This window comes from Modicisalibacter radicis (assembly GCF_900961225.1).
In the GTDB taxonomy this organism is placed as follows: Bacteria; Pseudomonadota; Gammaproteobacteria; order Pseudomonadales; family Halomonadaceae; genus Modicisalibacter.
The window spans coordinates 57,672-113,050 of the sequence record NZ_CAAHFN010000022.1; the positions used below are offsets into that span (position 1 = coordinate 57,672).

A 55,379-nucleotide genomic window follows, 5' to 3' on the forward strand; every position below is an offset into this window, starting at 1 on the left:
CAAACGCAAGGATTCGACGATGAGCTTCAATCAGATTCCCGCTGGAAAGGACCTTCCCAACGACGTCTATGTGGCGATCGAGATCCCGGCCAACCATGCCCCGATCAAGTACGAGATCGACAAGGAGATGGACGCTCTGGTGGTCGATCGCTTCATGGCCACGCCGATGTTCTATCCGGCCAACTATGGCTTCATCCCCAACACCCTGGCCGATGACGGCGACCCGCTCGACGCGCTGGTCGTCACCCCGCATCCGGTACAGCCGGGCAGCGTGATCCGCGCGCGTCCGGTGGGCGTGCTCAACATGACCGACGAAGCGGGCGAAGACGCCAAGCTGGTGTGCGTGCCGCATCACAAGCTGTCATCGCTGTACGACGACGTCCACGAAGTCACCGACCTGCCCGAGCTGCTGCGCCAGCAGATCGCGCACTTCTTCGAGAACTACAAGGATCTCGAGAAGGGCAAGTGGGTCAAGGTCGAGTCCTGGGACAACGCCGAGGCCGCACGCAAGGCGATCGAAAAGTCCGTCGCCGCCTACGCCAAACAGTAAGCCTCACCCGGCCAGCCGTTGAAACAGCCGGCAATCAGCAAGGCGCCGCTCCCGGGAGCGGCGCTTTTCGGTTGGGCCGAGGCGGCCAGCCCGGCGAGCCGCACCTATTGCTGCTGCGCCGCCGCGCCGTCGCCGGCATCGCCCTGGCCACCTTGACCCGGGTTACCGCCGGCCTCGGCATCCCCTGTCGAGGCCGTGCCCGCCTCGGCGCCCTCATCGGCGTTGTCGCCGGAACCGGCTTCAGACTCGTCCGTGTCACCCGCTTGTGGCGCATTGCTGGCAGCGCCGCCGGCAGCGGCATTCGATGAGGCCTCGGATGCCCCCGGCGCGCCGGAATTATCGCTACCGCCCTTGCTGGCTGCCGGCTGCGAGGCGCTTTGCGGGGCCGTGACCTCGACGCCCTGCACACTGCCGGCGAGCTGCCCCGTCAGTTCGGCGATGGCCTGGGTATGGTTGGCCAGCACCAGCGAATGGTTGGCGAAGATCCCGAAGCCGGAACCATTGAGGATCACCGGGCTCCAGATACGCCGCTGAGCCAGTTCCAGCTCGGCGATCAAACGCTCCAGGGTGGCGCCACCGTTGGCCTTGCCCAACACGTCGGCATAGTCGAGTCGCGCCGCCTTGAGCAACTGCAGCAGCCCCCAGGCGTCGCCCCGGGCCTCGAAGAACACGTTGTCGATGCGGAACCAGGGCGTGGCGTCGGGCAGTGCCGCGTCGTCGACACCCAGCTCGCGCAGCGCCTCGGGGTCGTCGACGCTCGCCAGCAACTGCTGGGTCAGACCCGAGAAGCGGCGGCTGACGGCATCCAGCCAACGGGCCAGACCCTCGCCATCGGCGGCGAACCCCTGGTCGTCGCGGGCGATACCGGCCAGGTAGCTTGCGAGCGCGCCCTGGGCCTGGCTGTAGCGTTTCTCCGCCGCCGGATAGAGCCAGTCCTCGCTATCCGACTGCAGCAGGGTGCTGGCGCTTTCCAGGGCATCCGTGCCGGCGGGACTCATCGCCGGCAACGCCTTGCCGAGGGTACGCACCTGAGTCAGCACGCCGTATTCCCAACTCGGCATGTTGTCCAGCCAGACCCCGGGCAGCAGCATGTCGTTGCGCAGCCAACCACCCGGCTTGTCCAGCAGTGTTTCCACCACCGTCAGCATGCTCGCGGTCAACCGCGCGCCACGCGGCAGGTCGGCATCCGCCGGTGCCCCCAGTTGCCGCGTGGTGGCCTGGCCGATATCGAAGGGTTCCGGGCGCTGGCTCCACCAGATTCCCAGTACCAGGCAGACCAGCAGGTAGACCACCAGCAGGGCCAGCAGGGGTTTCCAGATCCAGCCGTACTCGGGGCGCTCGAGTACCTCGGTGCGGCGCTTGCGGTTGCCAAACAGGGCCATGGGCACGACGTCCTTGGGCGTGACGGTTGAGAATGGGGTTTACTCGCAGGGTATCCTATCATGGCGCTGGCAGCTTACCCGCCCGACCAACGCAGCGCTGTCGCCGATCCGCGCCGGCCGGTGCAGGCTCGCCGCCGAGCGGGCGGAACTCGCCGATCCCGCCGTGGTCGCATGCTGGCCCCGAGCCCAAGGACATTACTTTACATGCCTCGCCTGCTGCTCCCGCTACTGACGCTTTTTGCCCTATGGACCATCACCCTCTCCGCACAGGCCGGCTATTTCGACGACGCCCTGGACCGGGAGGGCTTCCTGCCCGTCGAGCGCGCCTTCCAGGCCAGTGCCTGGCGCGACGGCGACACACTGTACGTGGGCTTCAGCAGCGCCCCGGGGCATTACCTGTACCGGCAGCGCTTCGCCGTGGCCAGCGACGCGCCTGAAATCACCCTCGGCGAGCTGCAACTGCCGCCCGGCAGGTCCAAGACCGACGAGTACCTGGGCGAGACGCGGGTCTTCTACGATCCGGTCGTCATGCGTGCATCGATTCATGGCGAGCCGGACGGGGCGCTGCCCGTGCGCGTGAGCTTTCAGGGCTGTGCCGATGCGGGCCTTTGCTACCCGCCGGAGCAATGGTCGTTGAGCGCCCTGCCCGGCTCGCCACCGGCGGCCCTTGCCGATGCCGTGCATCAAGCGGTCACCGATGCGACGGGCACCGCCGCAGCGCCCGGCGCCGGGCCGCGCCAGACGCCGCCCGCCTCCAGCGAGGATGGCCGCTTCCGTGAGCTACTCGCCAGCGCTTCGCTGCCCATGGTGCTGGGGCTGTTCTTCCTCGCCGGGCTGGGTCTGACCTTCACCCCCTGCGTGCTGCCGATGCTACCGATCCTCGCCGCGATCGTGGTCGGCCGGCGACCCGGCAAGGTTCGCGGGCTGGCCCTGTCGGCGAGCTATGTCGGCGGCATGGCGACGACCTATGCCGCCCTCGGCGTGCTGATGGGCCTGTTCGGCGCCGGACTCAACCTCCAGGCGCGGCTGCAGTCGCCCTGGGTGCTGATCCCCTTCGCGCTGCTCTTCGTGCTGTTCGCGCTGGTGCTGTTCGAGCGCCTCACGCTGCGCATGCCGGCAAGCCTGAGCGGCCCCGTCGACGCGTTCCAGCAGCGCCTGCAGCGCAGCGGGCCGGCGGGCCTGGCGCTGGCCGGAGCACTGTCGGTGGCGGTGGTCTCGCCATGCGTCTCGGCGCCGCTTGCCGGTGCGCTGGTATTCATCTCGGTCAGCGGCGATGCGCTGTTCGGCGGGTCGGCACTGCTGTTCCTGGCACTGGGCATGGGCGTGCCGCTGCTACTCGTCGGCACCTTCGGCAGCCAACTGCTGCCGCGCGGCGGACGCTGGCTACAGGCCGTCAAGAACGCCTTCGGCGTGCTGCTGCTGGGGGTGGCTGTCTGGTTGGTCGAACGCTTGCTGCCCGGCCCGCCGACGCTGCTGCTGTGGGCGGCGTTGACGCTGGGCAGCGCACTGGCACTGGGCGCCTTCGAGCGGGGCACACCGCCGGGCTGGCCGCGCCTGCGTCAGACCGCAGCGCTGATGCTGCTGGCCTGGGGCCTGGCCCTGGTTCTGGGCGCCGCCCAGGGCGGCAGCGACCCGCTGCGTCCGCTGACCTCGAGCGGCGCCGTGTCGCACCGCTCGCCAGCGCCATTCACTCGTGTCGCCAGCCTGGCGGAACTCGACGCGCAACTCGCGCGCGCCGCGCAACGCGGTCAGCCGACATTCGTCGATGTCAGCGCGGACTGGTGCGTGAGCTGCCAGATCCTGGAGCGCGAGGTCTTCCCCGACCCGGCGGTGGCCTCGCGGCTCGCCGGCTATCGTCGGATCCGCGCCGACGTCACCGCCGGCGATGCACAGAGCCGCCGGCTACTCGACCGCTTCGGGCTGTTCGGTCCGCCGGGCCTGCTGTTCTTCGACGCCAGTGGTCGCGAAATCGAGGCGGCCCGCATCCAGGGCGAGGTCGACGCCACGTCGCTTGCGGCCCATCTCGACGCGCTCCCGGCGGGACGCGAATCCCGCTTCGACGAAAGCGGCTAGCCGGCCCGACGAGGCAAGAAAACGCTGTTCACGGCTGGCTGGACAATACCGGGGATTTTCGGCAAACTTCGCCGACATAGGCATAAACACTGTTCTCAAGCGTGATCTTGCCATCAAATGACGTGATCTGAACGAATCACGAGCAAGTTAACAGCGCCGTTCGCTATCGCTTCGGCGAACGGCATCTGCCACTGTTCATGCCCGCGAGCCCTTCCGTCAGTACGCCTATTTATCGACGCGGCGGTGGCATGATCGGCGGACTCGGCGCCGGCCCAGGCGAGGCCGGCACCGCTAGCCTCACTCACCGAAAAGAGACACCGACATGGATATCCGCAAGGTCAAGAAACTGATCGAGCTACTGGAAGAATCCAATATCAGCGAGATCGAGATTCAGGAAGGCGAGGAATCGGTTCGCATCAGCCGTCATCCCAACGGCGCCCCCGCCCAGCCGGCGATGTACCAGCCCCACTGGGGGCCGGCACCCAGCCAGCCGGCCCATTCGGCCGCCGGCGGCGAAGCGGCGCCGAGTGCGCCCGCGGAAGCCCCGGCGCCGGCACAACCGGCCGGGCATGCGGTGACGTCGCCGATGGTCGGTACCTTCTATCGTTCGCCGGCGCCGGGCGCCAAGGCATTCGTCGAAGTCGGCCAGAGCGTCAAGCAGGGCGAGACGATCTGCATCGTCGAAGCGATGAAGATGATGAACCAGATCGAAGCCGACAAGGATGGCGTCATCGAGGCGATCCTGGTCGAGGACGGCGAACCGGTCGAATTCGACCAGCCGATGCTGCTCATCTCCTGATCCATTCGACAACTTGGCGGACCCCATCATGTTGGACAAGGTACTCATCGCCAATCGCGGCGAGATCGCTCTACGCATCCTGCGCGCCTGCAAGGAACTGGGCATCCGCACCGTGGCGGTTCACTCCAAGGCCGATCGCGAACTCATGCATGTGCGCCTGGCCGACGAAGCGGTGTGCATCGGCCCGGCTTCCTCGGCGCACTCCTATCTGAATATCCCGGCGCTGATCAGTGCCGCCGAGGTCACCGACGCCAGCGCCATCCACCCCGGCTACGGCTTTCTCTCGGAAAACGCCAACTTCGCCGAGCAGGTCGAGCGCTCGGGCTTTACCTTCATCGGCCCGCGCGCCGAGACCATTCGCCTGATGGGCGACAAGGTCAGCGCCATCGAGTCGATGAAGAAGGCCGGCGTGCCCACCGTCCCCGGTTCCGACGGCGCCCTGCCCGACGACGACGATGCCGTGCTGGCGACCGCGCGGCGGATCGGCTACCCGGTGATCATCAAGGCCGCCGCCGGCGGCGGCGGTCGCGGCATGCGCGTGGTGCATACCGAGAGCAACCTGCTGTCGGCGGTCAGCGTGACCCAGAGCGAAGCCAGCAGCGCCTTCGGCGACGGCACGGTGTACATGGAGAAGTTCCTCGAGGAACCGCGCCACGTCGAGGTTCAGGTGCTCGCCGACGGCCAGGGCAACGCCATTCACCTCTATGATCGCGACTGCTCGCTGCAGCGCCGTCATCAGAAGGTACTCGAGGAGGCCCCGGCGCCGCAGATCGACCCCGAGGCCCGCGCCCAGGTACTCAAGGCCTGCACCGATGCCTGTATCGAGATCGGCTATCGCGGCGCCGGCACCTTCGAGTTCCTCTACGAGAAAGGCCAGTTCTTCTTCATCGAGATGAACACCCGCGTGCAGGTCGAGCACCCGGTCACCGAGATGGTCACCGGGGTGGACATCGTCAAGCAGCAACTGCTGATCGCCTCCGGCCAGCCGCTGTCGATCCGTCAGGAAGACGTCGAGGTCAAGGGTCACGCCTTCGAGTGTCGCATCAACGCCGAGGATGCCCGCACCTTCATGCCCTCGCCCGGCAAGGTCACGCTCTACCATGCGCCAGGCGGGCTCGGCGTACGCATGGACTCGCACCTCTACACCGGCTACAGCGTGCCTCCGCACTACGATTCGCTGATCGGCAAGCTGATCACCTGGGGCGCCGACCGTACCAACGCCCTGACGCGCATGCGCAACGCCCTCGACGAGTTGCTGGTCGAGGGCATCAAGACCAATATCGACCTGCAGAAGGACCTGGTCCGCGACAGCGCCTTCCAGCAGGGCGGCGTCAACATCCATTACCTGGAAAAGAAACTCGGCGGCTGAGCGCTCGCCAGGCGTCTGCCGGGGCTGACCGGCACCGACAGACGCCTCGAGGACGCGGCGCGGCCCAGGGTCGCGCCGCGTGCGTCTGCAGACCACCGACCAGCCCCACGAACAGGAGCCGTCAGCATGCCCTGGCTGCAACTCAAGGCCCGCATCGCCCCCGACCAGGCCGAGCTTCTCGAGGAGCTGCTGCTGGACGAAGGCGCCTCGGCGATCACCCTGCAGGACGCCCACGACGACCCGGTCTTCGAACCCGAGCGGGGCAGCACGCCGCTGTGGCAGGAGACCGTGCTGACCGGGCTGTACGACGATCTCGAAGGCATCGACGCGATGCTCGAGCGCGTCCACCACGGCTGGTCGCTGGCGATGGGCGACGAGCCCTGCCCGACCATCGAATACGAACTGCTCGCCGACCGCGACTGGGAACGCGAGTGGATGGACGGCTTCGCGCCGCTGCCAATGGGCGAACGGCTATGGATCGTGCCCAGCTGGCACGACGCCCCCGACGCCGACGCGGTCAACCTGCGCCTCGATCCGGGCCTGGCCTTCGGCACCGGCACTCATCCGACCACCGCGCTGTGCCTGGGCTGGCTCGACGAGCAGAGCGTCGCCGGGGCCCTCGCGGGCTGCCGGGTGCTCGACTACGGTTGCGGTTCGGGAATCCTGGCGATCGCCGCGCTCAAGCTGGGCGCGCGCGAGGCGGCCGGTACCGACATCGACCCCCAGGCACTCACCGCCAGCCGCGACAATGCCGAACGCAACGCCATCGACGAGGCGGATTTCACGCTGCATCTGCCCGAGGAGCTGCCCGGCGGAGGTTACGGGATCGTGCTCGCCAACATCCTGGCCGGCCCCCTGGTCGAGCTGGCTCCGACGATCGCCGGTCACGTCGAAGCCGGCGGTCGGCTGGTGCTGTCGGGCATCCTCGCTCACCAGGCCGACGAGGTGCTCGATGCCTATCGCGACCGGGGGCTGACCATGCACGAGCCGCGCGAGCGCGACGGCTGGGTGTGCCTGGTCGGCGAGCGCCCGCTCCACGCTTGACGCACGCCGGTAGGCGTCACGTTGGCAACACAGCCTTCAATCTGGCCCGGCAGGTGGGTATCATAGGCGGCCCCCTTGAGCCGAGTCCCGATCACGATGCCCGCTACCGCTTGCGTCGAGCCACCCGCCATAGGCCCCTATCGATTGCCCAACCGGGTGATCCTGGCGCCCATGGCCGGCGTTACCGACCGGCCGTTCCGCCAGCTCTGCCGCCAATTGGGCGCCGGGCTGGTGGTATCGGAGATGGTCACGTCGGACCCGCGCCTGTGGCATACCCGCAAGTCGCGCATGCGCCTCGACCACCAGGGTGAACCCGACCCCCGTAGCGTGCAGATCGCCGGCGGCGATCCGGAGATGCTCGCCGAAGCGGCACGCCTGAATGCCGAGCACGGCGCCCAGATCATCGACATCAACATGGGCTGTCCGGCCAAGAAGGTCTGCAACAAGGCCGCCGGCTCGGCGTTGCTGCGCGATGAAAAGCTGGTCGCGGCCATCCTCGAGGCGGTGGTCGGCGCCGTCGAGGTTCCGGTGACGCTCAAGATTCGCACCGGCTGGTGCGAGGCCAGCCGCAATGGCGTACGCGTGGCGCGCCTCGCCGAAGCCGCGGGTATCCGCGCGCTGGCCGTCCACGGGCGAACCCGCGAGCAGCGCTATGGCGGGTTCGCCGAGTACGACACCATCGCCGAGATCAAGGCCTCGGTGGGCATCCCGGTATTCGCCAACGGCGATGTCGATGGCCCCGCCAAAGCCGCCGAGGTTCTCGACTATACTGGTGCGGATGCGGTCATGGTGGGTCGCGGAGCCCAGGGCAACCCCTGGATATTCCGCGAGATCGATCATTTCCTGCGCACCGGTGAAATCCTGCCGACCGCCTCTCCCGGCGAGCGGCGGACGGTCATGCGCAACCATCTCGACGCGCTGCATGGCTTCTATGGAGAGCACATGGGCGTGAGGATCGCGCGCAAGCATATCGGCTGGTATCTCGCCACCCGCGAGGACGCCAAACCGCTGCGACAACGTTTCAATGCCCTGGACGATGCACAGGGGCAACGTCGTTTCGTGGATGAACTGTTTCGCCAGGCCACGGCACTGGCAACCGAAGGGATCAGTGCAGCATGAACAGCAGGCAAGCCATCACTCCCGAACAGCTCGTGGGCGAGGAAGCAGTGCTTTCCGCTACCCCCACCCCCCGCGGCCAGACCCTGCGCGAAGCGGTCGACGATGCCATGCGACGCTACTTCAACCACCTCGAGGGTGAATCCGTGACCGATCTCTACGCCATGGTCATGGCCGAGGTCGAGGCGCCGCTGCTCAACGCCGTGCTCGATTACGCCGGCGGCAATCAGACCCGCGCAGCCGACATGCTGGGACTCAATCGCGGCACCTTGCGCAAGAAACTCAAGCAATACGATCTGATCTGAACATCAGCTGTTTTCACGGGGGAGCCAGACCGGCTCCCCCGTCGCGTTTTTAGCCCAGGCCCCTCGCCGCCGGCAAGGGCCGATACCGAAGAGTGACTTTCATGGCCGAACAGCCCCCCCAAACTCGCTCCCTGCCGGTCCGGCGCGCACTGATCAGCGTCTCGGACAAGACCGGCATCGTCGACTTCGCCCGCGAACTCGCCGATCGCGGCGTCGCGCTGCTTTCCACCGGCGGCACCTACCGCCTGCTACGCGACAGCGGCATCAACGTCGGTGAGGTCTCCGAACATACCGGCTTTCCGGAGATCATGGACGGCCGGGTCAAGACGCTGCATCCCAAGATCCACGGCGGCATTCTCGGCCGCCGGGGCCAGGACGATGCGGTGATGGCCGAGCACGACATAGCACCCATCGACATGGTGGTGGTCAACCTCTATCCGTTCGCCCGGACCGTTGCGCGTGCCGATTGCACGCTGGACGAGGCGATCGAGAACATCGATATCGGCGGCCCGACCATGGTCCGCGCCTGCGCCAAGAATCACGCCCATACCAGCATCGTCGTCGATGCCGAGGATTACCGTCGGGTCCTCGACGCCATGGCGGCCAATGATGGCGCGGTCGGCAGTGAGCTGCGCTTCGATCTCGCCGTGAAGGCCTTCGAGCACACCGCCGGCTACGACGCGGCGATCGCCGATTACCTCGGCGGCCGCGTCGCCGGGGGCGAGGAAGGCTTTCCGCGCACCTACAACCTGCAGTTCCACAAGAAGCAGTCGATGCGCTACGGCGAGAACCCGCACCAGGCGGCGGCGTTCTACGTCGAGGCCGACGCCAGCGAGGCCAGCGTCGCCACCGCCGTGCAGCGTCAGGGCAAGGCGCTGTCCTACAACAACGTCGCCGACACCGATGCCGCCTTCGAGTGCGTCAAGGCCTTCACCGAAGCCGCCTGCGTGATCGTCAAGCATGCCAATCCCTGCGGCGTGGCCACCGGCGGATCGCTCCTTGATGCCTACGACAAGGCCTTCGCCACCGACCCCACCAGTGCCTTCGGCGGTATCATCGCCTTCAACCGGGCGCTGGACGCCGTCACCGCGCGGGCGATCATCGATCGCCAGTTCGTCGAGGTGATCATTGCTCCCGGTGTCGCCGACGAGGCCGCGGCCATCGTCGCCGAAAAGAAGAACGTGCGCCTGCTCGACGTCGGCGCCGACTGGCCCGGCGAACGCGCCCATGCCCACGACTTCAAGCGTGTCACCGGCGGTCTGCTGGTCCAGGATCGCGACCTGGGCATGGTCGGCCGCGACGAGCTCGAGGTGGTCACCGAGCGTGCGCCCAGCGAGCAGGAACTTCGCGACCTGGCGTTCGCCTGGAAGGTCGCCAAGTACGTCAAGTCCAACGCCATCGTCTACGCCAAGGGAGGCCGCACCATCGGCGTCGGCGCCGGCCAGATGAGCCGCGTCTACTCGGCGAAGATCGCCGGCATCAAGGCCGCCGACGAAGGCCTCGAGGTGCCCGGTTCGGTGATGGCCTCGGATGCCTTCTTCCCGTTCCGCGATGGCATCGACGCCGCCGCCGCTGCCGGCATCACCGCGGTGATCCAGCCCGGCGGCTCGATGCGCGACCAGGAGGTGATCGACGCCGCCAACGAGGCCGGCATAGCCATGGTCTTCACCGGCATGCGCCACTTCCGCCACTGAGGCGCGTGGCCTGGCGATGAGGCACGACAAAACGCCGCCCCTTGCAGAGAAGGGGCAGCGCTTGCGTTCTTGCAGCTGGCGACGGCAGGTTTATCGCGCCGTCGCAGCCTGTAGCGCGACTCAGGCGTAGGTATTGAGCTGAGTACCGACACTGCCTACGCTGGCCAGTTTCGGCTCGTCGCCGACCGACTCCATCAACTGGGCGAGCTGCGCCGCCTGGGTGTCGAGCGATTGCCGCAGCAGCGACATCTGGGCGCTCTGGTCGGCGTTGTACTGCTGCAGCGCAACGGCGACGCCGACGGTATTGTTGATGCTCGAATCCATGGCACAGCCTCTCGGTCAAAAGACGGGGTATGGTTCAACTTACCACTCCCGTGCCGCATGGCAAGGAAGTATTGCCCGGAGCCGTCAACGCTGCTGACGACGTTCACCCCAGATCGAGACACAGGTACTTGGTTTCGAGGAACTCCTCGAGGCCCTGGTGACCGCCCTCGCGACCCAGTCCCGATTCCTTGACCCCGCCGAATGGCGCTGCGGCATTGGAGATCAGCCCGGTGTTGATGCCGACGATGCCGTACTCCAGCGCTTCCGAGACCCGCCAGACCTGGCCCAGGTCGCGGGAATAGAAGTACGCGGCGAGGCCGAACGGGGTGTCGTTGGCCATTTCCACGGCATCCTCCTCGTCGTCGAACGGAAAGACCGCGGCCAGCGGGCCGAAGGTTTCCTCCCGGGCGACCAGCATTTCACGGGTGGCCTGGTTGACCAGCGTGGGGGTGAAGAAATTGCCGCCCAGCGGGTGCGGGTTGCCGCCCAGCATCAACTCGGCCCCCTTGTCGACCGCGTCGCGGATGTGCCGACTGACCTTTTCGACGCCGTCGCTGTCGATCAGCGGGCCGATGTTGACACCCTCCTCGGTGCCGTCGCCGACGGTCAGCTCGCTGTTCATGGCGGCGGCGAGCTTCTCGCAGAAGGCGTTGACCACGCTCGACTGGACCAGGAAACGGTTGACGCAGACGCAGGTCTGGCCGGCATTGCGGAACTTCGAGGCCATGGCCCCCTCCACCGCGGCGTCCAGGTCGGCGTCCTCGAAGACCAGGAATGGCGCGTTGCCGCCCAGTTCCAGCGAAATCTTCTGGACGTGCTGCGCGGCCTGCGCCATCAGCCGCTGCCCGACCTCGGTCGAGCCGGTAAAGGTGATCTTGCGCACCAGCGGCGAGTCGGTCAGCGCCCCGGCGATCTCGCTGGCGCTCCCCGGCACCACGTTGAAGACCCCGCGCGGCACCCCGGCACGCTCGGCGAGCAGCGCCATCGCGGTGGCCGAGAACGGCGTCTGGCTGGCCGGCTTGACGACGATCGGGCAGCCCGCCGCCAGCGCCGCGCCGACCTTGCGGGTGATCATCGCCGCCGGAAAATTCCACGGCGTGATCGCACCGACGACCCCCACCGGCTGCTTGATGACCATGATCCGCTGGTTACTCTTGGCGCCGGGTACGGTCTCGCCGTTGATACGCCGCCCCTCTTCGGCGAACCAGCGCAGGAAGCTTGCCGCGTAGACGATCTCGCCGGCGGCCTCCTTGAGCGGCTTGCCCTGCTCGAGGGTCATGATCCGCGCCAGCTCGTCCTGGTTCTCGAGCATCAGCTCGTACCACTTCATCAGGATGTCGCCGCGCTCCTGGGCGGTATGGGAGCGCCACGCCGGCAGCGCGGCATGCGCGGCGTCGATCGCCCGCTCGGTTTCGGCGCGACCCAGGCGCGGCACGCTGCCGATGATCTCGCCGGTGGCCGGGTTGTCGACTTCGATCTGCTCACCGCTGTCGGCGGCGACCCAGCTGCCATCGATGTAGGCGAAGGGCCGATACAGCGAATAGTCCTGCAGCGATTCCATGATGTTCTCCTTCCATGAGGGCCCCGCTCCGGCGGATGCCCTGCGTGTTACCCGGCCTGCGTGACTCCGGGTGCGACAAGGACCTGCGACTGGCTTGGCATGTCCGGTAACAATGGCGACGTTATGGGCGGCTTCACCAACAAGCATAGCGTAGCAGCGAGTACCGCGATCCCAAGCGCCAGCCAGCCGAGCCAGCGTGCATGCAGGTCGCGCGCATCGCGCCGTAGCCGCCTCAGGGCAACGATTGCCAGGCCCGCCGCGCCGATCGCCAGCAACATCGCCAGCAGGCCGAGCCACAAGCCGGCGATGGCGGTGAGAATGGCGACACTCAGCGCGGCGAGCGGTACCGCGGGATAATCCGCCGCGCCGGGGACGTTCTGAACCCGGGCCCGGCGCTGCGCCTCGGGACGATTCATGACCTGCAACGCCCGCCCTTCGCGGATTTCGAAGCGCACCGCCACGCCCGGTGCGGGCAATCCGCGCCCACGCCAGTCAGCGAGGCCGAACGCATATCGGCTGCCATCCCGGGCATCGATGACGCCTTGCTGGGCGGCATCGTCGAAGCCACTGATCTCACCGTCCAAGGCCATCCTCCGTTACTGACGAGCCATTCATGCTAAGCGTTTCGAGGGGCTGACACCAACCGCCGCTCAGGCCAGCCAGCGGGGCTGTTCCAGCGCGACGCGCTGCTGTTCGAGGGTACGAATGTGCTGATCCCAGTAATCCTCGCTGGCGACCCAGGGAAAGGCGCGCGGAAAGGCCGGATCGCGCCAGCGCGCAACCAGCCAGGCGCTGTGACGCATCAGCCGCAGGGTGCGCAGCGGCTCGATCCAGGCCAGCTCGCGGCGATCGAAATCGCAATACTGCTCGTAGCCCTCGAGCAGTTCGGAGAGTTGCATCTGCCACTCCTGATCGTTCTGGGCGGTGAGCATCATCCACAGGTCCTGCACCGCCGGAGCCATGCAGCAGTCGTCGAAGTCGACCAGCGCGAACTGCTCGTCACGACCGAGGATATTGCCCAGATGGCAATCGCCGTGCACGCGAATCGCCGCCTGCGAGAGCCAGGCGCGTTCTTTCAAGATGCTTTCCAGGGCCTCGCTGATTCGCGCGTACGCGCGGCGCTGGCGCTGGCTGAGCCACTCGCCGACGAGCACCTGCTCGCGGCTGCTCGCCGCCCAGCCGATGGGATCGAGCGTGGGGCGCGTGGCGAATGGCGTCGCCCCCGACACAGCATGCATCCGGCCGATCAGCTCACCGAGTGCGAACAGGTGGGCGGGATTCTCGAGCTCCGGCGCCTGGCCGACGACATGCGGGAACAGTGCGAAGCGAAAGCCCCCATGGTCATGCAGGCTCTCGCCGTCGACATCGCGCCAGGGCGCCGCCACCGGCACGTCGGCGGCCGCCAGTTCGGCGAGAAAGGCATGCTCCTCGCGGATCTGGGCATCGCTCCAGCGGTCGGGGCGATAGAACTTGGCGACCCAGCGGCGACGCTCGTCGTCATGGATCAGAAAGACCCGGTTCTCGTAGCTGTTGAGCGCGAATGGCTCGCCAGGCAGCCAGAACCCCAGCGACTCGATGGCGGCGACGATGCGTTGTGGTGGCAGATTCTCGAACGGGTGCGGGTTGGCGGCCATGCGGGCCTCCTCGGTAGGCGATGCCCGCATGCTAGCAGATCGCGCCCGGCCAACGGCAGCACAGCCGCTCAATGGCCAAGTGGCGTGCGTGCCACCGCCCAGGCCTCGACGTAGCCGGCCCCGGCGGCACGGCAGGCCGTGGCCAGCGCATCGAGCGAGGCACCGGTGGTCATCACGTCGTCGACCAGTGCGACGCGTTCAGGCAGTGCGCCATCGACCACGAATGCCCCCTTGAGGTTGCGCCGCCGCGCCAAGCGATCCAGTCCACGTTGCGAGGGCGTCTCCCGTAGCCGTTGCGGCTGATGCCAGGGCAGTCGCAGCCGGGCGGCGAGGCGCTCGGCCAACCAGGGGCCAGGGTCGAAGCCCTGTTCGCGGGCGCGTTGGGGATGGCGCGGCAAGGCCACCAGCATGTCGGGCCATTGCTCGCTCTCGAGTCCCGCCAAGGTCTCACTCATCAGACTTGCCAGCAGATGGCCCGCGCGCGGGTCGTGGCCGAACTTGAATCGCTGCACAAGCGCCGCGATCTCGTCCTCGTAGCGCAGGCCGATGCGCGCCACGGTGAACGCCGGCGGGCGTCGCAGGCAGTGCCCGCAGTAGCGCGGGGCCGATTCCGGCAAGGGCTCGGCACACTGCACGCAAGCGTGCCGATTCCACGGCAAGGCGATCAGGCAGGCCCGACACCAGGGCGCGTCCGGCAGGCAGCGCCCCAGGCAGAAGGCACAGCGCCCGGGCAAGGCGCGACGCAGCCTTCTGTCAACGCAATCAATGGCCATGGTTGACTTCTTGCCCACACGGCCCACCATGCCCGCCAACTTCAACATATCAACCAGGTTCACTCGTATCATCCGCGAGTCTGCCTCAACCTTAACCGCCTCCGTCGCCATGCGCCACGACTGGTCGCTCGAGGTGAGCCGCTCCTCGGCGATTGACTTGGTCAACGCCGTCCGTACAATACGGGCGTTTCCTGCCTATCCTGCGGATGTGGTGGAATTGGTAGACACGCTAGATTTAGGTTCTAGTGCCCTTTGGGCGTGGAGGTTCAAGTCCTCTCATCCGCACCACTGAAAGCCTTGTAAATCAAGCAATTGCTTAAACAGCATCGCCACGAATGCGGTGCGGCGACGCCTTGCATGGATTGCCCGGCCCTGACCGACTTGACCGCCGATTGCTGAATCCTGCCCGGTTGGCAGGCCCTGGTAGCCGAATAGCGCTTGACTCAGCTCTGCAAAGCCACCATATGGTTAGGGATGGGCATCGCATAAAGACAAGGAGGTAGCCATGAAACGCATACTCGGTGCAGCCGCCGCCAATTGGCTCAGAAAGCCTGAAAATCGCGAGAAGGCCAAGCGCACGGCGAAACAGCTGTGGAGCAAGTATCAGAACCGCAAGGGGCCGCCGCCGGGTGGCAACCCGCCTTCACGGTAGTCTTCGCGGGCTGCGCCCGGGCCACGTGCCAGACGCCGCCATAAATGCCGAATAGACAGCTTTACGAAGCCCCTTGCACAGAGGGGCGAAGGGCGGGACGGCGCGGGAGTCTTTCGCCAGGGCCGGAGATAGAGATTCCGGCTTTCCGCCATCCTAGGCACCCATGGCGATCGTACAGCATAAGTAGCTCCAGAGAGGGTTCACGCCGCCCTCGCAGAAACCTGCCACCTGCCGCGGAAACCGGGTATTTGACCGCCTGCCGGCGTATGGGCTCAACATGGCCATGGCTGGATTGAGCCTGGCGAAGCCATGGCGAACTTAGCGATCGTTGCCGTTGGGGTGCGGCGGAATCGTCTCGTCTTGATACGTTACGTTGAGATCGCTATGCGACCCGTAGCCATGACGATTCTGACTTTCGTCGCTCTCTGCCAGCGCGGTCAACGGCAACAGCGCCGAAATGACGACGGCGGCGACCGGAGACAGCAGCTTGCTGAGTATATTCATGTCTTTTTGGCCCTCCATTTGTTAGCGTGCTATCAATATAGACGCTTGGCTCCCCTCATTGCAAGCCAATCCCTTCGCGGCCGGCCATCGGCCGATCAGGCGCAGAGCTGCCCGTGAACTACGATGAGAAACACGCGCCCTCTTCCAGGGGCTTGATGCCGACATCGAGGTAGGACGGTTCGAGGTCTCGCTCGAGCGGTGCGAACATCTCTTCCATGAAGTCCATCAACAGGTGGGTCGACCTTAGCGCTGTAGCGGTATCGTGCTCGATGATCGCGTCGAGCATGTCCACGTGCATCTGCACATTGTCATGCACGGTCCGCTCGTTGCCGAAATGGCTCTGGTAAAGATAGCCCAGGCGCCGGAAGGTCGTGTGGAGCGGTCGTAACGTCCGCTCCAGAAACGGCTCGTCGGCCGCCTCCAGCAGTAACTGATCCATGCGCTTGTCGAGCTCATTGAACGGGCGAATATCGGTACTCGCCTTCAGCTCCCGCAGCATGCGAGCCAAGTGGTGCAGCTGGTTTCGCACCAGGCCGCTGGCGTTGTCTATCGCCAGTTCGACAACGAAGCATTCGATATCGCGGCGGATTCTCAACAGGCGCCGTTCGCGATGCAGGTCGATCGGCGTAACCCGCACCCCACGTCCGGCACGGACTTCCAGCAACGTGTCATCCGATAGCTTGCGTATCGCCTCGAGAACCGGTGTGCGGCCCAATGCCACTCGCTCCTGAAGATCGGCCATGGTCATCGACTCACCGGGTTTGAGCTCCATATGGGCGATCAGTGACTCGATTCTCTCGTACGCCTGCTCACCCTGGGACATACCGTAAGCTGCTGTTTTATTGCTCATTGTTCAATAAATCCTAATTTCTAATAGAAGCTCATTAGCCATAAGTATCATGGTATATCAAGATATTCACCAATATATTTCTAACCATGGTGCATACGATTAGCACGTCAATAGCGCTTGAGTGGATCATCAGCGACCTTGCTAACAGGCGTTATTAACGGGCTGTTATTAAAGCGAGGCCACGAAAAGGAGCTCGTCATTACACGGTAAAGGCACTGTCTGCTCTCGTCAGACATACACTTTCATAGCCTGGATAACCGTCGCAACGACCCTATGAATCGTTAATCCACAAACTGTTAATGAATCGATGATGCGGGAGAAAAGACAGATGACTCTGTTCGACTTGACAGGCTGTACGGCACTGATCACTGGTTCATCCGGCGGGCTGGGGCTCGCAATGGCTCGCGGCCTGGCTCAGGCGGGGGCCCGGGTCATCATTCATGGCCGCAATCGCGAAAAGCTCGAGTCAGCACGCCAGAACCTCTCCGAGGAAGGCTGTGACGTTTTGACCACGTCGTTCGATATCACCGACGAAGCAGCCATCGAGCAGGCGCTCGACACACTGAAATCCGATGGCGTCAATATCGACATACTGGTCAATAACGCCGGCATGCAACTCCGCCGCCCCCTGGTCGAACTCGAACGCGCTCAATGGGATACGGTGATCAATACCAACCTGACCAGTGCGTTCCTGCTGGGTCGCAACGTGGCGCGCCAGATGATCGAACGCGGCCAGGGTGGAAAGATCATCAATATCGGGTCCTTGATGAGTTCAGTGGCACGCCCGACGGTGGCCGCCTACACGGCTGCCAAGGGTGGCGTGCGCCTGCTGACCCAATCGATGGCAGCGGAGTGGGCCGAACATGACATCCAGTCCAACGCCATCGGTCCGGGCTACATGATCACGGAAATGACCCAGCCGCTGGTGGACGACCCGCAATTCAATGCCTGGATTACCGGCCGCACTCCCTCCAAACGTTGGGGCACGCCCGAGGATCTGATCGGGACCGTGATTTACCTGGCATCGCCGGCGTCGAGCTATGTGAATGGGCAGATCATTTACGTCGACGGTGGCATGTTGGCCGTTCTTTGAACGGTCATTTAAAAACGCAATGAGTAACAACAATACCGGCATGGCCGGACGATCGAACGTCAAGACACAATAGCCAAGGATCAGGATCATGCAGACAAAGCGCGTTTTCTCTCACACCCCCTCCTTGCTCACCGCACTGGCGCTCGCCATCGGCAGCGCTTCGGCGATGGCGGCGGAATACAATGCCAAGCTCTCGCTCGATGTGCCCGAGAACAATACCAAGTACGTTGCGGCCCAGCAGTTTGCCGATCTTGTCCGCGAGCGCACCGATGACAATGTCGATATTCAGCTGTTCGCCAACAGCGTTCTGGGCGGAGAAACCGAATCTGCCGAAGGCATTCGCCTCGGCTCGGTACAGATGGGCATCATCACCAGTTCGGTTCTCACCTCGTGGGTTCCGGAAGTCCAGGTACTCGACCTGCCTTATCTGATCGATGACGAAGAGCAGGCGACGGCGCTCAGCGAACCGTTGACCAAGGAACTCTCGCCCAATTTCGAGAAGCAGGGCTTCCATCTGCTGGGCTTCTCCGTCAACGGCATTCGTCAGCTGATGAGCAGCTTCCCGATCCATTCGATCGACGACATCCAGGGCAAGAAGATGCGCGTCATCCAGAGCCCGCTGCACGTCGAGGCCTGGCGTGCTGCCGGCGCCAACCCCACGCCGATTCCTGCGCCGGAAATCTATAACGCGATGCAGACCGGAGTCATCGATTTCTTCGACAACACGGCCACCAATTACCTGACCAACCGCTTCTATGAAGTGGCGCCCTACTACGTGAAGACCGACCACATATTCGCCATGGGTACCTGGGTGGTTTCACAGAGCTGGTGGCAGCGTCTGCCTGAGGATTACCAGCAGGCAATCACCCAGGCCGCTCAGGAAGTGCAGGCGGAACTGCCGGCGATGCGCAGAAAGGATGACCAGGCCGCGCTCGACGAGACCGTCGCCGATGGCGCGACGATCATCGAAATCGAGGACAAGGGACCCTGGAAGGAAGCCATGAAGCCCGTCCGCGACGAGTTCACCAAGAAGATCCCGAATGGCGAAGCCCTGGTTTCGCTGATCGAAAACGCGGAATAACGAGTCTCCCGGCCCCGTCGCAACGGCGGGGTCGGTGCCGTTGCGTCCTACTGGCGCCGCCCTTCTGGAGCGTATCGGATGTCTGCCTACCGTCTTTCCCTCGCAACTCCCGCACTGGGCATAGGGCGCACCGCCGCCGGGCTGGAAAACCTCGTCCGCTTGCTGGTCTTCGTCATCCTGCTGGCGATGACCGCGGCCGTGCTTGCCGGCGTCATCTCGCGCTATGTCTTCAACGACTCCTTTTCGTGGACCGAAGAGTTCGCGATCTGGTGCTTTACCTGGCTGATCTTCCTGGGCGCGGCACTGGGCATTCGTCAGAAGCGCCACGTCGCGGCCGATTTCCTGCCCGATAGCCTGCCCGCCTGGCTCGACGCCATGCTGGGCTTCGCCCAGAGCCTGGTGCTCTCGCTGACGCTGATCATGATGCTGTTCGGTGGCTATCAACTCGCCGACATGGTCGGCGGCACCAGCGCCAGCCTGCAGTGGCCGAAGGCGATAAAGTACGCCGTCATCCCGATTTCCGGGGTCGTCGCACTGATCTTCCTGCTCGCCCGGGATATCGAGGATAATCGCGTCCTGGTGCGCAACCTGCTGGCGATGGTCGCCGCCGCGCTGATCTACCTGGGGCTCGATCACGGCCTGCTGGGGCCACTCCAGGGAAGTTCGCCGAGCCTGATCATGCTGGCCGCTTTCTTCATGGCACTCGGGGTCGGCGTCCCGGTGTCTTTTGCATTGATGTTCGGGGTGTTTCTGGCCAGTTCGGCGTCGTTCATCCTCCCCGCGCCGGCGGTCGTCCAGAACATGGTCACCGGCTCGACCAAGTTCATCCTGCTGGCGATCCCCTTCTTTCTCTCGACCGGCTATCTGCTCAACCTCGGCGGACTGTCGACTCGTCTGATCGACTTCGCAACCAGCCTGGTCGGCCACCTGCGCGGCGGTCTGGCTCACGTCAACATACTCAACAGCCTGATGGTCGGCGGTATCTCCGGCTCATCCAGCGCCGACGCCGCCAGCAGCACCAAGATCCTGGTGCCCGAGATGGTCAGCCGCGGCTACTCGCCGGCGTTTTCCTGCGCGGTGACCGCTTCGTCGGCGATCCTGCCCAACGTGGTGCCGCCGGCCATCGCCATGCTGGTCTATGCCTCGGTCGCCAACGTCTCCATCGCCCGCCTGTTCATGGCCGGTATCGTGCCGGCGATCATGGCGGCCGGAGCGCTGATGCTGGTGGCCTACTGGATCTCCGTGCGTCGCCACTACCAGACCGCCACGGAGCGCGCGCCGCTGTCCGCGATCGGGCATTCCTTCGTGCGGGCACTGCCGGTACTGGTCATCACCGTGGGGGTGCTCGGCGGCATCCGTTTCGGCGTGATTACCGCCACCGAGGCGGGTGTCGTGGCGCTGCTCTGGACCTTCATGCTCGGCAAGCTGGTGTTCAAGGCCTACGACTGGAAGCAGTTCTACCGCGCCTTCGTCGAATGCGCCACGGACGCTGCCCTGGTCGGCTTCCTGATCGCCGCCTCGGTGCCATTCGCCTGGATCCTGATCGCCGAACAGGTGCCCCAGGAGATCGTCAGCTGGGCAGGCACGGCGGCCGACAGCCAGTTCGGGTTGTTCGTCATCCTGCTGCTGGTACTCGCCGCCGCCGGCATGTTCCTGGACCTGACCCCGGCGATGCTGATCATCGCCCCGCTCTTTTTGCCGATGATGACCAGCGCCGGCGTCGACCCGGTTCAACTGGGGATCGTCATGATCATCACCCTGCAGTTGGGTGGCGTATCGCCTCCCGTGGGGCTTCTGGTGTTCATCTCGTCGCAGATCGCCAAGGTATCGCCCTCTGCGGTATTCCGCGCGGTGGTGCCGTTCATCGCCGCAACCATGGTGATCGTGCTGCTGCTGTGCGTGTTTCCCTCGCTGACCATCGGCCTGTGGGACCTGATCGAATGAGCCGTGCCGAGCCGCCTTCATCGGCGGCTCGGCCCAGGCCAGGCACAAAAAAAGACCGCCCTCGGTGGGCGGTCAAGTACGCAGGAACTATCGTAGATGCAAACGCGAGACACCCTAAGCGGGAGTGTCGCTGGCCCGAAGGCCCGGGGTGGACGCACCTCGTCAGTTGCCGCTCGATACGTCCACCCCGTCTGCATGCCATGTCGATGACGCAGCATGCGGGATAGGTGGCATCCTTGCCGGGGAATCCTTTCCCGAGACACCCTTCCTTGCCCGAAGGCGGTGCCGTCTCATCGCAACCTAAGTCACACATCGCATTTGAGTGAGCAGCGAGGCTCGAGGCTTGCTACGTTGTCGAACGCGTACCGCACCTCGTACAACGCTATCCACCCACCCATACCATTGCCAAAACCATGCCGATAAAAATATAAAACTTTAAAATTCAATTGCTTAAAAAAATAAAACACCTGAAAACGGGCCCTCACTGGCAAGCCGACAGCCAGCTATTCCATTAACCGTTGCTAATATCGGACGCTCACCATGAACATGTCATTAACTTTAGTCTAATCAGCGCCCTACACTGTCTGCCATTGGCGACAGACAAGCCTCTTTCCGCTAAATCGCTGTTTGTAGGCAGGTTGGGGGCCACGTACACTGCCAGGAAAGGCCAGTTATTCAGCGAGGTGATTCATGTTCAGAGACGATGTGCCAGGATGCGGCGTTTATCGGCATACCGATGGCCGACTGGTCAAGCAGAGCAATACGTTGTCCGAACTGCTCCATGGAGAACGTACCGCCGCCTCGGAAACGCTGGAGGGCTTTCTCGACGAAGCGGGCTATACGGCTTACGAAACCGTCGAGAATGTCTATACCGTCTATGCGCCGGAGGAAGACGCCGAGTTGAGCGACGCTTTTCGCCATGCGCTGGAAGGCGTGCGCTATCTGATCCAGGTCGACACCGATCCCAAGGCGCACTTCTTCGTGCTGGTCGACGACAGCTTGGTCGACTATCTCGACGTTCTCGCACTGTTGCAGCCCCTGGCCATTCACAAGCGCATGGCAGCGGAATCCGTCCAGCTCGCGAACGACGCATGAGTCCACACCCCATCGGCCGAGGGTTCAGGTCGTTCCTGACAGTGCTGGCCAGCCTGTTCAATGCGGCCCGCGACCTCAAGTCACGCTCACCCCTGATAAGGCGCCTCGTCCGCGTCATCGCGCGCTGCGGCTATGTCGCCAAGGGCGTGGTCTTCTTGATCGTCGGTGTGCTGGCTTCTCTCGCCGCCACCGGATTGGGCGGCAACAATGTCGGCACCAAGGAGGCGATCACCCATCTGGCCAGCCAGCCTTACGGCGGTCTCATGCTGACGTTGCTGGGGCTGGGACTGCTCGCCTACGCCGTGTGGCGTCTGCTGCAGGCGCTGATCGACACCGAGGACCTGGGTTACGGCGTGCGCGCCCTGGCCGCGCGGCTGGGCTTTCTGATCAGCGGTGGCATTTACGTCAGCCTGGCACTGTACAGCTACAATCTGTTGCGTAATGTCGCTGCCGGCGACTCCTCTCCGAGCGATCGCACGGCAGAATTGATGAGTCACCCCGGCGGGGTCTATCTGGTGTTTGCGGTCGGAGTCGTTTTTGCCGGTGTCGGTCTGCGGCAAATGTGGCGGGCCATCAAACGTAGCTACCTCGATAACTGGCACATGATCGAGATGAGCGCCACCCAGCGCCGGCTCGCCGAAGCAGCGACCCGCTGGGGTCTCAGTGCGCGCGGGGTAGTCTTCATGATCATCGGCGGCTTTCTGTGTGTCGCCGCGGTAAGTACCGACCCGAGCGAGGCTCAGGGATTGGGCGGCGCTCTCAACGTGCTGGCCCGTCAGCCATTCGGTCCCTGGCTGCTGGGCGCCGTCTCACTGGGCCTGATCGCGTATGCCATCTACTGCTTCGTCAACGCTCGCTTTCGCGACGTAAGCCCTTGAGCGACTCGGACCCGAGTCGCTCAAGGAGCAAGAGGGCGTTTCAAAACACGCCCGTGTACCGGAAGCCGTGGGCAGGGCTCGGTTCTGGAACACACTCCAGGTGTCGCTTCAGCCCAGCAGCAACGCCCCGCCCGCACCCGCGATAGCGACGCCCAGGCCGCGCAGCCAGCGGTTGTCGTGGCGCACCAGCCAAGTACCCACCAGGCGCCCCGCAACGCTGATCGTGACGCTGGCAACCAAGAAGCCCAGCGCGTAGAACAACGCCGAAGCGCCCGGGGCCAGTTCGCTACCATGGGCATGACCATGCAACAAAATGAAGGCGATCACCAGCGCCCCACCGACCGACGCCGGCAGCCGCACCAACATGGCGACCAGGAGGCCGGCAATAAGCACGCTGGAGGCAATTCCGAACTCGACGCCCGCCAATGGCACGCCGGCCCACGCCAATCCGGCGCCGGCGACCATCCCCAGCGCGATCAGCAACGGCATGAAGCGGCGCAACGTCAGTGACTGACGTACGCTCCACAGGCCGATGGCGAACATTGCCAGCAGGTGGTCGAGTCCGCTCAATGGATGCATCAGCCCCGCCATGAAGCTGGTTCCATGGGTTTCTCCCAGATGGCCTGGGTGAGCGAAGGCGCTCATGGTGGCAAGTGCAGCGACCGGTGCCACGGCCAGTGCCCATAGGAGGGGACAGCCGCGGGAAGCAGTACGGGTAGGCAGGTTACGAGACATGACGCGCTCCTTGTAAAGGTGTGAAAAACAGTGGATCAACCGGCGGCAAGCACACTTGGCCGCCGTTCCGGCAACATGCCGCGATCGAGGATGAAGGCGATGATGGTCTCCAGCCCGACCCCGTCGTGCAGGTTGGTGAACACGAACGGCCGCTCGCCGCGCATCTTGCGTGCGTCGTGGTCCATGACCTCCAGCGAGGCGTGGACGTACTCGGCGATGTCGATCTTGTTGATGATCAGCAGGTCGGACTTGGTGATGCCCGGCCCGCCCTTGCGCGGGATCTTGTCGCCGGCGGAGACATCGATGACGTACAGGGTCAGATCGGAGAGCTCGGGACTGAAGGTCGCCGACAGGTTGTCGCCGCCGGACTCCACCAATACCAGTTCCAGGTTGGGATGGCGGCCGTGCAGATCGTCGATGGCGGCCAGGTTCATCGAGGCATCCTCGCGGATCGCGGTATGCGGACAGCCCCCGGTCTCGACCCCCAGGATGCGATCAGCGGCCAACGCATCGTGCTTGAGCAGGAAGTCGGCATCCTCGCGGGTGTAGATGTCGTTGGTGACCACGGCGATATCGTAGTGATCGCGCAGGGCCAGGCAGAGCTGCCTGAGCAGTGCCGTCTTGCCGGAGCCTACCGGGCCGCCGACACCGATGCGCAAGCAATGATTCATGGCGTTACTCCTTCCTTTATTGCCGCTCAACTGCGAAATAGACGCGAATATTGGGTTTCATGATGCGCACTGGCCAGGGCCAGGCCCGGCAATGCCGGACCGAGCTCGTCGTCGCCCAGCGCCAGGGCCGTGTCGACCGCCGTCACCAGTTGCGACCGCAGGCGCTCGATCAAGCGCTGTGCCGCCGTCTGCCCCAGCGGCAGGGCCTTGCAGGCCACCGCCAGCTGGTTTTCCAGCCAGGCCCAGGCGAAGCCGAGCAGGCTGTCACGGACCGGGATAGCGTGCTGCCGGCTGGCGAGTGCGAACATCACGGCGTAAGTCGGCCGGGATGGCAGCACCGGCGAGGTCGGCAGTCGATCCAGCGAGCGCAACAGCCGCACCATGGCCTCGCCGAGCCGGAAATCCTCGGCGGCCAGTTCGGCGGTTTCGCGATTGGCCTGCAGCCAGTCGTTCCATGCGGCGAGAGTATCTGCGTCGTCGGCCTGCCAGGCGTCGTACAGGCGCGCCAGCACCGGCAGGTCGCAACGGGTCAGGCCATCCTCGAGCACGCCTTCCAGCCATTCACCGAGGGTGGCTTCGTCGCTCACCCAGCCCAGCTCGAAGGCACTTTCCAGCCCCTGCGACCAGGCGAACGCGCCGATCGGCAGCGCCGGGCTGACCAGTTGCAGCAGGCCCAGCAGGGCCAGGTCGTCCCTGCCGGCCTGGCCCTGCGGCGTAGGCTCAGTGGGCATGGCCGGGCTCGTGGTCATGCTGGTGGCTGTGTGAATGATCGTGACCATGTCCATGACCGTGGCTGTGGCCTTCGCCCTGGGAGTAGGCGCCCGGCTCGGGGTCGAATGGCGCCTGGTGATGATCGAGCGTCGCCCCCAGGCGTTCGGCCAGTTCCTCGAGAACATGATCCGGTGGAAAGCGCACCCAGCCCTGACCCGATGAAGGGTGTTCTTCACCACCGATGGCCAGCGAGACATGTCGGTTGCCGAGGTGATAGCACAGTCGTGCAAGGGCCAGCGTCCCTTCGATGCGTGCGGTCACCACCGGCTCGTCGGCCGCCTCGATGCGAATCACCTCGCCGCTCTCGGCACGCAGCCCTTCGCCAGCGCGCAGTACCGGGCCGCGGTCGAGAAACACTCCCAGCACACGTCCGGCATCGCTCAGCGCCTTGAGGCGCCCCCGGCAACGCTGCTCGAATGGCAGCGTCACGCTATCGCTGGCCTGTTCCGACGTGACCGGCCCCAGGCGTTCAATCAGTTTCAACATGCGTTCGACTCCATTTCCGGCCACGAGCTCGTAGCTCGTAGCTCGTAGCTCGTGGCTCGTAGCTCGTGGCTCGTGGCTCGTAGCTCGTAGCTCGTAGCTCGTAGCTCGTAGCTCGTAGCTCGTAGCTCGTAGCTCAAAAAAGATGATAACGCTGGGCAAGTGGCAACTCCGTCACCGGCTCGCAGGTCAGCAGTTCGCCGTCGCAGCGCACTTCGTAGGTCTGCGGATCGACTTCCAACTGCGGGCAGGCGTCGTTGAGTTTCATGTCGCGCTTGCGCACGCCGCGCACGTTCCTGCAGGCCGATAGCGGACTGGCCAGCCCCAGCCGTTCACCAATACCGGCATCGATGGCCGCCTGGCTGACGAAGGACAATCGCGTCGCACTGGCTGCCTTGCCGAAGGAACCGAACATCGGCCGGTAATGCACCGGCTGCGGCGTGGGGATCGAGGCATTGGGATCGCCCATCGGCGCGGCGGCGATCATGCCGCCCTTGAGAATCAGCGCCGGCTTGACGCCGAAGAACGCCGGACTCCACAGCGTCAGATCGGCCAGCTTGCCGACCTCCACCGAGCCGACCTCATGCGCGATGCCGTGGGTGATCGCCGGGTTGATGGTGTACTTGGCGATGTAGCGCCGGGCACGGACATTGTCGGCGCCGCGCTCGGTGTCTTCCGGCAACAGGCCGCGCTGCACCTTCATCTTGTGGGCGGTCTGCCAGGTCCGGCAGATCACCTCGCCGACCCGCCCCATGGCCTGGGAGTCGGAGGCGATCATCGAGATCACGCCCAGGTCGTGGAGGATATCCTCGGCGGCGATGGTTTCGCGGCGGATGCGCGAGTCGGCGAAGGCCACGTCCTCGGGAATGTTGGGATCGAGGTGGTGGCAGACCATCAGCATGTCGAGATGCTCGTCGATGGTGTTCACCGTGTAGGGCCGCGTGGGGTTGGTCGACGACGGCAGCACGTAGTCCCTGGAACAGGCGGTGATGATGTCCGGCGCATGGCCACCGCCCGCCCCTTCGGTATGGTAGGTGTGGATGCCGCGTTCCTTGAACGCCGCCAGGGTGTCCTCGACGAACCCCGACTCGTTGAGGGTGTCGGTGTGGATGGCGATCTGCACGTCGTACTTTTCGGCCACGCTCAGGCAGTTGTCGATGGAGGCCGGCGTGGTGCCCCAGTCCTCGTGCAGCTTGAGCCCCATGGCGCCGGCCTCGAGCTGGGCCGCCAATGCCTCGGGCAGGCTGGCATTGCCCTTGCCGAGCAGGCCGATGTTCATGGGCAGCGCGTCCACCGCCTGGAGCATCTTGCCGATGTGCCACGCACCCGGCGTGCAGGTGGTGGCGTTGGAGCCGGTGGCCGGGCCGGTGCCACCGCCAAGCATGGTGGTCACGCCGCTCATCAGCGCCTCCTCCACCTGCTGCGGGCAGATGAAGTGGATGTGAGCGTCGATGCCGCCGGCGGTGAGGATCTTGCCCTCGCCGGCAATGATCTCGGTGCCTGGGCCGATGACGATCTCCACATCCGGCTGGGTGTCTGGGTTGCCGGCCTTGCCGATGGCTTTGATCCGCCCGCCCTGGAGCCCCACGTCGGCCTTGACGATGCCCCACCAGTCGAGGATCAGCGCATTGGTGATCACCGTGTCCATCACCGCGTCGTCATGGCGTTGGCTCTGGCCCATGCCATCGCGGATGACCTTGCCACCGCCGAACTTCACCTCGTCGCCGTAATGGGTGTGGTCCTTCTCGACCTCGATCCACAGTTCGGTGTCGCCCAGCCGCACCTTATCGCCCACTGTCGGGCCGTACATGTCGGCATAGGCCTGACGCGTGATCTTCATGACTGATCTCCCTTGCCGTCGGGACCGGAAGTAGACGGGGTTCGCGCGGCAGCGGGCGCGGTAGAGAGTAGCGGGCCCATGACCTCGCCGCGGAACCCATAGATGTGCCGCTTGCCGACGAAGGGAATCAGGGTCACCTCGCGGCTCTGGCCGGGCTCGAAGCGAATCGCCGTGCCTGCCGCCACGTCGAGGCGATAGCCGCGCGCCTTGTCGCGGTCGAAGATCAGCGCCGGGTTGGCCTCGGCAAAGTGGTAGTGCGAGCCGATCTGGATCGGCCGGTCGCCGGTATTGGCAATCTCGACGGTGATGCGCTCGCGCCCCGCGCAGAGTTCGATCTCGCCGTCCTTCAATTGGTATTCCCCGGGAATCATCGAGAACTCCTTACACAATGGGCGAATGCACCGTGACCAGCTTGGTCCCATCCGGAAAGGTGGCTTCCACTTGGACCTCGTCGACCATTTGCGGCACGCCTTCCATCACGTCGTCACGGGTCAGGATTTCACGCCCGTAGCTCATCAGCTCGGCGACGCTCCTGCCGTCGCGGGCGCCTTCCATGATTTCGGCGCTGATCAACGCCACGGCCTCGGGATAGTTGAGCTTGAGGCCACGCGCCTTGCGGCGTTCGGCAAGCAGTGCGGCGGTGAACAGCAGCAGCTTGTCCTTGTCTCTGGGGGTCAATTCCATCGCAGTAGCTCCCAAGTCATGTCGTTGAAATTCGAGCTTCGGGCTTCGGGCGCCATGTTCGGGGCGCTGTGAAGAGCGGCTTCGGCTTCGGCTTCGGCTTCGGCTTCGGCTTCGGCTTCGGCTTCGGCTTCGGCTTCGGCTTCGGCTTCGGCTTCGGCTTCGGCTTCGGCTTCGGCAGCATTCTAGCTCGCAGCTCGTGGCCCGCAGCTCGCAGCTCGCAGCTCGTGGCCCGCAGCTCGTGGCTCGTGGCCCGCAGCTCGTTGCCCGCAACTCGTGGCCGGCACGAAGTGCCGCTACGTCATCCAAATCCTCGGCACGCATGCCTCACGCCCGCACAGCGAGGGTCGCAGTACGCTCCAGGCGCGTTGACAGAGATTCCAGGCTTCGTTGCGGGAGTCGCCGAGGTAGCGCAGCAATAGCACGTCGTGGCGCAGCGTCACCGCCCAGCGTGGCGACGCCGGCAAGGCGTCTCTCAGCGATTCGACACAGGCCGACGGCGAATCGAGGCCCACGGCCCAGAGCGTGGCCTGTACCGTCGCCCCGCCCTGCCCCCAGCACCCGCGAAAGCGCGGATGTTCAGGGTCCAGCGGCTGACGCTCCAGCCACAGCGGCCGGCCCTCGCGGGTCAGGCGGAAGCGCTGCTCGATCCGTCCGCTTTCGAACGGCAAGCGGCTGGCAGGCCGACCCAGCGCCAGGACTTCCCAGCCCAGGCAGCGGGCATCGCTATCCAGCGCGATCTCGGTGGTCTGCACGCCACGCGAGCCGTCGAAGCACAGGGTTTCCTGGGGTAGCCACTCGAGGCAGCCACCACTGGCGACGTTGAGATGCACGTGCTGCCCCCAGGCCACGCCCTGACTGTCGGCCCGGTAGAGCTTGGCCGCCGCCGGGGTGGTGAGCAGCGCATGCGCGCCTTCCTCTACCTCGGCATCGATGCGCAGTTCGTCACCGCTGACCAGCCCGCCCGGAGGATGCAGCAGGTAGACGTGACACACCTCGCCCTCGGGGTAGAACGGGCGCTGTACACGCAGCGGCCCACGGTGCCGGGCACGCACCAGCCGGGTGCGGTCGCCGTGCATGTCTCGGCGCGTGTCTCGACGAAAGCCCAGATCGATCGACGCGGCCCAGCGCCGCCCGGCGTCAAAGCGATGCCCCGAGTCGTCGGGCAGGGCTTTGCCACATGGCGAAGTCAGCGCCGTCATACCGTCAGGTGCTGCTTGATCAGGTCGTCGGAAAGCGCGTCGACACCGCCCTTGGCGACGGTACGCCCGCGGTCGAGTATCACGAAACGGTCGGCGAACTTGCGCACGAAAGGCAACTTTTGCTCGGCCAGCAGCACCGTCATGCCATCCTCGCGATTGAGCTTGCGGATCACTTCACCGATCTCGGCGACGATATTGGGCTGGATACCCTCGCCCGGCTCGTCGAGAATCAACAGGCGTGGCTCGAGCACTAGGGCGCGGCCGATCGCCAGTTGCTGCTGCTGACCGCCGGACAGGTCGCCGCCGCGTCGATGGCGCATCTCCTTGAGTACCGGAAACAGCTCATAGATGCGCTCGGGAATCGTGCGGCGGCCGTTGCCGCGGCGGCCGTTGCCGCGTTGCTTGTCGCGCCGCGCCGCCAGACCGGTGCCCAGGTTTTCTTCCACCGTGAGCAGCGAAAATATCTGGCGCCCCTGGGGCACATAACCGATGCCCAGCCGCGAGCGATCCTCGATGCGCTTGTGAGTCAGCTCGATGTCGCCGTCGTAGCGCAGCGAGCCGCTCTTGACCGGAACCTCCCCCATCACGCACTTGAGCAGCGTGGTCTTGCCTACGCCGTTACGCCCCATCACGCAGGTGCATTCACCCTGGGGCACGTCCAGCGAGAGGTCCCACAGCGTATGGCTTTCCCCGTAGAACTGGTTGAGCTTGTCGACTTGCAGCATCAGATTCCCTCCCCCAGGTAGACTTCGACCACGCGGGGATCGCTTGCGACCTGGTCCATGCTGCCCTCGGCAAGCACGCTGCCCTGGTGCAGTACCGTGACCTTGCGGGCAATGGAGCGCACGAAGCCCATGTCGTGCTCGACCACCACCACCGACTGCTTGCCGGCCAGGCTGGTCAACAGCTCGCCGGTGCGTTCCATTTCCTGCTCGGTCATGCCGGCCACCGGCTCGTCGACCAGCAGCAGGCGGGGGCGCTGCATCAGCAGCATGCCGATCTCCAGCCACTGCTTCTGACCATGGGAGAGGATGCCTGCGGCACGATCCCGCTCGGCCTGCAGGCCGATCATCGCCAGCACCTCGTCGATGCGATCGCGGGCCTCGCCGGACAATCGGGCGACCAGGGTGGGCATGACGCGCTTGTCGGCGCTCATCGCCAGCTCCAGGTTCTCGAACACGCTCAGTGCCTCGAACACCGTGGGTTTCTGGAACTTGCGACCGATACCCAGGGTAGCGATTTCCGGCTCGTTCATGGTCAACAGGTTGTGGCGGCTGCCGAACCACACCTGGCCGCGATCGGGTTTGGTCTTGCCGGTGATGATGTCCATCATGGTGGTCTTGCCGGCGCCGTTGGGGCCGATGATGCAGCGCAGCTCACCATCGTCGATGGTCAGGTTGAGATCGTCGATCGCCTTGAAGCCATCGAAACTGACGCTGACATCCTCGAGATAGAGGATCGGGCCGTGACGAACGTCGACGGGCGACTCGTGGGGAACCAGGAATTCGAACACCCGATCCCGGTTCGCCAGCGATTGCAGAATGCTCATGCGGTAGCCTCCTTGGCACCCTTGGCCGATGCAGCGGGCGTGCTGCGCTTGCGCTTGGCAAACAGGCCTGCCAGTCCTTGCGGTAGCATCACCGTGGCGACCACGAACAGCCCGCCGAGCGCGAACAGCCAGGCGTCGGGCATCACCCCGGTGAACACGGTCTTGGCGTAGTTGACCAGGATGGCGCCGATCACGGCGCCGTAGAGCATCGCCCGGCCGCCCAGCGCGACCCATACCACGATCTCGATGGAGAACAGCGGCGAAAACACACTGGGGTTGATGATGCCGACCTGGGGTACATACAGTGCGCCAGCGACTCCGGCGAGCATCGCCGAGACCACGAACACGAACAGCTGCACGCGCTCGACCCGGTAGCCCAGGAAGCGGGTCCGCGCCTCGGCGTCCCGCGAGGCCACGCAGACCCGGCCCAGCTTGCTGGAGACGATGGCACGGCACAGCCAATAGCCCAGCCCCAGGGCGATGCCGGAGGCCACGAACAGGCCCAGGCGAGTACTGTCGGCGCTGAGATCGAAGGTCAGCAACTCCTTGAAATCGGTCAGGCCGTTGTTGCCGCCGAAGCCCATCTCGTTGCGGAAGAAGGCCAGCATCAGGGCAAAGGTCAGCGCCTGGGTAATGATCGACAGGTACACGCCGGTGACCCGCGAGCGGAAGGCCAGAAAACCGAATACCAGCGCCAGCAGACCGGGCGCCAGCAACACCATCAGAAAGGCGAACCAGGCCATGTCGAAGCCATGCCAGTACCAGGGCAGCGACTCCCAATTGAGGAACACCATGAAGTCCGGCAGTAGCGGATCGCCATAGACGCCGCGGTCGCCGATCTGACGCATCAGGTACATGCCCATGGCATAGCCGCCCAGGGCGAAGAAGGCGCCATGGCCAAGGCTGAGGATGCCCAGGTAGCCCCAGACCAGATCCACCGCCACGGCAAGCAGGGCATAACACAGATACTTGCCGAGCAGGGTCACGGTGTAGGTGGAGACATGCAGCGGATGCCCGGCGGGCAACAGCAGGTTGAGCAGGCAGACGGCGACCAGTGCCGCGGTCAGCACGCCGATGAAGACTTGCGTATTACGTTCGGTAGCCGGTTTGGCGAGCCAGTGCATGGATCAGCCCTCCGCCGCACGGCCCTTCTGCGGAAAGAGTCCGCGAGGGCGTTTCTGAATGAACAGGATGATGAACACCAGCACGATGATCTTGGCGAGAATGGCGCCGGCCCAGGGCTCGAGGACCTGATTGATGACGCCCAGCGACATGCCGGCCACCAGCGTGCCCCACAGGTTGCCGACCCCGCCGAACACCACGACCATAAACGAGTCGATGATGTAGCTCTGGCCGAGATTGGGCCCGACATTGGTGAGCTGCGACAACGCCACGCCGGCCAACCCGGCCACGCCGGAGCCCAGCGCGAAGGTCATGATGTCGACGCGTGTGGCGCGGATACCCATGGCACGCGCCATGGCGCGGTTCTGCGTCACCGCGCGCACTTCCAGCCCCAGACGGGTCCTGCGCATCACCAGCATGAGGCCGGCGAATACCACCAGCGCAAAGCCCAGCACGTAGAGACGATTGAGGGTCAGCGACAGTGCCTCGTTGATGACCAGCGAACCGCTCATCCACTCCGGCGTCACCACCGTGCGGTTGAGGGGCGAAATCAGCGTACGCACCAGTTGCTGCAGGATCAGGCTGACGCCGAAGGTGGCCAGCAGCGTCTCCAGCGGGCGGCCCTTGAGGAAACGGATCACGCTGCGCTCGATGATGATGCCGGCGATCGCCGCGACCAGAAAGCCAGCGGGAATCGACAGGATCAGCGCCAGTCCGGGCTGGCCCGGCAGCAGTTGCTGCATCATCCAGGTGGTATAGGCGCCGAGCATGATCAGCTCGCCATGCGCCATGTTGATCACGCCCATGACGCCGAAGGTGATGGCCAGGCCGATGGCGGCCAGCACCAGCACCGAGCCCAGGCTAAGCCCGAAATAGAGCGTCTCTGCGGCACGATTGAGCTTGAGCTTTTGTTCGATGCTCGCCAGGGCCCGCCGAGCGGCTTCGGCGGCCTCGCCTTCGCCGGCAGCGACGCCATTGAGTGCGGCGCGCATGGCAGGGTTCAGACTCCCCGACAGCGTATCGATGGCAGCATTGACGGCTGCGCCATCGCCGCTTTGCAGCCGATGGATGGCCAGGGCCTGGGCGAGCTTCTCGCGCACGGCCGGGTTCTCCTCGGCGTCGAGGCGTGCAGCCAGGGGCCCGACCAGGTTGCCGTCGACCTTGCCGAGCAACCGATCGGCGCTGACCAGGCGCTCCTGCACCGTGGGGGCGTCGAGGTCGAGCACGGCCATGGCACTGCGCAACTGGTTGCGCAGCGCGTTGTTGATGGTGATTCGATCGATGTTGCGTCGCGAAACCTCGCCCAGGGGCGCGTCGTCTACGGCATCGATGACCGTCCAGTCACGGCCGCTGTTATCGGTGACGATGACGAAACGACCGCTATCCTCGAGACGCTGCAGCTTGCCGTCGAGCAGCGCGGTCAGCCAGGTGCGCGTGCGCGGGTGCCCGCTGGCGATCAGGGCCTGGATGGCCTCGCCCTTGTCGGCATAGGAGTCCGCGGCCAGGGCAACCAGTTCGGGGGGAGCGTCCTGTTCTGCGCTGTCGGTCTGCTGTGCGAGGACGGGAAAGGTCAACGCGACACAACACCAGAACAGGAGCGAGACTTCGAGCGTCCGCAGGAGGTTCATGCGGGTGTCCTTTGAGTGGCGTGTGGTTGTGGCTGTTGGGTGCGATCCGGCCGCTTGCGGCCGGACCGTGCATGCGTGTTACTGGCTGGCTGCCTGTGCTTCGCCGCCGCCACAGCTCTTCTCGACCACGTTGTAGTTGCCGCACTCCAGCGGCTTGCGCCAGTCGCTGATCAGATCGCGCGAGCCGGGCAGGTAGTCGGACCAGGCATCGCCGGCCACGGTGGAAGGGGTCTGCCAGACGATCGAGAACTGGCCGTTGTCCTGGATTTCGCCGATCAGCACCGGCTTGGTGATGTGATGGTTGGGCATCATCGCCGCGTAGCCGCCGGACAGGTTGGGCACGCTCACGCCGATGATCGCGTCCTTGACCGCATCGACATCGGCGGTGCCGGCTTTCCTGACTGCCTCTTTCCACATGTTGAAACCGATGTAGTGGGCTTCCATGGGATCATTGGTCACGGCGCTCTCGTCGCCGGTGTATTCGATCCAGTTGTCGATGAAGTCGTAGTTGGCATCGGTGTCGACGCTCATGAAGTAGTTCCAGGCGGCCAGGTGACCGACCAGCGGGGCGGTATCGATGCCCGAGAGCTCCTGTTCGCCCACCGAGAAGGCGATGACCGGGATGTCGGCGGCGTCGATGCCCTGGTTGCCCAGCTCGCGATAGAACGGCACGTTGGCGTCGCCGTTGATGGTCGAGACCACGGCAGTCTTCTTGCCGGCGCTGCCGAAACGCTTGATCTCGGAGACGATGTTCTGCCAGTCGGAGTGCCCGAACGGCGTGTAGTTGATCATGATGTCTTCCTGCGCCACGCCATGACCCTCGAGGTAGGCCTCGAGAATCTTGTTGGTGGTACGCGGGTAGACGTAATCGGTCCCGGCCAGCACCCAGCGCTCGACGCCGACGTTGTTCATCAGGTAATCGACGGCGGGGATCGCCTGCTGGTTGGGCGCGGCGCCGGTATAGAAGACATTCTCTGAAGATTCTTCGCCTTCATACTGCACCGGGTAGAAAAGTAGACCGTTGAGCTCCTCGACCACCGGCAGCACCGACTTGCGCGACACGGAGGTCCAGTTGCCGAAGATCACGTCGACCTTGTCCTGCTCGAGCAGTTGGCGCGCTTTTTCGGCGAACAGCGGCCAGTCGGAAGCCGGGTCGACGACCACCGGCTCGAGCTGGCGTCCCAGCAGGCCGCCCTGAGCATTCTGCTGTTCGATGAGCATCAACATTTCGTCCTTCAGCGTCGACTCGCTGATCGCCATGGTGCCGGACAGAGAATGCAGAATGCCCACCTTGATGGGATCTTCTTGCGCGAACGCAGGGACGGAGATTCCCAGACCGACCATGGAAGCCATAATCCATTGATGGAAGTTGCGGGTATGCACTTGAGTCTCCTTGCTTATGTTGTCTTTGTATCCAGCGAGAACGACTATCGGGCCATTACTGGTTACTATTTTTGGACAAACAACTATCGCAAGGGCTGTGCCACTTCCTCGATAACCTTTTTTAGTCCTTAAAATACAATGACTTGACAAAACTTGAGGCACTATCATAAAACTTCGCCCGCACAATTATGGTGCACGCATGAAGAAACAGCGCCCCATGAGCGGGCCTTGACCGTCCGAAGCGCACCGGTTTGGCGCAAGGCGCGGTATACAAAACAGGCGTGGTCGTTAACCGTGCAAAAGTATCAGGCTGGCGCTAGCGGGACAGGATGAGCAGGTCGTCACTGACGACCAAGCGCCGGCGTCCGGCACGCTTGGCGCTGTACAGAGCCCGGTCGGCCAACTCGAACCACAGGGTCACCGAACCTTTCTCGGGAGCCAGCGCGCCACCGCCACTGAAATGAATCTCGCCGTGAGCCAACGGCTGTAAACGACATCGCTCGCGAAGCTGCCTATCGAAGGCCTCGAGCAACGCCTGGGAGGCGCGCGGCATCAGAACGCAGAACTCCTCGCCACCACAACGTCCGACGATTGCATCGTATTGCCGGGCGATTTCGCCGAGCAGCGCGGCAAAGTGCAGCAATGCCTGGTCACCGTAGGGATGACCGTAGTTGTCGTTGACCTGCTTGAAGTGGTCGAGATCATAGATCAGCAGCGCCAAGTCCGGCTTATCGCCTGCCAACTCGGCCTCGGCCGTTTCGTGAAAGGCTGCATGATTGAGCAGACCGGTCAGGCTGTCCCGACGCGCCTGTTCACGCAAGCGCGCCGCATAGTCGCGGCTCAGGCGCCGCTCGCTCTCCACGCGGCGAATGTGGCCACTAACCATGACCATAAGGATCGCCACATTGAGGTAATAGCTGAAGATCAGGTCGGCGGCCTGCTGGGTGGCACTCGGATAGGCCGCAATCCAGCTGGGGTGATAGCTTTCGAGCAGGATCATCAACGCGGGCATGATCAGAAACCCTGCCAGGACCAACCACCGCCGCCAGCCATGGGCTGGAATCACTCCCAGCGAATAGGCCGCCGCCATCAGGAAGAACATCAGTGTCGGCCCCGACATGCCCTGGTTGAACAGCCAATTGACCGGCATCATCACGAAGATGATCAACAGGCAGAACCACCAGGCCATCCGCTCGGCATCCGCGCGCCAACGTGAGCGATACCACATCCACAGCACGGTCAAAGCAAAGCCTTCGAGAAGCAGACCGTATAACGGCGGACTCAACGACAGAATCACGTTGAACATCCCCGAAAAGGCGCCAACCCAGGCTGCAACGAACAGGAACGCCAGGTGCATGCGCTGCAGCGGCGAGTTGGCACCGCCTACCACCACCCGCCAAACACGCGTCACCCACCGCCATGACCTTGCCTTCATTTCGCGTTCACCCGCCTTCGCCACCGGTCGCTCATATGAGTCCGGCCACCGAGCCTGCGGCGGCCTTGGCTGGTTATATCACGCGCTGCTATTGAAATCTTAACCCGCGCAGGGACTCTCTCAGCGGCCATTCAACCCTGCGGGTAGAAGTCCTCCTCGTCCAGATTCATCAACGGCTCGGCGCCCGCCTCGATCTGCCGTTCCAGCGCCTCGATGCGCGGCAACAGGCGTGTCAGGTAATGGCGGCCGACCGCCAGCTTGGTACGGTAGAAGCGCTCGCCGGCAGCGCCGCCTTCGCTCAGCCCACGCTGCGCCGCCCGCATCATCTTCCACCACATCCAGGCGTAGGCGACATGGCCCAGCAGGTTGAGGTAGTCGGCCGCGGCGGCACCGAGCTCCTCCGGCCGCTTGTCGCTTTGTCCGAGCACGTCGGCGGTGACATTCTCGAGCAGCACCAGCGCCAGCGAGATGCGCGTATGCGCATCGTGCAATTCGGGCCCGGCCCGTTCACCGAGGTCCTCGCGCATGGCTGCAACGAACTGCACGAGATAGCTGCCGCGATTGCGGACGAGCTTGCGCCCCACCAGGTCCATGGCCTGCACGCCATTGGTGCCCTCGTAGATCATGGCGATACGCGCATCGCGCACGTATTGCTCGGCGCCCCACTCCACGCAGTAGCCACTGCCGCCGTAGATCTGCTGGGCTTCGACCGTCGCCTCGAACCCCCGATCGGTGAGGAATGCCTTGGCCACCGGGGTGAGCAGCGCGACCAGCGCCTCGGCCTCGTCACGCACCGCTTCCTCGGGGTGGAACTTGGCGCGATCGAGCTGCTGCGCCACGAAGGCGGCAAAGGCACGCCCGCCCTCGTTCCAGGCACGCACGTTGAGCGCCATGCGCCGCACGTCGGGGTGCACCAGGATCGGATCCGCCGGCTGCTCGGGCTGCTGCGCACCACCCGGCGCACGGCTCTGCCGACGCTCGCGGGCGAAGTCCATGGCGCTCTGATAGGCCACCTCGCCCAGCCCCAGCCCCTGGATGCCGATCGACAGCCGCTCGTAGTTCATCATCGTGAACATGGTCGCCAGCCCCTGGTGCGGCTCGCCGATCAGCACCCCCTGCGCTTCATCGAAGTGCATCACGCAGGTCGCGCTGCCCTTGATGCCCATCTTGTGCTCCAGCCCGCCGCAGCTGACGCCATTGGCCTCGCCCAGCGTGCCATCCTCGGCGACCGTGCGCTTGGGCACCAGAAACAGCGAGATGCCCCGCGTGCCCTCCGGCGCATCGGGCAACCTGGCGAGCACCAGATGAACGATGTTGTCGACCATGTCGTGTTCGCCGCCGGTGATCCAGATCTTGCTGCCAGTGATCGCATAGCCGCCGTCCGCGTCGGGCACGGCGCGGGTCTTGATCAGCCCCAGGTCGGTGCCGCAGTGCGGTTCGGTCAGGCACATGCTGCCCAGCCACTCGCCGGCGTACATCTTCGGCAGGAAGCGCTGCTTGATCGCCTGCGAAGCGTGATGATCGAGCAACAGCGCCGCCCCGGTATTCAACGCGGGATACAGCGCGAAGCTTGCGTTGCTGGCATAGAGCATCTCCTCGAAGGCCACGGTGAGCAGCTTGGGCATGCCCTGGCCCTCGTACTCGGGATTGCCGCCCAGCCCGAACCAGCCCCCCTCGGCCAGGGTCCGCCGGGCCTCCTTGAAGCCACTGGGCGTGGTGACCCGCCCCGCTTCGAAACCACACCCCTCGGCGTCGCCGCTCTGGTTGAGGGGAAACAGCTCGGCCTGGGTGACTCGCGCGCCCTCCTCGAGGATCGCCTCGGCAAGGTCGGGGGTCACTTCGGCGGTCCCGGGCATCGCGGCCCACTCCTCGCCGGCCTGAAAGACCTCGTTGAGCACGAAGCGCATGTCGCGCAGCGGCGCCTGATAGCTGGCCATGAAACACTCCTGGAAGCGGTTGGCTGAAAGTACGGTTTGCCTGAATGCACTCGGCAGCACAAGGATTCAAACGGTCGATTGAATACTAGCCCAGACTTCGAACGGGTTATAGCCCGACGTGCGCCCTCGTCGTTTGGCCGACGCGCTCGACGATGGCATGCTGAGCGCATGACCAGACGACTGCTGATCGTGGCGCACGCACCTTCGCCGAACACCCGACGGCTCTGCGACGCCGTCGCGCGCGGCGCCGACCATGACGAGATAGAAGACATCGCGGTGATCGTCAAACCACCGCTCGAGGCCGGACCCGACGACGTGCTTGACTGCGATGCGATCATCCTCGGCACGCCCGAGAATCTCGGCACCATGAGCGGTGCGCTCAAGGATTTCTTCGACCGCAGCTATTATCCGTTGCTGGACGCGCGCCAGGGACTGCCCTGCGCGCTGTACGTGCGTGCCGGACGCGACGGTACCGGCACCCGCCGGGCCGTGGAATCGATCGTTTCGGGGCTGCGCTGGCAATGGGCGCAGCCGCCGTTGATCCTGCAGGGTGAATGGCAGGAACGCTTCGTCGAGCAGGCCGGGGAGCTAGGCCTCTACATGGCCGCCGCGCTGGACAACGGTATCGCCTGAGCTTCTTCATTGCGCCGGCCACGGCCATGCAACCCGGTCGGATTGCATGCTCCGGTGGCAACTGTCGTCACTTTGCGTCAGGATAAAGGCGCTCTTTGAGACGATCTTGCGTGACATATCAAGGCGCAAGACAACATGGACATAGAGAGTACTCCCCACGCAATCTCGACCCGAGGGCGAGTCCTTCGGGACACGCTTTGTACATCGTAACGATACGGAGATGCCCATGGCTGACAATTCCAACAGGCCACCCGACTCGACGCCGCCCGAGGCCCCGGAAGGCATTCCTGCGCCAACCGGTCGCTCGAATCTCATCGACACCGATTACGTCATTGGCCAGGACAACGTCACCACGCGCCGATTCGGTGTGGATGTCGACCTGCACGGCAAGGTCTTCGCGATCTCTTCCTTGCTGATTCTGTTCTTCGTGTTCATCACCCTGGCACTGCCGGACCAGATGGGCCCGATCTTCAACGGCGCCAAGAGCTGGCTGACCGGCAACCTGACCTGGCTGTTCCTGTTCGCCGCCAACATTTTCGTCGTGCTCACGGTGGTGCTGATCTTCACCCCGCTGGGCAAGGTGCGCATCGGCGGCATGGAGGCCAAGCCGGACTTCAGCTACGCCGGCTGGTTCGCCATGCTGTTCGCGGCGGGCATGGGCATCGGTCTGATGTTCTACGGCGTCTCCGAACCGATAACCCACTTCGGAACCTCGATGTCGGGTACCGCCGCGGAGGGCGGCGCGCGCACCGACTGGGCACCGCTGGGCGCCGCCGCGGGCGATGAACAAGGCGCCATCTCGTTGGGCATGGCCGCGACCATCTTCCACTGGGGGCTGCATCCCTGGGCAATCTATGCCGTGGTCGCCCTGGCCCTGGCGTTGTTCTCGTACAACAAGGGCCTGCCGCTGACCATGCGTTCGGTCTTCTACCCGATTCTCGGCGAGCGGATCTGGGGCTGGCCGGGCCACGTGATCGACATTCTGGCCGTGTTCGCCACCCTGTTCGGCCTGGCGACGTCGCTCGGCCTGGGTGCCTCGCAGGCCTCCGCGGGTCTTAGCTACCTGTTCGACACACCCAACACCAACGTGACCATGGTGGTGTTGATCATGGGCATTACCGCCGTGGCCCTGCTATCGGTACTCGCCGGCGTCGACAAGGGTGTGCAGCGCCTGTCGCAGCTCAACATGGGGCTGGCCTTCCTGCTGCTGATGTTCGTCATCCTGGTCGGGCCGACATTGATGATCCTCACCGGCTTTTTCGAGAACCTGACGAGCTATCTGGTGCATCTGCCCGCGCTATCCAATCCGTTCGGACGCGAGGACGTCAACTTCAGCCAGGGCTGGACCGCCTTCTACTGGGCCTGGTGGATCAGCTGGTCACCGTTCGTCGGCATGTTCATCGCCCGGGTCAGCCGCGGCCGCAGCGTCCGCGAATTTCTGATCGCCGTGCTGCTCGTGCCTTCGCTGGTCTCGGTATTGTGGATGACCGCCTTCGGTGGCACAGCCATCCATCAACTGGTGGCCGACAACTTCGAAGGCGTCAAGAACGCCGCGCTCGAGCTGCAACTGTTCGTCATGCTCGGACAACTGCCGCTGGCCAGCATCACCTCCTTCGTGGGCATCGTGCTGGTCATGGTGTTCTTCATCACCTCGTCGGACTCCGGCTCGCTGGTGATCGACTCCATCACCGCCGGCGGCAAGGTCGACGCCCCCAAGCCCCAGCGCGTGTTCTGGGCGCTGATCGAGGGGGCCATCGCCATCGCGCTGCTGCTCGGCGGCGGCCTGATGGCGCTCCAGGCGGCGGTGATCACCACCGGGCTGCCCTTCACGATCGTCTTGCTGGCGGCGTGCTACGCCATCGTCAAGGGGCTGATGAGCGAGCCACGCGCCGCCTAGGCGCATGACGTCACTGCCCATGCAGAGAGCGGCCCGCGGGCCGCTCTTTTTTATGCCTCTCCGTCGCCGGGGCGATGACGCAAGCGTCTCAACGCCAGAATGTGCCGACCGGGGTCTGCCAGGAATAGTGACGGGCGATCTGCGCCTGCAATAGCTCGGCGGTGGCCAGGGCGTCACTCAGGGCATGATGGCCGGTGTAGGCCGGCAGATTGTAGCGCTGACGACTCTCGTGCAGGCGGATCGACGCCGGCGGTCGCCCCATCAGACGCCGTAGCCACAGCCAGTGCCGTCGGCGATGGCGCACCGCCTCCAGCGACATGGTGTCGATCATCGGAAACAGCAGGTGCTCGTCGAGCCGTTCGTGTATCGCCGCGTCGAGGAACTCGCGTTCGATGGGACGGTAATGAACCACCGCCAGCCGTCCGGCCATGCAAGCCAGCAGCTCGTCGAGTACGCTGTCCAGGTCAGGTGCACTGGCCACTTCCGAATGGGTAATGTGGTGAAACGTCACCGACTCGGCACTCAGCGGGCGACGTGGCGCCACCACCCAGTAGCGCGCCTCGCTGAGCCGGATGCGCTCCAGCGTGAACGGTACCACGCCGATGCTGACGATGCCGTGGCGGCTCGCATCCAGGCCGGTGGTTTCCAGATCCATCGCCACCAGCGGCACTTCGCCAATCGGTGTATCCGGATCGGGCGTGCCGCTGGCGTAATAGCGCTCGAGACGCGGGTCCTTGGCGTCCTTGGCCCGCGATGCCAGATAGGTCGGCCAATCGGGCACCTGCTTGCTTAGCCGGGAGAACAGGCGCGTCGCCATCAGCGGCCCTTCGAGGGCATCGGATAGCGAAAGCCGAGAAACTTCTGGGCATGGCTCAACACCTCGAAGGCATCCTTCAGATGCCGTCGCTCACGCCCCGACAGCCGCTCGGGTACGACGCTGTTGTCGGTGGTGTCCTCGTTGCGCTCGATATCGTAGGCCTGGTGGCGGATACGCACCATCGACAGCAACTCGAAGGCGTGGCGTAGCCGCTCGTTGACGCCCTCGGGCAACAAGCGGGTGCGCGCGATGTCGTCCAGCCGCGCAAAGGTGTTCTGCGCCTTCGAGCCACAGGCCAGGGCATGGATCCTCACCAGATCGACCAGCGGCGCCGTACCGCGCCGCTTGAGGTTGATCGACTGGCGATGCTTGCCGTCCCGCTCCATCACGAAGGTCCGGAAGAAGCCCAGCGGCGGCGTACGTCCCAGCGCATTGCGCGCCATCGCCGCGAGGAACACCGGACGCTGCGGCGCGCGTTCGGCGATCAGGTCCTGTAGCTGTTCGACGTACTCCTCCTCGCCATGCACGCTGGCCAGGTCGAAGAAGATCGAACTGTGCAGCAACCGCTCGGGGCTCGGTTCGTCCATCCACTCGCCGAAGTAGCGCTTCCAGACCTTGAGCGGCTGCCGCCAGCGCTCGTTGGTGGCCATGATGTCGCCCTTGCAGTACGGGTAGCCGCAGGCCGCCAGACCATCGCTGACAAACGCCGCCAAGTCCTTGAAATACGCGTCGTGGCGCTCGGGATCGAAGCGATCGTCGAGAATCAGCGCGTTGTCCTGGTCGGCGGTGATGGTCGGCTCGTCACGTGCCATCGAGCCCAGCACCATGAAGCAATAGGGCACCGGGGGCGGCCCCAGTTCGGCCTCGCCGAGCTCCAGCAGGCGGCGCGCGAAACTGCGTCCGATGGTCGCCAATGCCTGCCCGGTCATTTCCGAGTTGGCACCATCCCTGACCAGCCGCGCAAAGGAGGTACGCACCTCGCCACTCAACGCCGCCAGCTGGCTCACATCTGTCTGGTGGAAGATGTTGTTGACCAGATACAGGCTGCTGTGGGTTTCGTAGCGCACGATGTCCGGAAGGTTCAGCACCCCGATGGGGTGGCGCCGATGCAGTACCGGCAGGTGCTGCACGTTGTTGCGCAGCATGCACAGCATCGCCTCGTAGACCGACTCGTCGGACTGGATGGCGATCGGATCCCGCGACATCACCTCGCTGACCGGGGCCTGCGGCGAGATACCGTCGGCCAGCACCCGGGTACAGAAATCGCGATCGGTCAGGATGCCCGCCAGCCGCCAGGACTGATTGTCGCGCCCGGAGAAGGAATGCTCCCAGTCATCCTCGGGAGCGTCCAGCACCAGCACGCAGGTCGTGTTTTCCTCGCGCATCTGCCGGGCGGCCTGCTGCAGCGGCATACCGGCCTCGACCAGCAGCGGCTGGCGGTGGATCAGCTTGCGCACCCGGGTGGTCAGCATGTCGCTGCCGCGATGCTGCTCCTCCACCGTGGCCTTGAGCCGCTGCCCGCCGGTATCGACGAAATCCGAGAATTCGTCGTTCTCATCGCAGAGCTGCTGGAACAGCGCCTCGGGAATGAAATAGACCAACGAGTCCTCGAGCGCGCGCACCGGGAAACGTACCCGATTGTTTCTCAACAGGTCCGAGTAGCCGAAGATGTCGCCTTCGCTGAGACGATTGAACAGGCCACCGCTGCGCTTGAACATCTCCACCGCGCCGCTGCGCAGGTACCACAGCTCGTGGATCGGCTGGTCCTTTACCAGCAGATCAGTGCCGGCCTGAAAATAGCGGACGTCCACCTGCTCGGCGACGCGGTCCAGCAGTTCGTCGGGAAGTGTGTCAAACGGCGCGAACTGCGCCATGTGATCGCGGATGTCCAACTGCTCGATGGTCATGACGGCCTCGTCCATGGCATCGTGGGAGTTATCATTCTCGGAAGCGCCCCGACCAGCGTCAACCACAACCGCTCATGGAATTGCAGGCACGGCTCAGGCCGTATCAGCGCCCCCCAGCGGCGAGGGATGTTTACCCTGTTCCCAGCCCCGGCTCGCCGAATGCGCGCCGTCGAACCAGGCGAGCCGCGCGGCCAGCGACACCACGCTGCCGACGATGATCAGCGTCGGGGGGCGCACCCGGTCCGGCGAGAGCGCGGCGGGGAGTGCATCCAGCGTGCCGACATGCACGCGCTGGCGGGCGGTGGTGCCTTGTTCGATCAACGCCAGGGGCGTCTTGCCGGACAGGCCGTGGGCGCGCAACTCGTGGCGAATCACCTCGAGGCTACCCAGCCCCATGTAGAATACCAACGTCTGCTGGGGCCGCGCCAACGTCGGCCAGTCCAGCTCGCTGCTGCCGTTCTTGAGGTGGCCGGTGACGAAGCGTACCGACTGGGCGTGATCGCGATGGGTCAGCGGGATTCCCGCATAGGCGCCGCACCCCGAGGCGGCGGTGATCCCGGGTATCACTTCGAACGGGATACCGGCTTCGGCCAGCGTCTCGAGCTCTTCACCGCCCCGGCCGAAGATGAACGGATCGCCGCCCTTGAGGCGTACCACCCGCTTGCCCTGGCGTGCCCAGTCGACCAATGCCCGATTGATGTCTTCCTGCGGCAGGCTGTGCTGCGAGCGCGCCTTGCCCACATAGAGTTGCCGCGCCACCGGGTTGGCCAGCGCCAGGACCTCGCTGCTGACCAGCCGGTCGTGGAGAATCACTTCGGCAACCTCCAGGCGTTTCAAGGCCTTGAGCGTCAGCAGCTCGGGGTCGCCCGGCCCGGCACCGATCAGGCACACCTGACCACGCGGAAAGTCGCGCAACGCCGGCGAGACGGCAGGAGACGGCGTGGGAGGGAGATCGGGCATCGGCTGGCTCTTGTAACGAAATAAAAGGAGGGGCTCTCTAGATGGACGCAAAAATAATCATCCCGCGAGAACTATGCCAGTAACGTCTGGTTGCCAGCTTATAACCCCGGCCCGGCAACGCAAGCGCCCCGGCCAGGCCGGGGCGCGGATCTCGCGGTGCGGAGGGAGCTAGCCCGCCAACTGTTGCTTCAGCCGTGGGCTGAGCAGCTCGCCGAGCAGCGTGATCGCCACCAGCACGCCCAGCAACCAGGGCCACTGGCTGCCCATGTCGAGCGTCATCAGGCCCAGCGCATCGATGAAGATCATCACGATGCCCAGCGGACTGACGTAGCGGATCATGAACAGCCACAGCGCGTACGGAACGCGCCCCAGTCCCAACTCGGAGCGGAATATCTCGTTGCGCAGGAAGAACCCGGCCAGCAGCGCCATGCCCAGGCCACCCAGCGGCATCATCCAGCGGGAGGTCAGGTAATCCAGCCAATCGAAGAAGTTCCTGCCGGCCAGCGTCCACTCCGCGCCGACGTTGAAAGACAGCATTGCCAGGGTGCTGACCAGCCACAGCACGATACCGGTGCCCCAGGCCGCCCTGGCCCGCGAAATGCCCTTGCTTTCGTTGAGCCAGGCGACGGTGGCCTCGATCATCGAGATCGCCGAGGTCAGCGCGGCCATGGTCAGCATCACGAAGAAGATGATCTCGAGCAGCGTGCCCAGCGGCATCTGCTGGAAGGCCAGCGGCAGGCTCATGAAGAGCAGCCCCGGGCCGCTCGCCGGATCGAGGCCGTTGGCGAAGATCACCGGGAAGATCGCCAGCCCCGCCATCAGCGCCACCAGGGTGTCGCAGATCGCCACGGTGAAGGTGGTGCGGGCGATCGACTTGCCGTCGGGCAGGTAGGAGCCGTAGGTAAGGATCGCCCCGGAGGCCAGCGACAGCGTGAAGAAGGCATGGCCCATCGCCGCCAGCAGGCCGGCGCTGGACAGCTTGCCGAGCTCGAAGGCGAACAGGAAGTTCACCGCCTGGCCGAAGCCGCCGGAGAACATCGCATAGACGATCATGATCGCCAGCATGATCACCATGCCCGGCATCATCCAGCGCACGCTCTTCTCGATGCCCTCCTGCACGCCCTTGCCGACGATCAGCATGGTGACCACGGTCACCAGCGTGCTCCAGAACCCCAGGTTCAGCGGATTGGCGTTGTTGGCGCCGAAGATCGCCGCCATGCCCTCGACGCTGTCGGCGCTCAACCCGCCGCTGATCGCCTTCCACAGGTACGACACCGACCAGCCGGCGACCACCACGTAGAACGACAGGATCATGAAGCCGCACAGCATCGCCATCCAGCCGATCAATGCCCAGCCGCGGCCATGTCCGGATTCGCGAGCCACCCGGCGGATGGCGTCGATCGGGCTCCCCCGGCCGCGGCGGCCGAAGCCGATCTCGACCATCATGATCGGGATGCCGATCGCCAGGATGCACGCCAGGTAGACCAGCACGAAGGCGCCGCCCCCGTATTCGCCGGTCATGTAGGGGAATTTCCAGATATTGCCCAGCCCCACGGCCGAACCGGTCGCCGCAAGGACGAAGCCCCAACGGCTCATCCAGAGATTGTGGGGGTTCTGTCTTGTCGTCATGGAACACCTTGAAGTTTTGTTGTTGTGCCGATGGGCCGCCGCGCATCGCCGCACAAGCCGGCGATTGTAGCGTCATTGGTTCGGCTGTCGCCAACGATGCGGGCATTCGTGCTTCTGAATGAAGCGTTTACAACGGATTCACCGGTCCAGCGCCATTCGCTTCATGGCCAGTGAGTCGAGTCGGCGGCCCGCCCCCGAGGGACGCCACCGCGTGGTAAAGTTTCATTTGAAACCATAAGTTGAGGCTCGAGGCCCCACAAGCTTATCGACGCCACCCGATTGTCTCAGCGACAAAATTGCGTAACGTTTTCGCTACACCCTTTCGACGGCGGGCGCCGTTGCTGCCGCCCCTGATACGACAGCGCCGCCCCATTCGAGCCACCACTCGCTGCCTGGAGATCGCCTTGCCCAGCCATCCATCCCACACGCTCGACCTCGAGGCATTCCTGCCCTATCGACTGTCCAACCTGGCCGAACGCATCAGCCAGGCGCTATCGACGATCTACGCCCAGCAGTACGACCTGACCATCGCCCAATGGCGGGTGCTCGCCTGGCTACAGCAGACCCAGCCACTGACCGCCAAGCGAATCTGCCAACTGACCGCCATGGACAAGGCCCGGGTCTCGCGGGCCGTCGCGCAACTCGTGGCGCGCAGGCTGGTTCGCCGCCGCCGCGACACAACCGACCAGCGCACGCTGTGGCTGACTCTCAGCGTCGAGGGCGACGAGCTGCTGGCAACGGTGATTCCCCGGGCGCTGGCCTGGGAACGCGAACTGACCGCGAACCTGAGCGCAACGGAGTACCGGGAGTTCTTCAGGCTCCTGGCCAAGGTCGAGGCCGGCCTGGCACCCGAGACGCCGCCCGCCGACGGCTGACCCTGCCGCCCGGGTCGGCGATGAGCCGTCCATGAAGAACGTTGACTTGCCTGACCGGAACAGCCTCGGATACTGTATATAAAAACAGCCAAGAGGCACTCCGCTCATGACCGACCTGACGCCACGTCGCGCCGCCATGTCGCCCACGCCGCAGGCCCTGCCCTACCCGCAGGTACGCCCGCGTGCCGGTTTCTCGGGCTTTCCCTCGCCCGCCGAAGACTATGAAGAGCGTGCCCTCGACCTCAACGAACGCCTGGTCAAGAACCCCGCGGCCACGTTCTTCATGCAGGTCGAAGGCGACAGCATGATCGATTATCAGGTCGGCGACGGCGACACGCTGGTCGTCGACCGGGCACTCGAGCCGCTGCCCGGCCACATTGTCGTCGCGCTGGTCGACGGCGAAGTCGTCGTCAAACGCTACGAGCAACACCATGGCCGGCCGCAGCTGTGTTCGGGCAACCCCCGCTACGCGCCGATTCCGCTCAGCGATCGCGATTGCCAGATATGGGGCGTGGTGCGCGCGGTCATCCATGAGTACCCCGTATGATCGGACTGATCGATGCCAACAACTTCTATGTCAGTTGCGAGCGCGTCTTCCAGCCCCGCCTGGAAGGCATCCCGGTCGGCGTACTGTCCAACAACGACGGCTGCGTGATCGCCCGTTCGCCGGAACTCAAGTCGCTGGACGTCGGCCTCGGCACTCCGGCCTATCGGCTGCAGGCCCTGCAGCGCCAGCATGGCATCGAACTGGTGTCTTCCAATTACGAACTCTACGGCGACATGTCGGCACGCATGCGCGCGGTGGTCGACACGTTTTCGCCATGGGTGGAGCCCTACTCCATCGACGAGGTCTTCGCGCGCTTCGATGGCGTGCCGGACGATGAGCTGGAAACCCACTGCCGTCGGCTGCGCCAGCGGGTGCAACGCCTTGTCGGACTGCCGGTATGTGTCGGCGTGGCCCCCACCCGCACCCTGGCCAAGCTCGCCAACCATATCGCCAAGCAAATGCCCGCCCATCGGGGCGTGTGCGTGCTACGCGCCGATGGCGAAGCCACCCGGGCGCTCATGCAGCGCATCACCATCGATCAGCTGTGGGGCATCGGCCGACAGCTGGTCGAGCGTCTGCATCTACTGGGCATCCACAGCGCCTGGGAACTGCGCAACGCCGACCCCAAGCACATACGCCGGCATTTCTCGGTCAATCTCGAACGCACGCTGCTTGAATTGCGCGGCATCCCCTGCCTGGAAATGCACGATGGCAACGATACCAAGCAACGCATCATGACCTCGCGCAGTTTCGGCCGGCTGACCGACGATCTCGGCGACCTGCGCGAGGCGGTACGTCAGCATGCCCAGCGCGGCGCCGAGAAGCTGCGTCGACAACGCGGACTGGCACGGGCGGTGCTGGTCTTCTTGAGAACCAACCGCCACCGCGCCGAACATGTCCAGTACAACCCGAGCACCATCGTCGAGCTCGACTGTCCGACCGCCGACAGCCGATTGATCGCCGCTGCCGCCGGGCACGGCCTGGCACGGATCTATCGCCCCCGCCACTGGTTCATGAAGACGGGCGTCATGCTGCTCGACCTGATCGACGCGGAGCGCCAGCAACTGGCGCTGTTCGACGCCCCCGGGCAGGCCGTCGAGCGCGAACGCAGCGAGCGCCTTATGGCGACGCTGGATGCCCTGAACCACGCCATGGGGCGTGGCACCGTGCATCTGGGCATGCCGCGCGGTGACGCCGCCTGGCATCTGCGTTGCGCGCATCTCACTCCACGCTATACCACCCGCTGGGGTGAGCTTCTCCGGGTCCAGGCACGCTGATCGTCGGGCCCGGTCGGCTACCGGGTAAAGGCTGATCACGCAAAAAAGCCCGGCCTTCACAGGCCGGGCTTCCAGGAGTGCTGCTTTTCCTTGCGGCTTCCGCGAGCGTCCTGCCCGCGCTTCCTTGGTGTCGAGTCGTCCTGACTCCATTCATCCCTGTACGGGCTCTCCCTGCCCGATGCACCTACCCTCTCAAAAACCATCCAGGCGATAGATAACCCAAGTTAAACAAGCCATGAAATTTCAATAACGATCTGGTTACGTTGCCCGGCGGCGACTGGCTGCCGCGTTCTTTGTAAGAGATCGCCTACAAAAAATAGCGGTTATCTCTCACAGCCAGGTTTCAGCCTCCCACGTAAGCTGATCCCTCGCCAGCTCGAACGACAGCCCGACCGGACGCGGCCCGACCGGACGCGGCCCGACCGGACGCGGCCCGACCGAACGCGGCCCGACCGAACGCGGCCCGACCGGCTCCAAGCAGCCAGCTCCGCAAATACGCTGGGCAACCGGGGCAGAGCCCCATCAAGCAGCGGGGAGAATGACCATGAAACACATTACCCGGGAAGTCGATGCTCAGGGTAACCATATCCTCATGTGTGATTGTGGAAACGTCGAGATCGCGGCACAGGATCCCTCCGCGTGGACCACGTTCAGCTATCAGCGTCTATTGGGCGCTCTCGGTTGCGTGAAATGCCTGCACTGCGCACGCTACGAAACCGTATCGTTTCGCGCTGCCGTGGAAGAGTCTTCGCCCCGCCAGCATGCCTAGCCCCACCGCAACACAGCCGGACAAACAGCCGAATCACTGCCTGCGCCGTGTAGACAAAAAACACCCCGCCTTGGGCGGGGTAGACAAAGCAGGGAAGTCTGAAACAACCCGACCGACCATCCCGAACGCTTCGTCAGGACAGGTCGTCAGCCTGTACCGGACAGTCTCACAAACTTTAGCGAATCACGATTTAACCCAGGTTATCGAAACGCCGCTTTATGCAGGCGCCTTTATCCGCCATGCGCTTTCCTTGTCCGCTATGATCGCGCCGTTCCCCTTGCAGGCCCCTCCATCGAGGATGAATGCCTCCCAGGGAGCCCACCGGGATTGGTACCTCTCCGGCTCTTATCTACACACTCAAGGGCAACCAACAAGGAGGTGTCCATGCGATTTCCCAAGCGCGCCATCGGCGCCAGCCTGCTGAGCATGATGCTACCAGCCCTGATGACCACCCTTGCCTGGGGGGAAGTACCGACCGAGAAAGCCCAGCAACTGGTGGAACAGTGCCGAGACAAGACCCTGCAAAGTCGCGAGGGAAAGGAACTTGCCGGTAACCCCACCAAGGGCGAGAACAATGCCAGGAGCTATACGCCCGGCGAGCCATTCGAGCTGCATATCAACTTCACCGGACACGGCAATACCGTGCATAACGTGACCTGCCAGATCGACGAGCAGGGCCGGATCAGCTTCAAGGAAGTCGACGAATCGGGCAGCGCCAAGAAGTAAGCGTGAGGCCATCATTACCGAAAGGCTGGTCAATATCCTGCGCCACGACGCTCGCTCGCGTATCGCTCACTTCATGCTCGAACTCTATTACCGCCTCAAGCGCATCGATGCCACTTTGACCCATGACTTCACGCTGCCATTGAGCCAGCGGGACATGAGCCGCCTGCTGGGCATGACCACGGTCCATATCAGCCGCACGCTGACCGAGCTGGAGCGCGAAGGATTGCTGCGCAAGACCCGCAAGCATGTACAGATACTGGATCTCGAGGGGCTGACCAAGATCATGTCCTCCGACCCCTTCAAGGTGACCGACAAGCTCAACCCACTCTTCGAGGGAGCCGGTTTGCGCGCTCGGCAAAGCCCCGCTTCATGCGCGCCCCCCAACAGCCAGACGGGGCAAGGATCCTCGTCAGCGCGGTGACACCAAAGGACACGAAAGGGGCCATCGGTTGCCGTTCAGCCAGAGCAGGTCTCGCCGTTTCTTTCGGCCTTGCCCGCCGCCGCGTAGACCTGGCTGACCTCGGCAATGGTGCGCCGGCGCTCCTGCGGCGTCTTGCGGTAATTGTCCAGCAATGCCGCCTCGTCGGTTGTCAACGACGCATCTGTCGCGGAGCGCCGCCCGGTCAGCACGTAAAGCACATCGACGCCCTTGGCAGCTACTGCCGACAAGTAGGCGGCATCGGGGCTACGCGTGCCTTTCTCATAATTCCTTTGAGCATTCGAGTGGACGCCACCGATCTCTCCCAGGGCCGTCTGAGAGAGCTTCAAACGCTTTCGTTCCTCTAGCAACCTGTCTCCGATACCACTCATTTGTGTCTACTTTTCCATTGACACCACCCAAAAGAGTGGTATTCTGTAATTGACCAACACGAACGAACACGTTTCGAACTATGCCCAAGCTACTTACCCCCGAGCAAGCCCGCGAGGCGCTCAACGAAAAGGGAATGAGCATTGCCGAGTTCAGCCGCATCCACGGCCTGAATCGCCAGATGGTCAGCGACCTGCTTTCCGGCAGGAAGAAAGGACTACGCGGCGAGTCCCATCGCGCCGCTGTGCTGCTCGGTATCAAGAAGGGCGTGATCGTCGACCATCCCCGGACCACCCGGGCCAAGCCTTCACGGTGAGATGAAGCCGTCACGTGCCCGGCCTCCCGGCGTGCACGGAACGAGGCCTACGGCCGGCATGGAGCGAGATCACGCCTACCATCGTGCCCGGCGTTTCCCACCCACGGGGGTGTTGCCTTCGGGTCCCGCCAAGGGGTCAGTAGCGCGACCCCGCGCCTGGGGCATTGCAAGCCGCGAAGCCCAATCACCGCATGGGATCGCCAGCGTCGCGCGCGAGTCGCTCAAGCTACTGGAGTAAGGACCGCCGAAATGAATCCGATCGCTGACTTCGATCCGCGTGACTACGCCATCATCAGGGCCCTCGGAGCCCTGTGCCTGGCGCCGCCCGACATCGAACTGGCGCAGCTCTTCCTGCGCCAGGCCGGTGCCGACGAGCGGATCCACCAAGCGGCGAACACTGCCCGCCGCCAGGGCCTGCTCGCCCAGGGCCGGGCCCGCCGCGTGAACGATCGGACCATCGAGATCACCCTTCCCGACTGTCGGCTGGCCGACCTGTTCGAAGCGTTGCAGGAGGATGCCCAATGAAACATGCGACATGGCCAGAGCCGAAACCCGGTTCTGCACGGCCGGGCGTATCGGCCGAAAACACCGAATTTCACTTCAGCGCCGGGCCTGGTAAATGAAGAGCGGCGTGGCGCCCAGGAACCCCCGGAACGTTTTCGATGCTGAGTCGTCAGGTTGGCCCTGACGGGCAATGCGGATCCGCGTCAGGTATGAGAAACTGCCGCCCTTTCTCGGGCGCTTGAGTATCGTCGCCACCGGCTCGCTCCAAAATGTAACCACTTCCTGGAGCGCGAAGTGCCAAAAGTGTGGCAGCGCACCCGGAAAAACCTATCCAAACAACTGTAAACATGAACAGTTATGACAGATAAGGCTATCGCCTCAACCCGCATGAATGCTGGAAACCCGCGCCCCAAGCTGGACAGGACGTTTTCCGTCGCGCCGATGATGGATTGGACGACCCGCGACTACCGCGCTTTCGCCCGGACGCTGACGCGCCATGCGCTGCTGTATACCGAGATGGTGACGACCGGGGCGATCCTCCACGGCACGCCGCGCGAGCGCTTCCTGGGTTACCAAACGGCGGAACATCCGCTGGCCCTGCAGCTCGGCGGCAGCGATGCCGGGGAGCTCGCCGAGTGCGCGGCGATCGCCGAGGCGTGGGGCTACGATGAGGTCAACCTGAACGTCGGCTGCCCCAGCGATCGGGTGCAGAACAATCTGATCGGCGCCTGCCTGATGGCCCATCCCGACAAGGTGGCCGTCGCGGTGCGCGCGATGCGCGATGCGGTATCGATCCCGGTCACGGTCAAGTGTCGCATCGGCATCGACGACCAGGACGAGGACGCCGACCTGACGCGCTTCATCCAACAGGTCGCCGACGCCGGCTGCGAGACGTTCATCGTCCATGCCCGCAAGGCCTGGCTGCAGGGCCTGTCGCCCAAGGAAAACCGCGACGTGCCGCCGCTCAACTATCCGCGCGTCCAGCGCCTCAAGGCACAGCACCCCGAACTGCACATCGGCATCAACGGCGGCATCAAGACGCTGGCCGAATGCCGCGCGCATCTGGAATCCGTCGACAGCGTGATGGTGGGCCGCGAGGCGTACCAGAATCCGTGGCTGCTGGCCGGCGTCGACGAGGCGCTCTACGGCCTGGCCGGCCCGGCGGAAAGCCGCCATCAGGCGGCCCTGGCGCTGCGCCCCTATATTGCCCGGCGGCTCGCGGAAGGCGCCCGGCTCAACCACATTACTCGCCATGTGCTGGGACTGTTCCAGGGCTGTCCGGGCGGGCGGCGCTTCCGCCGGCACCTGTCCGAGAACGCCCATCGCGAGGGGGCCGGGCTCGCTGTCTTCGACGACGCCCTGGGGCTGGTACCCGAGCCGCAAGCAACCGCCGCCATCGCCTGAAGCCGCAGGCAGGTGCGTCACCAAGGCGCTACGCTCGCCTCCCGACAGCTCACAGCGTATCCGGCGTGCCCTCGAAATCCGACTGGAACGACTCGACGGCGTTCTCGGCCTCCTCGATCGCCTCGAAGCGAGCGACATGGAACAACGCCTCGCCCTCGTTGGCCAGCGGCAGGTTGCTCATGCCGATGACGATGCCGTCGGCATTGGCCACCACCTCGCCTTCGGAATTGCCGAAAGGATCGGCGACGATACCCAGCACCTGCCCCCGGGCAACCCGCGCCCCCAGGCGCACCCGCGGCCTCAGGATCCCGTCGATCGGCGCCCGCGCCCAGCTCGAGCCGTTGGCGATCTCGGCCGGCGGCGGCTCGCGACGCCGCCGGCTGGCCGCCAGCATGCCCAGATGACGCATCACCCGCAGCACCCCGCGCACCCCGGGAGCGATCGCCCACTCGTCGAAGCGCAGCGCCTCGCCGGCCTCGTAGGTCAGCACCGGCACGCCGTGGCTCTGGGCGTAGGCGCGCAAGCTGCCCTCGCGCAGTTCGGCATTGAGGATCACCGGAGCGCCGAAGGCCTCGGCCATCGCCGCGGTCTCGCTGCCCACGCTCAGTTGCGAGCGCACCTGCGGCAGATTGGTGCGGTGTATGGCGCCGGTGTGCAGATCGATGATGTGGCTCGCCTGGTCGACGATCTGTTCGCGAAACAGCGCCGCCACCCGCGAACCCAGCGAACCCGCCTCGCTGCCCGGAAAGCAGCGGTTGAGATCGCGCCGGTCGGGCAGGTAGCGGGTGTGCTGGACGAAGCCGAACACATTGACGATGGGCACCGCGATCAACGTGCCGCGCAGGCGGCGGATCGCCGACGAGCGCAGCAGCCGCCGTACGATCTCGACGCCGTTTATCTCGTCGCCGTGGATCGCCCCGCAGACCAGCAATACCGGGCCGGCCTGGCGACCATGCACCACCTCCACCGGAATGTGCAGCGGCGCGTGGGTATAGAGCTTGGCCACCGGGACGTCGATCTGGGCGCGGGAGCCGGGCGCTACGCGCACGCCGGCGAGTTCGAAGGGGGCACGTGCCATGATCCATCTCATGTAACGGAAACGTGGCCCCCTTATACGCGGACTGTCCCGCCTTGACGACCCTGCGGTCCACCGAGCCCCTTGTCCGTGCGGTGACTGGTAAACTGCCGCTCGCATCCCTCAACGCCCACCGATCAAGGACTCGAGGATGAGCCTACCCGACTATTCGCTGCTGGCCTGGACGCTGATCATCCTCTCGACCTACCTCACGGGGGTCTCGAAAGGCGGTTTTGCCGGCGGCTTCGGCACGCTATCGGTGCCGTTGATGGCGCTGGCGATCGGTCCGATCGAGGCCGCCGGGCTGTTGCTGCCGCTGCTGCTGGTGATGGACGCCTTCAGCGTCAAGGCGTGGTGGGGACATCAGGCAACCCGCGAAGTCTACCGGCTACTGCCGGGCATGGCCGCCGGCGTGGCGATCGGCACGCTGACCATCGGCGTTCTCGACGAGGATGTCGTGCGTCTGCTGCTGGGGATCATTTCGCTGCTGTTCGCCGCCTACATGCTGCGCCGGCCCGGCGCTGCGCACCCGATCGCCACCTACTGGTCGCTGCCCGCCGGGATCGGCTGCGGCTTTACCAGCTTTCTCGCCCACGCCGGCGCGCCGCCGCTCAACCTCTATCTGATTCCCCGCGGACTCGACAAGCAGACGTTCATCGCCACCTGCGTCATCGGCTTCGCCGCGGTCAACCTGATGAAGCTCGGTCCCTATCTGTGGCTGGGCGAGATCAACCTGACCAGCGCCGGCGCCTCGCTGCTGCTGGTGCCGGTCGCCTGGGCCGGCGTGCGCAGCGGCCTGTGGCTGCAACACCGGGTCAACGAACGGCTGTTCTACCGACTGATCATCATCGCCATGGCGATCGTCGGCGTGCAACTGATCCTCAAGGCGCTCGGCTAGCCGGATCGCCCGCGGCCGGCGCGTGGCTGGCACGCCACTGACGCCTCAGCCAGGCGACATCGGCGCCGAACGAATACGCCAGCAGTCCCAGCGCCAGTGCCGCCAGGCCGGTAGCCACCCAGGCCGGCACGACGGGCAACAGCCCGACCAGCAGCGTCGCCACCTGCCACACGCAGGCC

General features: G+C 64.7%; 56 protein-coding genes and 1 tRNA gene (1 of these 57 only partly in view). 27 read left to right on the forward strand and 30 right to left on the reverse strand.

Annotated elements, in window-relative coordinates; all coding sequences use genetic code 11:
- The first annotated feature begins 19 nt into the window (after positions 1-19).
- Positions 20-550 (forward strand): inorganic diphosphatase, encoded by a 531-nt coding sequence (gene ppa / locus HR9077_RS01095; protein ID WP_136064250.1) that lies wholly within the window; start codon positions 20-22, stop codon positions 548-550.
- Between the two features lie 104 nt (positions 551-654).
- Here the strand turns inward: ppa and HR9077_RS01100 are convergent, their stop codons facing one another.
- A complete protein-coding gene (locus HR9077_RS01100; RefSeq protein ID WP_136064252.1) occupies positions 655-1,932 on the reverse strand; it encodes a DUF2333 family protein in 1,278 nt (425 codons plus the stop codon).
- 204 nt (positions 1,933-2,136) lie between these two features.
- Here HR9077_RS01100 and dsbD point away from each other — a divergent pair, with 204 nt between their 5' ends.
- From dsbD to purH, 7 genes are all read left to right on the forward strand, one after another.
- Positions 2,137-4,005 (forward strand): protein-disulfide reductase DsbD, encoded by a 1,869-nt coding sequence (gene dsbD / locus HR9077_RS01105; RefSeq protein ID WP_136064254.1) that lies wholly within the window; start codon positions 2,137-2,139, stop codon positions 4,003-4,005.
- 322 nt (positions 4,006-4,327) lie between these two features.
- Complete coding sequence (accB, locus tag HR9077_RS01110) at positions 4,328-4,804, forward strand: acetyl-CoA carboxylase biotin carboxyl carrier protein (protein WP_136064256.1); 477 nt, start codon at positions 4,328-4,330, stop codon at positions 4,802-4,804.
- 28 nt (positions 4,805-4,832) lie between these two features.
- Complete coding sequence (accC, locus tag HR9077_RS01115; protein ID WP_136064258.1) at positions 4,833-6,173, forward strand: acetyl-CoA carboxylase biotin carboxylase subunit; 1,341 nt, start codon at positions 4,833-4,835, stop codon at positions 6,171-6,173.
- 126 nt (positions 6,174-6,299) lie between these two features.
- Positions 6,300-7,217, forward strand: coding sequence for a 50S ribosomal protein L11 methyltransferase (gene prmA, locus HR9077_RS01120; protein WP_136064260.1), 918 nt, complete (start codon positions 6,300-6,302; stop codon positions 7,215-7,217).
- A 96-nt stretch (positions 7,218-7,313) separates the two neighbouring features.
- Positions 7,314-8,336 (forward strand): tRNA dihydrouridine synthase DusB, encoded by a 1,023-nt coding sequence (dusB, locus tag HR9077_RS01125; RefSeq protein WP_136064262.1) that lies wholly within the window; start codon positions 7,314-7,316, stop codon positions 8,334-8,336.
- Entirely contained in the window at positions 8,333-8,638 is a 306-nt protein-coding gene (fis, locus tag HR9077_RS01130; RefSeq protein ID WP_136064264.1) for a DNA-binding transcriptional regulator Fis, read from the forward strand. Before dusB ends, fis begins: the two co-directional genes overlap by 4 nt.
- A gap of 101 nt (positions 8,639-8,739) precedes the next feature.
- Positions 8,740-10,332, forward strand: a complete 1,593-nt coding sequence (gene purH, locus HR9077_RS01135) for a bifunctional phosphoribosylaminoimidazolecarboxamide formyltransferase/IMP cyclohydrolase (protein ID WP_136064266.1) — start codon at positions 8,740-8,742, stop codon at positions 10,330-10,332.
- A gap of 120 nt (positions 10,333-10,452) precedes the next feature.
- Here purH and HR9077_RS01140 read toward each other — a convergent pair whose 3' ends face one another.
- The 5 genes from HR9077_RS01140 to HR9077_RS01160 form a co-directional block, all read right to left on the reverse strand.
- Positions 10,453-10,656: a putative motility protein gene (locus tag HR9077_RS01140; RefSeq protein WP_136064267.1), complete on the reverse strand. Its 204-nt coding sequence runs from the start codon at positions 10,654-10,656 to the stop codon at positions 10,453-10,455.
- Positions 10,657-10,759: 103 nt separating this feature from the next.
- Positions 10,760-12,217, reverse strand: coding sequence for an NAD-dependent succinate-semialdehyde dehydrogenase (locus HR9077_RS01145; protein ID WP_136064269.1), 1,458 nt, complete (start codon positions 12,215-12,217; stop codon positions 10,760-10,762).
- A 47-nt stretch (positions 12,218-12,264) separates the two neighbouring features.
- Positions 12,265-12,801 carry a hypothetical protein gene (locus tag HR9077_RS01150; RefSeq protein ID WP_136064271.1) on the reverse strand — a complete coding sequence of 179 codons (537 nt, stop codon included), beginning with the start codon at positions 12,799-12,801 and terminating at the stop codon, positions 12,265-12,267.
- A gap of 66 nt (positions 12,802-12,867) precedes the next feature.
- Entirely contained in the window at positions 12,868-13,851 is a 984-nt protein-coding gene (locus HR9077_RS01155; RefSeq protein ID WP_136064273.1) for a serine/threonine protein kinase, read from the reverse strand.
- 68 nt (positions 13,852-13,919) lie between these two features.
- Positions 13,920-14,624, reverse strand: coding sequence for a ComF family protein (locus HR9077_RS01160; protein ID WP_244612979.1), 705 nt, complete (start codon positions 14,622-14,624; stop codon positions 13,920-13,922).
- Positions 14,625-14,826: 202 nt separating this feature from the next.
- Here HR9077_RS01160 and HR9077_RS01165 point away from each other — a divergent pair.
- A tRNA-Leu gene (locus HR9077_RS01165) sits at positions 14,827-14,912 on the forward strand.
- 217 nt (positions 14,913-15,129) lie between these two features.
- Entirely contained in the window at positions 15,130-15,276 is a 147-nt protein-coding gene (locus HR9077_RS21820) for a hypothetical protein (RefSeq protein WP_168380865.1), read from the forward strand.
- A 318-nt stretch (positions 15,277-15,594) separates the two neighbouring features.
- Here HR9077_RS21820 and HR9077_RS01170 read toward each other — a convergent pair whose 3' ends face one another.
- Positions 15,595-15,780, reverse strand: a complete 186-nt coding sequence (locus tag HR9077_RS01170; RefSeq protein WP_136064275.1) for a hypothetical protein — start codon at positions 15,778-15,780, stop codon at positions 15,595-15,597.
- 118 nt (positions 15,781-15,898) lie between these two features.
- Positions 15,899-16,603 carry a GntR family transcriptional regulator gene (locus HR9077_RS01175; protein WP_168380866.1) on the reverse strand — a complete coding sequence of 235 codons (705 nt, stop codon included), beginning with the start codon at positions 16,601-16,603 and terminating at the stop codon, positions 15,899-15,901.
- Between the two features lie 355 nt (positions 16,604-16,958).
- Here HR9077_RS01175 and HR9077_RS01180 point away from each other — a divergent pair, with 355 nt between their 5' ends.
- The 5 genes from HR9077_RS01180 to HR9077_RS01200 all read left to right on the forward strand — a co-directional run bounded on the left by HR9077_RS01180 (position 16,959) and on the right by HR9077_RS01200 (position 22,721).
- Positions 16,959-17,723: an SDR family oxidoreductase gene (locus HR9077_RS01180; RefSeq protein WP_136064279.1), complete on the forward strand. Its 765-nt coding sequence runs from the start codon at positions 16,959-16,961 to the stop codon at positions 17,721-17,723.
- An 88-nt stretch (positions 17,724-17,811) separates the two neighbouring features.
- Positions 17,812-18,804, forward strand: a complete 993-nt coding sequence (locus HR9077_RS01185) for a TRAP transporter substrate-binding protein (protein ID WP_136064281.1) — start codon at positions 17,812-17,814, stop codon at positions 18,802-18,804.
- Positions 18,805-18,882: 78 nt separating this feature from the next.
- Positions 18,883-20,748: a TRAP transporter large permease gene (locus HR9077_RS01190; protein WP_136064284.1), complete on the forward strand. Its 1,866-nt coding sequence runs from the start codon at positions 18,883-18,885 to the stop codon at positions 20,746-20,748.
- A gap of 690 nt (positions 20,749-21,438) precedes the next feature.
- On the forward strand, positions 21,439-21,843 hold the full coding sequence (locus HR9077_RS01195; RefSeq protein ID WP_136064286.1) for a hypothetical protein: 405 nt from the start codon (positions 21,439-21,441) through the stop codon (positions 21,841-21,843).
- The gene (locus HR9077_RS01200) at positions 21,840-22,721 is read left to right on the forward strand and encodes a DUF1206 domain-containing protein (RefSeq protein WP_136064288.1); all 882 of its coding nucleotides are present in this window, start codon (positions 21,840-21,842) and stop codon (positions 22,719-22,721) included. The genes HR9077_RS01195 and HR9077_RS01200 overlap by 4 nt, the downstream gene beginning before the upstream one ends.
- A 108-nt stretch (positions 22,722-22,829) precedes the next feature.
- Here HR9077_RS01200 and HR9077_RS01205 read toward each other — a convergent pair whose 3' ends face one another.
- The 15 genes from HR9077_RS01205 to HR9077_RS01280 all read right to left on the reverse strand — a co-directional run bounded on the left by HR9077_RS01205 (position 22,830) and on the right by HR9077_RS01280 (position 38,158).
- Entirely contained in the window at positions 22,830-23,456 is a 627-nt protein-coding gene (locus tag HR9077_RS01205; protein WP_136064290.1) for a HupE/UreJ family protein, read from the reverse strand.
- 35 nt (positions 23,457-23,491) lie between these two features.
- Entirely contained in the window at positions 23,492-24,127 is a 636-nt protein-coding gene (gene ureG / locus HR9077_RS01210) for an urease accessory protein UreG (protein ID WP_136064292.1), read from the reverse strand.
- A gap of 26 nt (positions 24,128-24,153) precedes the next feature.
- On the reverse strand, positions 24,154-24,858 hold the full coding sequence (locus tag HR9077_RS01215) for an urease accessory protein UreF (protein WP_136064294.1): 705 nt from the start codon (positions 24,856-24,858) through the stop codon (positions 24,154-24,156).
- The gene (ureE, locus tag HR9077_RS01220; protein ID WP_136064296.1) at positions 24,848-25,384 is read right to left on the reverse strand and encodes an urease accessory protein UreE; all 537 of its coding nucleotides are present in this window, start codon (positions 25,382-25,384) and stop codon (positions 24,848-24,850) included. Before ureE ends, HR9077_RS01215 begins: the two co-directional genes overlap by 11 nt.
- A gap of 133 nt (positions 25,385-25,517) precedes the next feature.
- Positions 25,518-27,221 carry an urease subunit alpha gene (gene ureC, locus HR9077_RS01230; RefSeq protein ID WP_136064298.1) on the reverse strand — a complete coding sequence of 568 codons (1,704 nt, stop codon included), beginning with the start codon at positions 27,219-27,221 and terminating at the stop codon, positions 25,518-25,520.
- Positions 27,218-27,592 carry an urease subunit beta gene (locus HR9077_RS01235; protein WP_136064300.1) on the reverse strand — a complete coding sequence of 125 codons (375 nt, stop codon included), beginning with the start codon at positions 27,590-27,592 and terminating at the stop codon, positions 27,218-27,220. Before HR9077_RS01235 ends, ureC begins: the two co-directional genes overlap by 4 nt.
- Before the next feature lie 10 nt (positions 27,593-27,602).
- Positions 27,603-27,905: an urease subunit gamma gene (ureA, locus tag HR9077_RS01240; RefSeq protein ID WP_136064302.1), complete on the reverse strand. Its 303-nt coding sequence runs from the start codon at positions 27,903-27,905 to the stop codon at positions 27,603-27,605.
- 293 nt (positions 27,906-28,198) lie between these two features.
- Positions 28,199-29,104 (reverse strand): urease accessory protein UreD, encoded by a 906-nt coding sequence (locus HR9077_RS01245; protein ID WP_136064304.1) that lies wholly within the window; start codon positions 29,102-29,104, stop codon positions 28,199-28,201.
- The gene (gene urtE / locus HR9077_RS01250; RefSeq protein WP_136064306.1) at positions 29,101-29,829 is read right to left on the reverse strand and encodes an urea ABC transporter ATP-binding subunit UrtE; all 729 of its coding nucleotides are present in this window, start codon (positions 29,827-29,829) and stop codon (positions 29,101-29,103) included. Before urtE ends, HR9077_RS01245 begins: the two co-directional genes overlap by 4 nt.
- On the reverse strand, positions 29,829-30,653 hold the full coding sequence (gene urtD / locus HR9077_RS01255; protein ID WP_136064308.1) for an urea ABC transporter ATP-binding protein UrtD: 825 nt from the start codon (positions 30,651-30,653) through the stop codon (positions 29,829-29,831). The genes urtE and urtD overlap by 1 nt, the downstream gene beginning before the upstream one ends.
- Positions 30,650-31,777 carry an urea ABC transporter permease subunit UrtC gene (gene urtC, locus HR9077_RS01260; RefSeq protein WP_136064310.1) on the reverse strand — a complete coding sequence of 376 codons (1,128 nt, stop codon included), beginning with the start codon at positions 31,775-31,777 and terminating at the stop codon, positions 30,650-30,652. The genes urtD and urtC overlap by 4 nt, the downstream gene beginning before the upstream one ends.
- A 3-nt stretch (positions 31,778-31,780) precedes the next feature.
- Positions 31,781-33,403 carry an urea ABC transporter permease subunit UrtB gene (gene urtB / locus HR9077_RS01265; protein ID WP_136064312.1) on the reverse strand — a complete coding sequence of 541 codons (1,623 nt, stop codon included), beginning with the start codon at positions 33,401-33,403 and terminating at the stop codon, positions 31,781-31,783.
- Between the two features lie 78 nt (positions 33,404-33,481).
- Entirely contained in the window at positions 33,482-34,756 is a 1,275-nt protein-coding gene (urtA, locus tag HR9077_RS01270) for an urea ABC transporter substrate-binding protein (protein WP_136064424.1), read from the reverse strand.
- 346 nt (positions 34,757-35,102) lie between these two features.
- Positions 35,103-36,197, reverse strand: a complete 1,095-nt coding sequence (locus HR9077_RS01275) for a GGDEF domain-containing protein (RefSeq protein WP_168380867.1) — start codon at positions 36,195-36,197, stop codon at positions 35,103-35,105.
- A 155-nt stretch (positions 36,198-36,352) separates the two neighbouring features.
- The gene (locus HR9077_RS01280; RefSeq protein ID WP_136064316.1) at positions 36,353-38,158 is read right to left on the reverse strand and encodes an acyl-CoA dehydrogenase C-terminal domain-containing protein; all 1,806 of its coding nucleotides are present in this window, start codon (positions 38,156-38,158) and stop codon (positions 36,353-36,355) included.
- Positions 38,159-38,326: 168 nt separating this feature from the next.
- Between HR9077_RS01280 and HR9077_RS01285 the strand changes: the two genes are divergently transcribed.
- Together HR9077_RS01285 and HR9077_RS01290 are read left to right on the forward strand one after the other, a co-directional pair.
- The gene (locus tag HR9077_RS01285) at positions 38,327-38,791 is read left to right on the forward strand and encodes a flavodoxin family protein (RefSeq protein WP_136064318.1); all 465 of its coding nucleotides are present in this window, start codon (positions 38,327-38,329) and stop codon (positions 38,789-38,791) included.
- Positions 38,792-39,017: 226 nt separating this feature from the next.
- Positions 39,018-40,688: a BCCT family transporter gene (locus HR9077_RS01290; protein ID WP_136064320.1), complete on the forward strand. Its 1,671-nt coding sequence runs from the start codon at positions 39,018-39,020 to the stop codon at positions 40,686-40,688.
- An 88-nt stretch (positions 40,689-40,776) separates the two neighbouring features.
- Here HR9077_RS01290 and HR9077_RS01295 read toward each other — a convergent pair whose 3' ends face one another.
- From HR9077_RS01295 to HR9077_RS01310, 4 genes are all read right to left on the reverse strand, one after another.
- Complete coding sequence (locus HR9077_RS01295) at positions 40,777-41,505, reverse strand: 3'-5' exonuclease (RefSeq protein ID WP_136064321.1); 729 nt, start codon at positions 41,503-41,505, stop codon at positions 40,777-40,779.
- Positions 41,505-43,412 carry a DUF294 nucleotidyltransferase-like domain-containing protein gene (locus HR9077_RS01300; protein ID WP_136064323.1) on the reverse strand — a complete coding sequence of 636 codons (1,908 nt, stop codon included), beginning with the start codon at positions 43,410-43,412 and terminating at the stop codon, positions 41,505-41,507. Before HR9077_RS01300 ends, HR9077_RS01295 begins: the two co-directional genes overlap by 1 nt.
- A gap of 93 nt (positions 43,413-43,505) precedes the next feature.
- Positions 43,506-44,372, reverse strand: coding sequence for a uroporphyrinogen-III C-methyltransferase (gene cobA, locus HR9077_RS01305; RefSeq protein ID WP_136064325.1), 867 nt, complete (start codon positions 44,370-44,372; stop codon positions 43,506-43,508).
- A 168-nt stretch (positions 44,373-44,540) separates the two neighbouring features.
- On the reverse strand, positions 44,541-46,001 hold the full coding sequence (locus tag HR9077_RS01310; RefSeq protein WP_136064327.1) for a sodium-dependent transporter: 1,461 nt from the start codon (positions 45,999-46,001) through the stop codon (positions 44,541-44,543).
- A gap of 404 nt (positions 46,002-46,405) precedes the next feature.
- Between HR9077_RS01310 and HR9077_RS01315 the strand changes: the two genes are divergently transcribed.
- The 6 genes from HR9077_RS01315 to HR9077_RS01340 all read left to right on the forward strand — a co-directional run bounded on the left by HR9077_RS01315 (position 46,406) and on the right by HR9077_RS01340 (position 50,616).
- Positions 46,406-46,876 carry a MarR family winged helix-turn-helix transcriptional regulator gene (locus tag HR9077_RS01315; RefSeq protein ID WP_210725822.1) on the forward strand — a complete coding sequence of 157 codons (471 nt, stop codon included), beginning with the start codon at positions 46,406-46,408 and terminating at the stop codon, positions 46,874-46,876.
- Between the two features lie 106 nt (positions 46,877-46,982).
- Positions 46,983-47,423 carry a LexA family protein gene (locus tag HR9077_RS01320; RefSeq protein ID WP_244612980.1) on the forward strand — a complete coding sequence of 147 codons (441 nt, stop codon included), beginning with the start codon at positions 46,983-46,985 and terminating at the stop codon, positions 47,421-47,423.
- Positions 47,420-48,700 carry a Y-family DNA polymerase gene (locus tag HR9077_RS01325; RefSeq protein ID WP_136064329.1) on the forward strand — a complete coding sequence of 427 codons (1,281 nt, stop codon included), beginning with the start codon at positions 47,420-47,422 and terminating at the stop codon, positions 48,698-48,700. The genes HR9077_RS01320 and HR9077_RS01325 overlap by 4 nt, the downstream gene beginning before the upstream one ends.
- Positions 48,701-49,244: 544 nt before the next feature.
- Positions 49,245-49,469 carry a hypothetical protein gene (locus tag HR9077_RS21825; RefSeq protein ID WP_168380868.1) on the forward strand — a complete coding sequence of 75 codons (225 nt, stop codon included), beginning with the start codon at positions 49,245-49,247 and terminating at the stop codon, positions 49,467-49,469.
- Between the two features lie 384 nt (positions 49,470-49,853).
- The gene (locus HR9077_RS01335) at positions 49,854-50,195 is read left to right on the forward strand and encodes a hypothetical protein (RefSeq protein ID WP_136064333.1); all 342 of its coding nucleotides are present in this window, start codon (positions 49,854-49,856) and stop codon (positions 50,193-50,195) included.
- Positions 50,196-50,256: 61 nt separating this feature from the next.
- Positions 50,257-50,616, forward strand: a complete 360-nt coding sequence (locus HR9077_RS01340; protein WP_280178395.1) for a Crp/Fnr family transcriptional regulator — start codon at positions 50,257-50,259, stop codon at positions 50,614-50,616.
- A gap of 35 nt (positions 50,617-50,651) precedes the next feature.
- Here HR9077_RS01340 and HR9077_RS01345 read toward each other — a convergent pair whose 3' ends face one another.
- Positions 50,652-51,005, reverse strand: a complete 354-nt coding sequence (locus HR9077_RS01345; RefSeq protein ID WP_136064337.1) for a helix-turn-helix domain-containing protein — start codon at positions 51,003-51,005, stop codon at positions 50,652-50,654.
- An 80-nt stretch (positions 51,006-51,085) separates the two neighbouring features.
- On the opposite strand from HR9077_RS01345, the gene HR9077_RS01350 reads away from it, so the two are divergent.
- The 3 genes from HR9077_RS01350 to dusA all read left to right on the forward strand — a co-directional run bounded on the left by HR9077_RS01350 (position 51,086) and on the right by dusA (position 53,227).
- A complete protein-coding gene (locus tag HR9077_RS01350) occupies positions 51,086-51,319 on the forward strand; it encodes a DNA-binding protein (protein ID WP_136064339.1) in 234 nt (77 codons plus the stop codon).
- A gap of 249 nt (positions 51,320-51,568) precedes the next feature.
- Complete coding sequence (locus HR9077_RS01355) at positions 51,569-51,844, forward strand: hypothetical protein (protein WP_136064340.1); 276 nt, start codon at positions 51,569-51,571, stop codon at positions 51,842-51,844.
- 366 nt (positions 51,845-52,210) lie between these two features.
- A complete protein-coding gene (gene dusA / locus HR9077_RS01360; RefSeq protein WP_244612983.1) occupies positions 52,211-53,227 on the forward strand; it encodes a tRNA dihydrouridine(20/20a) synthase DusA in 1,017 nt (338 codons plus the stop codon).
- 49 nt (positions 53,228-53,276) lie between these two features.
- On the opposite strand, the gene HR9077_RS01365 is transcribed toward dusA, so the two are convergent.
- Positions 53,277-54,305 (reverse strand): succinylglutamate desuccinylase/aspartoacylase family protein, encoded by a 1,029-nt coding sequence (locus HR9077_RS01365; RefSeq protein ID WP_136064344.1) that lies wholly within the window; start codon positions 54,303-54,305, stop codon positions 53,277-53,279.
- Positions 54,306-54,453: 148 nt separating this feature from the next.
- Between HR9077_RS01365 and HR9077_RS01370 the strand changes: the two genes are divergently transcribed.
- Positions 54,454-55,200 (forward strand): sulfite exporter TauE/SafE family protein, encoded by a 747-nt coding sequence (locus tag HR9077_RS01370; protein WP_136064346.1) that lies wholly within the window; start codon positions 54,454-54,456, stop codon positions 55,198-55,200.
- On the opposite strand, the gene HR9077_RS01375 is transcribed toward HR9077_RS01370, so the two are convergent.
- Positions 55,184-55,379: the final stretch of a CDP-alcohol phosphatidyltransferase family protein gene (locus HR9077_RS01375; protein ID WP_136064348.1), read on the reverse strand. 578 nt of this gene lie beyond the right edge of the window; 196 of the gene's 774 nt are visible here — the last part of the coding sequence; the start codon falls outside the window, past its right edge; it ends in the stop codon at positions 55,184-55,186. The genes HR9077_RS01370 and HR9077_RS01375 overlap by 17 nt on opposite strands.

Coding starts and splice junctions, on each gene's coding strand:
- ppa (WP_136064250.1), top strand. CDS start 20: ATGAGCTTCAATCAGATTCCCGCTGGAAAGGACCTTCCCAACGACGTC.
- HR9077_RS01100 (WP_136064252.1), bottom strand. CDS start 1,932: ATGGCCCTGTTTGGCAACCGCAAGCGCCGCACCGAGGTACTCGAGCGC.
- dsbD (WP_136064254.1), top strand. CDS start 2,137: ATGCCTCGCCTGCTGCTCCCGCTACTGACGCTTTTTGCCCTATGGACC.
- accB (WP_136064256.1), top strand. CDS start 4,328: ATGGATATCCGCAAGGTCAAGAAACTGATCGAGCTACTGGAAGAATCC.
- accC (WP_136064258.1), top strand. CDS start 4,833: ATGTTGGACAAGGTACTCATCGCCAATCGCGGCGAGATCGCTCTACGC.
- prmA (WP_136064260.1), top strand. CDS start 6,300: ATGCCCTGGCTGCAACTCAAGGCCCGCATCGCCCCCGACCAGGCCGAG.
- dusB (WP_136064262.1), top strand. CDS start 7,314: ATGCCCGCTACCGCTTGCGTCGAGCCACCCGCCATAGGCCCCTATCGA.
- fis (WP_136064264.1), top strand. CDS start 8,333: ATGAACAGCAGGCAAGCCATCACTCCCGAACAGCTCGTGGGCGAGGAA.
- purH (WP_136064266.1), top strand. CDS start 8,740: ATGGCCGAACAGCCCCCCCAAACTCGCTCCCTGCCGGTCCGGCGCGCA.
- HR9077_RS01140 (WP_136064267.1), bottom strand. CDS start 10,656: ATGGATTCGAGCATCAACAATACCGTCGGCGTCGCCGTTGCGCTGCAG.
- HR9077_RS01145 (WP_136064269.1), bottom strand. CDS start 12,217: ATGGAATCGCTGCAGGACTATTCGCTGTATCGGCCCTTCGCCTACATC.
- HR9077_RS01155 (WP_136064273.1), bottom strand. CDS start 13,851: ATGGCCGCCAACCCGCACCCGTTCGAGAATCTGCCACCACAACGCATC.
- HR9077_RS01160 (WP_244612979.1), bottom strand. CDS start 14,624: ATGGCCATTGATTGCGTTGACAGAAGGCTGCGTCGCGCCTTGCCCGGG.
- HR9077_RS21820 (WP_168380865.1), top strand. CDS start 15,130: ATGAAACGCATACTCGGTGCAGCCGCCGCCAATTGGCTCAGAAAGCCT.
- HR9077_RS01170 (WP_136064275.1), bottom strand. CDS start 15,780: ATGAATATACTCAGCAAGCTGCTGTCTCCGGTCGCCGCCGTCGTCATT.
- HR9077_RS01175 (WP_168380866.1), bottom strand. CDS start 16,603: ATGTCCCAGGGTGAGCAGGCGTACGAGAGAATCGAGTCACTGATCGCC.
- HR9077_RS01180 (WP_136064279.1), top strand. CDS start 16,959: ATGACTCTGTTCGACTTGACAGGCTGTACGGCACTGATCACTGGTTCA.
- HR9077_RS01185 (WP_136064281.1), top strand. CDS start 17,812: ATGCAGACAAAGCGCGTTTTCTCTCACACCCCCTCCTTGCTCACCGCA.
- HR9077_RS01190 (WP_136064284.1), top strand. CDS start 18,883: ATGTCTGCCTACCGTCTTTCCCTCGCAACTCCCGCACTGGGCATAGGG.
- HR9077_RS01195 (WP_136064286.1), top strand. CDS start 21,439: ATGTTCAGAGACGATGTGCCAGGATGCGGCGTTTATCGGCATACCGAT.
- HR9077_RS01200 (WP_136064288.1), top strand. CDS start 21,840: ATGAGTCCACACCCCATCGGCCGAGGGTTCAGGTCGTTCCTGACAGTG.
- HR9077_RS01205 (WP_136064290.1), bottom strand. CDS start 23,456: ATGTCTCGTAACCTGCCTACCCGTACTGCTTCCCGCGGCTGTCCCCTC.
- ureG (WP_136064292.1), bottom strand. CDS start 24,127: ATGAATCATTGCTTGCGCATCGGTGTCGGCGGCCCGGTAGGCTCCGGC.
- HR9077_RS01215 (WP_136064294.1), bottom strand. CDS start 24,858: ATGCCCACTGAGCCTACGCCGCAGGGCCAGGCCGGCAGGGACGACCTG.
- ureE (WP_136064296.1), bottom strand. CDS start 25,384: ATGTTGAAACTGATTGAACGCCTGGGGCCGGTCACGTCGGAACAGGCC.
- ureC (WP_136064298.1), bottom strand. CDS start 27,221: ATGAAGATCACGCGTCAGGCCTATGCCGACATGTACGGCCCGACAGTG.
- HR9077_RS01235 (WP_136064300.1), bottom strand. CDS start 27,592: ATGATTCCCGGGGAATACCAATTGAAGGACGGCGAGATCGAACTCTGC.
- ureA (WP_136064302.1), bottom strand. CDS start 27,905: ATGGAATTGACCCCCAGAGACAAGGACAAGCTGCTGCTGTTCACCGCC.
- HR9077_RS01245 (WP_136064304.1), bottom strand. CDS start 29,104: ATGACGGCGCTGACTTCGCCATGTGGCAAAGCCCTGCCCGACGACTCG.
- urtE (WP_136064306.1), bottom strand. CDS start 29,829: ATGCTGCAAGTCGACAAGCTCAACCAGTTCTACGGGGAAAGCCATACG.
- urtD (WP_136064308.1), bottom strand. CDS start 30,653: ATGAGCATTCTGCAATCGCTGGCGAACCGGGATCGGGTGTTCGAATTC.
- urtC (WP_136064310.1), bottom strand. CDS start 31,777: ATGCACTGGCTCGCCAAACCGGCTACCGAACGTAATACGCAAGTCTTC.
- urtB (WP_136064312.1), bottom strand. CDS start 33,403: ATGAACCTCCTGCGGACGCTCGAAGTCTCGCTCCTGTTCTGGTGTTGT.
- urtA (WP_136064424.1), bottom strand. CDS start 34,756: ATGGCTTCCATGGTCGGTCTGGGAATCTCCGTCCCTGCGTTCGCGCAA.
- HR9077_RS01280 (WP_136064316.1), bottom strand. CDS start 38,158: ATGGCCAGCTATCAGGCGCCGCTGCGCGACATGCGCTTCGTGCTCAAC.
- HR9077_RS01285 (WP_136064318.1), top strand. CDS start 38,327: ATGACCAGACGACTGCTGATCGTGGCGCACGCACCTTCGCCGAACACC.
- HR9077_RS01290 (WP_136064320.1), top strand. CDS start 39,018: ATGGCTGACAATTCCAACAGGCCACCCGACTCGACGCCGCCCGAGGCC.
- HR9077_RS01295 (WP_136064321.1), bottom strand. CDS start 41,505: ATGGCGACGCGCCTGTTCTCCCGGCTAAGCAAGCAGGTGCCCGATTGG.
- HR9077_RS01300 (WP_136064323.1), bottom strand. CDS start 43,412: ATGACCATCGAGCAGTTGGACATCCGCGATCACATGGCGCAGTTCGCG.
- cobA (WP_136064325.1), bottom strand. CDS start 44,372: ATGCCCGATCTCCCTCCCACGCCGTCTCCTGCCGTCTCGCCGGCGTTG.
- HR9077_RS01310 (WP_136064327.1), bottom strand. CDS start 46,001: ATGACGACAAGACAGAACCCCCACAATCTCTGGATGAGCCGTTGGGGC.
- HR9077_RS01320 (WP_244612980.1), top strand. CDS start 46,983: ATGACCGACCTGACGCCACGTCGCGCCGCCATGTCGCCCACGCCGCAG.
- HR9077_RS01325 (WP_136064329.1), top strand. CDS start 47,420: ATGATCGGACTGATCGATGCCAACAACTTCTATGTCAGTTGCGAGCGC.
- HR9077_RS21825 (WP_168380868.1), top strand. CDS start 49,245: ATGAAACACATTACCCGGGAAGTCGATGCTCAGGGTAACCATATCCTC.
- HR9077_RS01335 (WP_136064333.1), top strand. CDS start 49,854: ATGCGATTTCCCAAGCGCGCCATCGGCGCCAGCCTGCTGAGCATGATG.
- HR9077_RS01345 (WP_136064337.1), bottom strand. CDS start 51,005: ATGAGTGGTATCGGAGACAGGTTGCTAGAGGAACGAAAGCGTTTGAAG.
- HR9077_RS01350 (WP_136064339.1), top strand. CDS start 51,086: ATGCCCAAGCTACTTACCCCCGAGCAAGCCCGCGAGGCGCTCAACGAA.
- HR9077_RS01355 (WP_136064340.1), top strand. CDS start 51,569: ATGAATCCGATCGCTGACTTCGATCCGCGTGACTACGCCATCATCAGG.
- dusA (WP_244612983.1), top strand. CDS start 52,211: ATGAATGCTGGAAACCCGCGCCCCAAGCTGGACAGGACGTTTTCCGTC.
- HR9077_RS01365 (WP_136064344.1), bottom strand. CDS start 54,305: ATGGCACGTGCCCCCTTCGAACTCGCCGGCGTGCGCGTAGCGCCCGGC.
- HR9077_RS01370 (WP_136064346.1), top strand. CDS start 54,454: ATGAGCCTACCCGACTATTCGCTGCTGGCCTGGACGCTGATCATCCTC.